The following is a 53,922-nucleotide window of genomic DNA, read 5'->3' as shown; positions in this document are numbered from 1 at the left end:
AGAAGGTCTCCCGCACCGCGGCCGACTCCACGACGGCGATCCTCCAGAACGTCGTCAAGGGCGGCACCGGCACGGCCGCGCAGTCGGCGGGCCGGCCGGCCGCCGGCAAGACCGGCACGGCCGAGGAGGACAAGGCGGCCTGGTTCGCCGGCTACACACCCGAACTCGCCACCGTCGTCAACGTGTTGGGCATCGACTCCAAGGACGGCACACAGAAGCCGCTCTACGGCGCGGCGGGCGAGAAGCGCGTCAACGGCGGCGGCTTCCCCGCGCGCATCTGGGGCGCCTACACCAAGTCCGCGCTGAAGGGCGAGAAGATCCGCCGCTTCGACCTGAAGACCGACGGCGCCGACCCGGGCATCCCCTCCAGCCCGCCCCCCTCGTCGTCGGCCCCGGGCAGCGAGCCCCCGAGCGAGCAGCCCACGGAGCAGCCGCCCACGTCCGAACCGCCTCCGCCCCCGTCCGACACGGGCCCGCCCACCGACGACCCGCCGAGCGAGGAGCCGCCCCCGCCGAGCATCCCGGAGAGCGGCGGCGTCGACGGCGGCGACAACGGCGGCGAGGACGGCGGTGACGGCGGCGGCGAGGACCCGGGCGGCGGCATCGACGGCGGCTGGGACAACGGCGGCGTCGAGGGTCCCTATTCGGCCGTCGCCACCTACCGCCCCACCGCCTCGCCCGCGTCCGCCTCGGCACCCGTCTCCCCGAGCCTGGCCCCCGGCGGCCTCTGGGCGTACTGACGACGGCCGCGGTGGCCCGGTGACCTGGGCCACCGCACGCCGCCGCACGGCTTGCTACCTTCAGAGCACCGGCAGCCGCCGGCCCCGACGAGACGCGCCGTACCGGGACAGCAAAGACGACGCACCCCCGCAAGCACAATGACTACGGAGGTGCCCCCATGGCATGGGTTCTGCTGGTCTTCGCCGGCGTCCTGGAGGTCGGCTGGTCGATCGGGCTGAAGTTCACGGAGGGGTTCACCCGGCTCTGGCCGAGCGTCTGGACGGTGCTCGGCTTCGCCGCGAGCATGTTCCTCCTCGCGCAGGCCGCCAGGACGCTGCCGATCGGAACCGCCTACGGGGTCTGGGTCGGCATCGGCGCGGCGGGCGCCGCGATCCTCGGCATCGTCCTCCTCGGCGAACCGGCCACCGTGGCGCGGCTGTTCTTCATCGCGCTGCTCCTCGCGTCCGTCATCGGCCTCAAGGTGACGTCGGGGCACTGAGCGCCGAACTCCGCGAATCGGTGGGACGTCGACGGGCCGCACCGGGCGAGGGGCGCGGGCCCCTCGCCCGGTGGGCTCAGAGGTAGAGGCCGGTGGAGTCGCCCGCGCCTTCGAGGCGCTGGGCCGCCACCGCGTGCAGGTCGCGCTCGCGCATGAGGTAGTAGGCGACGGCGCGGACCTCGACCTCCGCGCGGTCCTCGGGGTCGTAGAGCACGCGGTCCCCCGGCTCCACGGTGCGCACGTTCTGTCCGACGGCGACCACTTCGGCCCATTCGAGCCGTCGGCCGACGGCGGCCGTCGCCGGGATGACGATGCCGCCCGAGGAGCGCCGCTCCCCCTCGCCCCGGTCGGAGCGGACGAGGACGCGGTCGTGGAGCATCCGGATGGGCAGCTTGTCCATCTCGGCGGAGCCTTCGGCGCGGACAGCGGTGTCGGGTGCAGTGGTCTCGGAGGTCACGCCAGAACCGTAACTCAGGGCCTCAACGGCGCTTGCGCCGAGCCGAGAGGACGCACAGCCCGACGACGGCCGTGGCAGCGAGCGCGGCGGGGACCACCCGCTCCAGCCGGGGCGACCCCTGCTCGTCGACGAACTGCCCCCGCGCCTGCGAGACCACGCGGTTGACGGCGACGTACGCACGTCCGGCCGTCCGGTCGACGGCCGCAGAGGCACGCGCCTTGGCGTCGCCGACGAGGGTCTGCGGATGCACCCGTACCGCGAGTTCGTCCAGCGCCTCGGCGAGCTGATGCCGCCTGCGGACGATGTCCGCCTCGATGTCCGCGGGGGTTCTGGGTTCCGGCACCGCGTTGCCTCCGTCGCTGTGGGATACGGGCTTGCACGCCCGGTCTGCTCGGCGCCTCGGGGGCTCGCGCGACACGGCAGTGCCCCCGCGACACCGTCTGTTACCGGACAGTCTGTCAGCTTGCCGCATCCTTCGCCCCACGGCACCCCCACTGTGGCGTCGGCGCTACCCTCGGGCACGGAAGACGGGCCGCATCGGCGCCCGCCGTACGACCGAGGAGGACACGTGAGCGAGCGACTTCAGCCGGGCGACACCGCGCCCGCCTTCTCCCTCGCCGACGCGGACGGCAAGCAGGTCTCGCTCGCTGACCACCGCGGACGCAAGGTCGTCGTCTACTTCTACCCCGCCGCCATGACGCCGGGGTGCACGAAGCAGGCGTGCGACTTCACCGACAACCTCGACCTGCTCGCCGGCGCCGGCTACGACGTCATCGGCGTCTCGCCCGACAAGCCCGAGAAGCTGGCGAAGTTCCGGGAGAAGGAGGGCCTCCGCGTCACGCTCGTCGGCGATCCGTCGAAGGAGGTCATGGAGGAGTACGGCGCGTTCGGCGAGAAGAAGCTGTACGGCAAGACCGTCACGGGCGTCATCCGCTCCACCGTCGTCGTCGACGAGGACGGGAAGGTCGAGCGCGCGCTCTACAACGTCAAGGCGACGGGGCACGTCGCCAAGCTGATCCGGGATCTCGGTCTGGAGGGCTGATATTGACTCCGCGGCATGTCAACGCCCGCAGTTCGTCGGGCGGCGACCCCGCAGTCGACAGCACGAAGAACGTAACCCGTACGCCGACCGGGCGAGCGGCGCGGGCGCAGGCGCGGTACAGATCTGCCATGGACCCCGAGGCCGCGCCGCCCGACGAGGCGGCGCTCAAACGCCATCGACCCCTGTACCGCGCCATCGCGCGCCGACTCAACCCGCGCGTGCGCCGCAGCGACATCACGGTCACCGACGAGCCCACGGTGCGCAGGGCGACGAAGGCCGCAGCCGTCGGCAACGCGATGGAGTGGTTCGACTTCGGGATCTACTCCTACCTCGCCGTCATCATCGGCAAGGTCTTCTTCCCCGGTGCGGGGGCGACCCAACTCCTCGCCTCGTTCACCGCGTTCGCCGCCTCGTTCCTGGTACGGCCGCTCGGCGGGCTGTTCTTCGGCCCGCTCGGCGACCGCATCGGCCGCAAACAGGTGCTCGCGCTGACCATGGTCCTCATGGCGGCCGGCACCTTCGCCATCGGGCTCATCCCCTCCTACGCCACGATCGGGGTCGCCTCCCCCGTCCTGCTGCTCGTCTGCCGCATGGTGCAGGGGTTCTCGACGGGCGGTGAGTACGGCGGCGCCGCGACCTTCATCGCGGAGTACGCACCGGACAAGCGGCGCGGTTTCTTCGGCAGCTTCCTCGAGTTGGGCACGCTCGCCGGCTACACCGGCGCGGCGGCGCTCGTCCTCCTCCTCAACACGACGCTCGGCGAGCAGACGATGCTCGACTGGGGCTGGCGCATCCCGTTCCTCGTCGGCGGGCCGATCGGCGTCGTCGGGCTCTACCTGCGGCTGAAGCTGGAGGAGACGCCCGCGTTCCGCAAGCAGGTCGAGGAGCTCTCCCACTCGGCCAACGCCGCAGCCGAGGCGCGCAGTGCGCCGAAGGCCGCCGAGAACACCCCGAAGCGGGAGTTCTCCGCGATCTTCGCGGGCCAGTGGCAGCGGCTGCTGCTCTGCATCGGCCTCGTCGCCGCGTACAACATCACCGACTACATGCTCCTCTCGTACATGCCGGCGTACCTGACGAGCGAGATGGGGTACTCGGGTTCGATGGAGCTGGTCGCGGCGATCATCGCGATGGTGGCGATGATGACGGTCCTCCAGCAGATCGGCAGGCTCAGCGACCGGGTGGGCAGGAAGCCGATACTGCTCGCCGGGATGCTCGGGTTCCTCGTGCTGACGGTGCCGGCCTTCCAGCTCTTCCGGCTGGGCAACTTCCTCGCCGCCGTCGGCGGGCTGCTCGTCCTCGGGGCCTGCCTCGTCTGCCTCCTCGGCACGATGTCGGCGACGCTCCCGGCGCTCTTCCCGACGAAGGTGCGGTACGGCTCCCTCTCGATCGGCTACAACGTGGCGACGTCGATCTTCGGCGGCACGGCGCCCGGCATCATGACCTACCTCGTCGACTCCACGGGCAACAACCTCGCCCCCGCCTTCTACGCCTCGGGCGCCGCGCTCCTCGGGATCATCGCGGTGCTCTGCATGCGCGAGACGGCGCAGCAGCCGCTCGACGGCTCGCCTCCGTCGGTCTCCACGGAGGAGGAGGCGAAGGAGCTGGTCCGGAAGCAGTCCTCCAACCAGCGCTGAGCCCTCGGACCGCGCGCCCACCGGGCGGCGCGCGGTCCGGGCTCCTGCGCGCGGGGGCGACCGGGTACGATAACCGTCGTTCCGGCGGCCGTTGCTGAATGGTATAAGCGAGGGTTTTAGGTGCCCTTGGGAGCAATCCCATGTGGGTTCGAATCCCACCGGCCGCACCCGGAGTTATGGCCCCTGGCCTGCAAAGACGCCTGTGAGGTGTAGCGGGTCGGGGGCTTTCGCCACACCTTCGCCGCACGCGGCGCTCTGGAGAACGGCCAACGTGGCGACCGGAGTTGGCGGCGGGTGACGAGGCAGCAGACGGGTTCGGGGCCGACGGAGGCCGGCTCGGCGTTTCCAGCGCCGGCCTTGTTCCCTTTTCGCGCCCGAGCCCGGTGAGACGCACGAGAGCACCGTGCCGGCTCACAGGTCACCTCGGCTGAGATACGTGAAAGCGGGAACTCCGAGCGCAATGACGACGCCGAGGAACCGCAGGGCCCTCGTCCTCCCACGACTGAGGCGTCGCTTCTCGGCGCCCGCCTTGGCCGAGAGCGCGCGTGCTGCCCTGATGACGGAGTGGGGAGCGAGCGCGCACAGGAGGCCGAAGACGAAGGCTACCGCAAGGACGACGAGGAACTCCGGTTCCACTGGTGCCCTCCGCTCTTCTTCGCCTCGACAGTCGGGTCAAGCGGTCGGTGCGGGTGTCGTACGAGTGGGCGGACGTGTAATGCATGGTCGTCGGGCGTCAGCCCCGTCCCTCGGCGCCCGGTTCACCCCAACCCGTGCCGCCGCTGCACGATGCGCTCCACGGCCGATCGCGGCAGGAGCCGCCGCAGCGGAAAGACGAGCCGGGCCGAACTCCCCACCGCGTACAGCGGCTTGGTCCTGCGGGCCTCGATCGCGCGGAGGACGGTCTGCGCGACCTTCTCGGGCGAGGTCCCGTCGGCCTCGTTGGCGTTGAGTGCGCGCAGCATGGCGTGGTACTCGTCCGCGAACGGCGAATCCTCGCGGAGGTACTGCGTGCGGCGCTCGCTGATCCCCGTGTTGATCGAGCCCGGCTCGACTGTGGTGACCCCGACGCCCCACGGCGCCGCCTCGCGCCTCGCCGCGCTGGCGAACCCCCGCAGCGCCGCCTTGGACGCGACGTACGAGGAGCGGTAAGCCAGGGGGAAGCTCGCGAGCATCGAGCCGACCATCACGACCCGCCCGTACCGCCGTCGGCGCATGCCGGGGAGCAGGAGCTGGGTGAGGCGCACGGCGCCGAAGACGTTGAGCTGGAAGAGGCGCCGCACTGCCTCGGGCGGCAGCTCCTCCAGCGGACCGCTCTGGCTTTCGCCCGCGTTGTTGACGAGGATGTCGACGTCTCCCGCCGCCGCGGCGCACTCCTCGATCGAGGAGTCGTCGCCGAGGTCGAGCGGCAGGTAGGTGACGCCGTCGAGCGGCTCGGCCAGCTTCTCGGGGGCGCGGCTCGTCCCGAGGACGCGCACCCCGCGCGCGACGAGCGCGGCGGCGACCGCGGCGCCGATCCCCGAGGAGGCGCCGGTGACGAGGGCGGTCCGGCGCTCGCCCGCCGGCGTCACGCGAGGCTCCTGGCGAGGGCGCGGCCGGCCGCGCGGCCGGAGAAGATGCAGCCGCCGAGGAAGGTGCCCTCCAGCGCGTTGTAGCCGTGGACGCCGCCGCCGCCGAAGCCGGCGGCCTCGCCCGCCGCGTAGAGGCCGTCGAAGAACTCGCCGTCCGGGCGCACGACTTGGGAGTCGAGGGTCGTCTCCAGGCCGCCGAGGGTCTTGCGGGTGAGCAGGTGGAGGCGGACGGCGACGAGCGGTCCGTGCGCCGGGTCGAGGAGGCGGTGCGGCCTGGCGACGCGGGTGAGCCGATCGGCCCGGTAGGAGCGGGCGTTGTGGACCGACATCAACTGGAGGTCCTTGGAGTACGCGTTGTCCACCTCCCGGTCGCGGGCGAGCACCTCGCGCTCGACCTGCGCGGCGTCGAGGCCGGGTTCCGGTGCGACGCGGTTCATCCCGTCGACGAGTGCGCGGAGGCTGCGGGCCTGCACGAAGTCCTCGCCGTGGTCGAGGAACGCCTGGACGGGCCCGGGGGCGCCCTTCTTCACGCGGGAGAGCGTCAACTTGAGGTCCTTGCCCGTGAGATCGGGGTTCTGCTCGGAGCCGGAGAGCGCGAACTCCTTCTCCACGATCGAGCGCGTCAGGACGAACCAGGTGTGCTCGTGCCCCGTGCCGAGGATGTGCCGCAGCGTGCCGAGGGTGTCGTGCCCGGGGAAGTACGGCGCCGGGAGCCGCTTCCCCGTGGCGTCGAGCCAGAGCGAGGACGGCCCGGGGATGATGCGTATCGCGTGGTCGGGCCAGACGGGCGCCCAGTTCTTTATCCCCTCGGTGTAGTGCCACATCCGGTCGCGGTTGACGAGGGAGGCCCCGGCGCGCTCGGCCGTCTCCAGCATCCGCCCGTCGACGTAGGCGGGGACGCCGGTGATCATCGAGCGCGGGGCCTCGCCGAGCCGCTCGACCGGCCAATTCTTCCGCACCAGCGCGGAGTTGCCTCCGATGCCGCCCGAGGTGACGACGACCGCCTGGGCCCGCACCTCGAACTCGCCCTCCACCTCGTCGGACGAGGCGACGCCCCGCGCCGCCGGGTCGGCTGCGAGCACGCTGCCGCGCACCCCGACGGCCGCGCCGTCCTCGACGAGCAGCTCCTCCACGCGGTGCCGGTGCGCGAACCGGACGAGGCCGCGCGCGGCCGCCGCCTGCACCGGTTCCCGGAAGACGCGCACCACTTCGGGCCCCGTCCCCCACGCGAGGTGGAACCGCGGTACGGAGTTCCCGTGCCCCGAGGCCGTGCCGTCGCCGCGCTCGGCCCAGCCGACGTTGGGCGTGAGACGCAGCCCGAGCCCGCGGAGGTAGCTGCGCTTCTCGCCCGCCGCGAAGTGCACGTACGCCTCGGCCCAGCGGCGCGGCCAGCGGTCCTCGCGCGGGCGGTCGAAAGCGGCGGAGCCGAGCCAGTCGGCGAGGGCGAGTTGCTCGGAGTCGCGGATGCCCATGCGCCGTTGCTCGGGGCTGTCGACGAGGAAGAGCCCGCCGAGCGACCAGTGCGCCTGTCCGCCGAGGTTCGCGTCGCTCTCCTGGTCGACGACGAGCACCCGGCGCCCGGCGCGGGCGAGTTCGTACGTGGCGACGAGGCCGGCGAGGCCGGCCCCCACCACGATGACGTCGGCGTCCTCAGGCACGGTGCGGCTCCTCGGGGTGCGGGGTCTCCTCCGGGGCAGGTGGCTCAAGTGCCCCTGCGTCGCGGGGAGTCGGTCGGCTGTAGGCGTAGAGGACGTGGCGGAAGAGCTCCTCGCGGTGCCTGAGGGCGTCCTCGCTCCCCGGCTCCAGCAGGACCTGTACGGAGGTGCCGTCGTGGACGGCGACGAGCGCGCTGCCGAGCGCCGCCTCGTCGGGGACGTCGCGACCGGCCCGGCGCAGGGCGCCTGTGAGGACCGGGACGAGGGTCTCCCGGATCGCCTGCTCACGGGCGGCGACGATGCGCCGCAGGCCGGGCGTGCGCAGCGCGTGCGCGGTGAACTCGGCGGTGATCCTGTGCCATTCGTCGTCCACGCCGACGGCGGCGAGCGCGGCGCGCAGGGCCTCTTCGGGCGCCGCGGCCGGCACCTGGGCGAGGGCCTCGCGGAGGTCGTGGAGCATCCGTGCGGAGCGCTCCTCCCACATGGCGAGGAAGAGTTCGTCGAGGGAGGAGAAGTTGGAGTAGAAGGCGCCCCGGGTGAACCCGGCGCGTGCGCAGACGCTCTCGACCGTCGTGCGGCCGAAGCCCTCTTCGGCGAAGGCCCGGAGCGCGGCGTCGAGCAGCCTGCGCCGGGTCTGCGCGCGGCGCGCGGTGGTGCGCCTCGCTTTGCCGTCGAGCTGCGTCGTCCCGTCCATCGGCCCCTCCCGATACGCGAACGTATCGGATACGTTTTCGTATCGGCAAGGGGTGTGAACGGGTGGGGGACGCCGGGCGGTTGAGGCGCGTCAGGCTCAGCCGAGGAGCTCCCGTACGACGGGGACGAGCGCGCGGAACGCCTTGCCGCGGTGGCTGAGGGCGTTCTTCTCCTCGGCGCTCAGCTCGGCGCAGGTGCGGGTCTCGCCCTCCGGCTGAAGGATCGGGTCGTAGCCGAACCCGCCCTCGCCCGCCGGCGCGTACCGCAGGGTGCCGGTGAGGCGGCCTTCGACGACGCGCTCCGTGCCGTCGGGGAGCGCCAGTGCCGCCGCGCAGGCGAAGTGGGCGCCGCGGTGCGGCTCGTCGATGTCGGAGAGCTGGGCGAGGAGGAGCTCCAGGTTGGCGCGGTCGACGGCGTCGCCGCCGTGCCGGCCCGACCAGCGCGCGGAGAAGATGCCGGGCGCCCCGCCGAGCACGTCGACGCAGAGCCCCGAGTCGTCGGCGACGGCGGGCAGGCCGGTGGCCTCGGCGAGCGCGTGCGCCTTGAGCAGCGCGTTCTCGGCGAAGGTGACGCCCGTCTCCTTGACGTCGGGGACCTCGGGGTAGGCGTCGGCCCCGACGAGTTCGACGTCGAGCCCGGCGCCCTGGAGGATGGCGCGCAGCTCGACGACCTTGTGTGCGTTGCGGGTGGCGAGGATCAGGGTGTGGCTCATGCGGCGATTATCCCGCCGGGGCCGCCGCGCCTGCCGGGGCCCCGCGAGAAAGCTGGACGGACCGCACGGTTCGACCCGCGCGGCCCGTACCAGGTATGACGTTCGAGAAGTCCGCGAAGTTTCCGGGGCGACGAAAAGGTTGCACCCGGCCGGCGAAAGCCGCGCCGGTTCAGTTGCCGAGCACCTGCCGCTGGACACCGTCGAGTTGGGCGCAGCCGGCCGCGGCGAGGTCGAGCAGACCGTCGAGCTCGTCGCGCGAGAACGGCTGCCCCTCGGCCGTCCCCTGCACCTCGACGAAGCGCCCGTCGCCGGTGCAGACGACGTTCATGTCGGTCTCGGCGCGGACGTCCTCCTCGTACTTCAGGTCGAGGAGCGGGGTGCCGTCGACGATGCCGACACTGACGGCGGAGACCGAACCGGTGAGCGGCTGCGCCTTCGCCTTGACGAGCTTCTTCTCCTGGGCCCAGGCGACGGCGTCCGCCATCGCGACGTAGGCGCCCGTGATGGCGGCGGTACGGGTGCCGCCGTCGGCCTGGAGCACGTCGCAGTCGAGGACGACCGTGTTCTCGCCGAGCGCCTTGAAGTCGATCACGGCGCGCAGCGAGCGGCCGACGAGCCGGGAGATCTCGTGGGTGCGCCCGCCGATGCGGCCGCGGACGGACTCCCGGTCGCCCCTGGTGTTGGTGGCACGGGGCAGCATGGCGTACTCGGCCGTGACCCAGCCCTGGCCGCTGCCCTTGCGCCAGCGGGGCACGCCCTCGGTGAGGCTGGCGGTGCAGAGCACCCTGGTGTCGCCGAAGGAGACCAGGACGGACCCCTCGGCGTGCTTGCTCCAGCCGCGTTCGATGGTGACAGCGCGCAGCTGTTCGGCCGTACGGCCGTCGATGCGATCCATGGCCCCGACCCTATCCGCCGCTCGGGGGTCTCCTCGCCGGGGCGAGGGGCGTACGTGGAGATCAGGCCACCGAACGGAACGGACGCTTCCGCGCCGCCCCAACTCCCCCTGCCCGCAAGCGGATCACCGCATGTCCTCGATCTCGTTGGCGACCGGGTCCGCGTCGGTGCCGATCACCACCTGCACTGCCGTGCCCATCTTCACGACGCCGTGGGCGCCGGCGGCCTTGAGCGCCGCCTCGTCGACGAGGGCCGGGTCGTGCACCTCGGTCCGCAGCCGAGTGATGCATCCCTCGACCTCCTCGATGTTCTCCAGCCCGCCGAGCGCCGCCACGATCTTCTCCGCCTTGTTCGCCATCTGCTCCTCCTGGCCTCGACGCCGCTCGCCGGTTCCGTCGGCCGCCGGGTCGAACGCCGGTGCCGTTCCGGGTGTGTTCACGTTAGCCCACGTTCGGCCCACCTTCGCGGGCGTATGACTGCTTGGTGGCGAATGATGACGGTTACTTGGCGGCTCCCGAGAACGTAGCGGGCGGCCGAACGGGGCGAGGAGGTGACAGGTGAGCGCAGAGAGCGCGGCGTCGCCACGGGGCCGATGGGGAAGCGTGGGCTCGCAGTTCTTCCAGGGGCTCCAGAAGATGGGCCGCAGCCTGCAACTGCCCATCGCGGTGCTCCCGGCCGCCGGCATCCTCAACCGGCTCGGGCAGCCCGACCTCTTCGGCGACGAGGGGATCGGCTGGACCAACGTCGCCAAGGTGTTCCTCGGCGCCGGCAGCGCCCTCCTCGACTCCGCGCTCGGCCTCCCGCTCCTGTTCTGCGTCGGCGTCGCGATCGGGATGGCGAAGAAGTCCGACGGCTCGACGGCGCTCGCCGCCGTCGCCGGGTTCCTCGTCTACTACAACATCCTCCAGCAGTTCCCCGAGTGCCCCGGCGGCATGGACTTCTCCGACGGGGCCTGCGTCGCGGGGGACGGCTCCACCGAGCCGGCGACCTTCCAGAACCCGGGCGTCTTCGGCGGCATCGTCATGGGGCTCCTCACCGCCTGGTTCTGGCAGCGGCTCCACCGCGTCAAGCTCGTCGACTGGCTGGGGTTCTTCAACGGCCGGCGGCTCGTGCCGATCGTGATGGCGTTCGTGGCGCTCGGCTTCGCGGTGCTCTGCCAGTGGGTCTGGCCGCCGATCGGGGACGCGCTCACCGACTTCAGCAAGTGGCTGACGAACATGGGCTCCTGGGGCTCCGGGCTCTTCGGCCTCGCCAACCGGGCGCTGATCCCGGTCGGGCTGCACCAGTTCCTGAACACCTTCATGTGGTTCCAGTTCGGTTCCTACGAGAAACCGGACGGCACCGAGGTCCACGGCGACATCAACAGGTTCCTCGCGGGCGACCCGTCGGCGGGGCAGTTCCTCTCCGGCTTCTTCCCGATCATGATGTTCGCGCTGCCTGCCGCGGCCCTCGCGATCACGCACGCCGCACGGCCCGAGCGCCGCAAGGAGGTCGGAGGGCTGATGCTCTCGGTGGCGCTCACCTCGTTCGTCACGGGCGTCACCGAGCCGCTGGAATTCAGCTTCCTCTTCGTCGCACCGCTGCTCTACGGCATCCACGTGGTGCTCACCGGCGCCTCGATGGCGGTCACCTGGGCGCTCGGCGTCCACGACGGGTTCAGCTTCTCCGCCGGGCTCATCGACTACGTCATCAACTGGAGCCTCGCGACGAAACCCTGGCTCATCGTGCCGATCGGACTCGGCTTCGCGGTGATCTACTACACCGTCTTCCGCTTCGTCATCACCAAGTTCGACCTCAAGACGCCCGGACGCGAGCCGGAGGAGACCGCCCCCGAGGACGAGGGGCAGAAATACAGCAAGTGAGCGCCGGACGGTCAGACCTCGTGCACGGCGCCGACCCGCGCGATCTCCACCGGGCCCCGGAAGACACCCTTCGCGTCCCGCGCGTTGATCTGCGGGTCGGTCCACGGCGGGATGTGGGTGAGCAGCAGGCGCTCGACACCGGCGCGGACCGCGGCCTCGCCCGCCTCGCGGCCGTTGAGGTGGAGCCCCGGGATGTGCTCCTTGCCGTCGGTGAACGACGCCTCGCAGAGGAACAGGTGGCTCCCGCTTGCCAGTTCGTCCAGCGCCTCCGAGGGACCCGTGTCCCCCGAGTAGGTGAGGGTGCGCCCCGTCGCGCGGTGCTCGACCCGGTATGCGTACGCCTCCACCGGGTGGTCGACGAGCGCCGCCGTGACCCGGAAAGGACCGGCGTCGAAGACGTGTCCCGAGGCGACGGTCCGGAAGTCGAAGACCTCGCTCATCGAGGAGTCGGAAGGGGTGTCGCCGTACGCGGTGGTGAGCCGCTGCTCGGTGCCCTGCGGCCCGTAGACCGGCATCGGCGAGCAACGGCCGCCGTCGAGGCGGTAGTAGCGGGCGACGAAGTACGCGCACATGTCGACGCAGTGGTCGCTGTGGAGGTGGCTGAGCGCGATGGCGTCGAGGTCGTACAGGCCCGTGTGGCGCTGGAGTTCGCCGAGGGCGCCGTTGCCCAGGTCGAGGAGGAGCTGAAAGCCGTCGGCCTCCACCAGGTAGCTGGAGCAGGCCGATTCGGTCGACGGGAACGAGCCCGAGCAGCCGAGGACGGTGAGCTTCATCGAGCGGGACCTCCGTGGACGACGGTGCGCGGACTTTCGGCGCGCCCTGCCAGTGCCGTCGCCCACGACGACGCTGACGAGGGGCTTTCGAGCGTAAGCCGCCCGGGTCCTCCGCGCTCCTCCGCAGTGCGGCGGTGTGGGCGGAATCACCAGCGCGAGGTACGGGCGGCGCGGCTCCGATCGCGGTCCGTCCGCGCGAGACTGGGCGCGCACACAACGGACCGGCGGGGCCGGGGAGGTGGCGCGGTGGAGAAGGCATGGTGGGTCGCGCTCGGCGTGGTCGTCGCGCTCGCGCTCGTCACGGCCGTGGTCGACGGGCGGGGGAGGCTCGGTGCGCGCCGCAGGCCGCAGCAGCCGGGTACGCCGGCACCCGGCGAGGTGTGGTGGGCCGTCGACGAGCCCTCGCCCGAGCCGCACACGCCGCCCGGCATGCGCCTCTGCCTCGTCCTCCGCGTGCACGGCGGGCGTGCCCGCGTCGCCCGCGTCACGGCCTCCGAGTCGGCTCCCGGCGCGGACGAACTGCCGCTGCCGCCCGCGTCGGTGAGCGCCAGGGACGCGGACGCGGGGACCCCGCGGGTACGCACCGGAGGGCCCGGCGAGGACGTGGAGCTCACGGACCTCAGGCACCGCGCGGGCCGTGTCGACGCCGCGCTGTGGCGGCGGGTCCGGGACGGGCAGGGCTGACCCGGCGCCCAACGGGCCGGCGTTCCGGCGCACTTCGGCCCCGGTCCGCGCCTGGCGGAACCGGGGCCGGTGCTGCGGCCTGGGCAACGTCCTTGCTCAGGCCCAGAGTTGTCCCTGGAGCAGCTCGACGGCCGCCTCGGTGGACTCGGCCGTGTAGACGCCGGTCGAGAGGTACTTCCACCCGCCGTCGGCGACGACGAAGGCGATGTCGGCGTCCTCGCCCTCGCGGAGCGCCCGCTTGCCGACGCCGATCGCGGCGTGCAGCGCGGCGCCCGTCGAGACGCCGGCGAAGACGCCTTCCTGCGCGAGGAGTTCACGCGTCCGAGTGACGGCGTCCTCGGAGGAGACGCTGAAGCGCGTGGTGAGCACGGACTCGTCGTAGAGCTCGGGGACGAACCCCTCGTCGAGGTTGCGGAGCCCGTAGACGAGGTCGTCGTACCGGGGCTCGGCGGCGACGATCCGGACGTCCGGCTTCTGCTCGCGCAGGTACCGGCCCGCGCCCATGAGCGTGCCCGTGGTGCCGAGTCCCGCGACGAAGTGGGTGATCGAGGGGAGGTCGGCGTAAATCTCCGGGCCCGTGCCCGCGTAGTGCGCCCCGGCGTTGTCCTCGTTGCCGTACTGGTAGAGCATCACCCAGTCCGGGTACTCGGCCGCCAGCTCCTTGGCGACGCGCACGGCGGTGTTGGAGCCGCCGGCCGCCGGTGAGGCGACGATCTCCGCGCCCCACATCGCGAGGAGCTGGCGCCGCTCCTCGCTGGTGTTCTCCGGCATCACGCAGACGATCCGGTAGCCCTTGAGCTTCGCCGCCATCGCCAGCGAGATGCCGGTGTTCCCCGAGGTCGGCTCCAGAATCGTGCAACCGGGCGTGAGCCGGCCCGACTTCTCGGCCTGCTCGACCATGTGGAGCGCCGGGCGGTCCTTCACCGAGCCGGTCGGGTTGCGGTCCTCCAGCTTCGCCCAGATCCGCACCGACTCCGAGGGTGAGAGCCGCGGCAGGTGCACGAGCGGGGTGTTCCCCACCGCGGCCAAGGGGGAGTCGTAGCGCATCAGGCGGACGTCTCGGCTTCCGCACTGCCGCCGGCGACCGCGGGCAGGATGGTGACGTTGTCGCCGTCCTTGAGCTCGGTGGAGATGCCGTCGAGGAAGCGGACGTCCTCGTCGTTGAGGTAGACGTTGACGAAGCGGCGCAGCTCACCGCCGTCGACGAGGCGCTCCTCGATGCCGGTGTGCCGGGTCTCCAGGTCGCGGAAGAGCTCGCCGACGGAGGCGCCGGTGCCCTCGACGGCCTTCTGGCCGTCCGTGTAGGTGCGGAGGATGGTCGGGATGCGGACCTCGATGGCCATGATCGTGCTCCTGTGAATGAGGTGGGGTGCGGGCGGCGCAGGCGCCCGGTGCGGCTCGGCACACGGCGGCAGCCCCTCGCCGGCGGGCTGCCCTTCGCGGCTCAGACGGCGGCGCTGCGCGCGGGACAGACGGCGCTGGCGAGGCGGCACAGATCCACGTGCAGGCGGCCTACGAGCAGGCTGCCCGCGGCGTTCTCGAATGCGCTCACACGGTGGACAACCATGGGGTCATCGTATCGATTCCCGTGCCGGCACCCGAGCTGCGTCCCGATGTGCGGACGCGTATGTGGACACCCGCCCGCCGGCGCACGCGGTCAGGCGTACGCCTCGACGAGCCGCACCTCCTCCTCGGTGACCTCGCCCTCCACGATGCGGAAGGACCGGAAGGAGAACGGGCCCTCGTCGTTGCCGCACTCGGCGGTCGAGACGAGAACGTAGTGGGCGCCCGGCTCGTTGGCGTAGGTGATGTCGGTGCGGGACGGGTACGCCTCGGTGGCCGTGTGCGAGTGGTAGATCACCACCGGCTCCTCGTCCCGGTCGTCCATCTCGCGGTAGAGCTTCAGCAGGTCCTGCGAGTCGAACTCGTAAAAGGTGGGCGAGCGCGCGGCGTTGAACATCGGGATGAACCGCTCGGCGCGTCCTTCGCCGGCCGGCCCGGCGACCACGCCGCATGCCTCGTCCGGGTGGTCTTTGCGGGCGTGCGCGACGATGCGGTCGTGCAACTCCTGGGTGAGGGTCAGCATGCGGCCCAGACTAATCGCCGGCTGTTCGGGCGAGGCGGGCGGTCGCGGACCGCCGCCGCGGGGCTCGGGCGGCGGTCCGCTCGCATCAGCCGACCTGCGTCGCCTCCTCCGCACGTGCTTCGTCGCGCTCTATCTCCTCGTCCGAGTCGCCTGCATCCTTGCGCCGGGCGTAGTCGAGCACCTTCCGCAGCTCCCGCTTGACGATCGGCATCAGCAGGTAGAGGCCGGCGATGTTGAAGAGCGCGGCGCCGAAGAGGACGGCGTCGGAGAGGTCGACGAGGGCGCCGAGGGAGAGGAGCGCGCCCGCGATGGTGACGAGGCTGAAGACCACCTTGTAGACGAGGACCGAGGCGCGGTTCTCGCCGAAGAGGAACGACCAGGTCTTCAGGCCGTAGTAGCTCCAGGTGAGCGCGGTGGAGAAGGCGAAGAGCAGCACCGCGACGGTGAGGACGTAGGGGAACCACGGCAGCGCCGTCTCGAAGGCGTCGGAGGTGACCGAGATCCCGGCGCCCGTGCCGGTGTCGACCTCCTCACCGGCCGCGGCCTTGTCGCGCAGGCTCTCGTAGAGCGGCCCGCCGGCGATGACGATGGTGACGGCGGTCATGGTGCAGACGATGACGGTGTCGACGAAGGGTTCGAGCGAGGCGACGAGCCCTTCGGTCGCGGGGCGCTTCGTCTTCACGGCCGCGTGGGCGATCGACGCCGAGCCGATGCCGGCCTCGTTGGACCAGGCGGCCCGCTGGAAGCCGATGATCAGGGCGCCGATCAGGCCGCCGGCGACGCCCTGCGGGTTGAACGCCTCGGTGACGATGGTGACGAGCGCGGACGGGACGGAGCCGATGTTGAAGCCGATCACGACGAGGCAGCCGGCGATGTAGACGAGGGCCATCGCGGGCACGAGGCGGCTGGTGACACGGCCGATCGCCTTCACGCCGCCGAGCAGCACGAGCCCGATGAGCAGCGCGAGGACGACGCCGAAGGCGAGCGAGCCGCCCGAGGAGGCGAAGATGCTGTCCTCCTTGCCCGTCACCGCTGTGAGCTGCTCGAGGGACTGGTTGACCTGGAAGAGGTTGCCCCCGAAGAAGGCGAAGAAGAGGACCATCACGGCGCTGCAGAAGGCGAGCACCTTGCCGAGCCCGGGCAGTCCGCGCTCGGCGAGGCCGTGGGTGAGATAGCGCATGGGGCCGCCGGAGACGGTCCCGTCCTCGTTGATCTTCCGGTACTTCACGCCGAGCGTGCATTCGACGAACTTGGTGGCCATGCCGAGGAATCCGCAGAGGATCATCCAGAACGTCGCACCGGGGCCGCCGATCGAGACGGCGATGGCGACGCCCGCGATGTTGCCGAGGCCGACCGTCCCGGAGACGGCGGAGGTGAGCGCCTGGAAGTGGCTGAGCTCGCCCGGCGCGTCCGGCTGGTCGTACTTGCCCCGCACCAGCCGCAGCGCCAGCGGCATGCGGCGGACCTGCACGAAGCCGAAGTAGCAGGAGAAGACGAGGCCGGCTATGACGAGCCAGGCCACGATCAGCGGCATGCTCGCGCCGAAGACGTTGACCTCGTAGAAGACGAGGTCGTTCAGCAGGGTCGAGACCGGGTCGACGAGATCGTTGATCGTGCTGTCGACTCGGTCGGTCCAGGATTCAGTCGCCATGCATGTCCTTTGGCCGTGCGGACGGTTTTTCCCGCATCGACCGGACGGGCGCGGCGAACCGTAGGCGAGCGGTCAGCCGTTCCTACCACAGGAGAACTCGCAGATCACGACCTTGACAAAGGGCAGGTAGGACTCAACTTCCGTACTGTGCAAGGAAGTAGAGCCGCCTTCTCCGCTCATGTCCGCGCAATCGGGGCGCCGAGCCGCCTCAGGGCCGGGGCTCGTCGAAGATCTCGGGGGCGCGCGACTTGAGCATCCGGTAGGCGGTGACCAGGAGCGCGGCCCAGATCGGCGCCCCGTAGAGGGAGATGCGCGCGTCCGGGTCGACGGCCATCACGGCGAGCGTCAGCCCGATGAAGCCGAGCGCGAACCAGCTCGTGTACGGCGTGCCGGGCGCGCGGAACGGGGAGCGCGGGAGGAGGCCGCGGTCGGAGAGCCGCCGGTAGCGGAGCTGCGCGAGCAGGATCATGATCCAGGCCCACATGCCGGAGATGGTGGCGAAGGAGACCACGTAGTCGAACGCCTTTGAGGGCCACTGGTAGTTGATCCAGACGCCGACGAGCATCAGCGCGACCGAGACCGTCGTCCCCAGCAGCGGGAGGCCGTTGCCGCTGAGCCTGGTGAGGAAGGCCGGGCCCTGCCCGTTGCGCGCCAGGTCCCGCAGCATCCGGCCGGTGGAGTACATCCCCGAGTTGCAGGAGGAGAGCGCCGCGGTGAGCACGACGAAGTTGACGATCCCCGCGCCCGCGGGGAGCCCGATCCGGGCGAAGGCGGCGACGAACGGGCTCGTGCCGGGCTCGAAGGCGGTCCAGGAGACGACGGAGAGGATCACGGTCAGCGCCCCGACGTAGAAGAGGGCGATCCGCCAGGGGACGGTGTTGATCGCCCGCGGCAGGTCCTTCGCCGGCGTCTTCGACTCACCGGCGGTCACGCCGACGAGCTCGACGGCGACGAAGGAGAACATCACGAGCTGGAGCGTCATCAGGGTGCCGCCCACGCCCTTGGGGAAGAAGCCGTCGTGCGACCAGAGTTGGTCGAAGGAGGCGTTGGAGCCGGCGGCGGAGAACCCGAAGGTGATCACGCCGAGGCCGACGAGGATCATCCCGATGATCGCGGTGACCTTGACCATCGAGAACCAGAACTCCATCTCCCCGAAGATCTTCACGGAGATCAGGTTCGCCGCGTAGAGCAGCAGCGTGAAGGCGAGCGCCGATGTCCACTGCGGCAGCCCCGGCCACCAGTAGTGGACGTAGGTGGCCGCGGCGGTCACTTCCGTCATGCCGGTGACGACCCAGAAGAGCCAGTACGTCCAGCCGGTGGCGAAGCCGAAGAAGGGGCCGAGGAACTCCCGCGCGTACTCGGAGAAGGCACCGGACACCGGGCGATACATGAGGAGTTCGCCGAGCGCCCGCATGATGAAGTAGATCACCACGCCGGCGACCGCGTACGCCAGGATGATGCTCGGCCCGGCCCTGTGGATCGTCTTGCCGGCGCCGAGGAAGAGCCCGGTGCCGATGGCGCCGCCGATCGCGATCATCTGGATCTGCCGGCTGCCGAGCCCCCTGCGGTACCCCTCCTCGCCCGACGCGGTCGGGCTGACGCCCCGCGCGGGGCCCGTCGGCTCCTCCGGCGGCGGTGGTTCTTCGACCTGCTCGGAGGTCATATGTGGCCCCGCCTCTCTCCCTCGGCCGGCGCTCGTCCGGCCGGCTCGCGGTCCGGGGGCGCGGCCCACGGCCGTCGGCCGCCATGCGCCCCCGGGCGTGCGCCTGGCTCGCAGACGCAGCCGTACCACCGCCGGGCGCCGGCGAAGCGGCGACCGGCCGCGGGACCACCGGACGGCGGGTGCGGGGCGCCCGGGGCAGCAGCAGCGGAGCCCCGCAACCGGCGTGCGGTGCGGGGCTCTTGGGGCGGAGCGGGTCAGGGGAGGAGGGTCTCGACGAGCGTCTCCTGGAGGCCGCCCAGCCAGAGGAAGGCCATCACCATCGGCTTGCGCGGATCGGAGTCGGGGAGCTGGTAGAGCTCGCCGCTGTCCTCGTCGTCGGTGATCTCCAGGCGGGCGCCGAGCGCCAGCCGCAGGTCGTTGAGGACGCCGAGCCAGACGCGGGAGTCCTCGGGGCCCAGCGTGAGGACGGCGCCGCCCTCGGCCGGTTGCAGCGTGTCGAGGGAGCGGACGACGGTGAGGCCGGCGTCGCGCTTGCCGGCGCGCAGGTCGGTCTCGGTGTAGCGGCGGAACTCGGCGGAGGCCGAGCGCGCCTCGGCCGCCTCGGCCTGTGCCTCCGGCGTCTCCGCCTCCGGTGTCCCGCCGGGGCCTCCGCCGTACGCGTCGGGGAAGAGGCGGGCGAGCGCCGGGTCGGTGGGGGGCTCGCTCGGGCCCTCGGCGAAGAGGGCGTCGAGCGGGTCGGCCTCCTCGCTGCCGGAGTCCGCGTCGCCGGGGCCGATCAGCTCCAGGAGTTGGACGGTGAGGCTGCGGAGGATGGAGATCTCGACTTCGTCGAGCGCGACGGCGGCGCCGTCCGAGGTGGCCTCGAAGTACCCGGCCATCAGCGGTCCTGCTGGAGCGTGGCCCAGAGGCCGTAGCTGTGCATCGCCTGGACGTCCCGCTCCATCTCCTCGCGGCTGCCGGTGGAGACGATCGCCCGGCCCTTGTGGTGCACGTCCATCATCAGTTTCTTGGCCTTGTCCTTCGAATAGCCGAAGTATGCCTGGAAGACGTAGCTCACGTAACTCATCAGGTTCACCGGGTCGTTGTGGACCACGGTGACCCACGGGACGTTCGCCGCGGGGACCTCGGCATGTTCCTCGCCGGTCTCCGGGTTCTCGGTCTCCATCGGCTTCTCGGTCGGCGCGACACTCACGGGGTCCATGCTGCCATCAGCCGCCGTTTGCGGCACAAAGAGCCGGCTCTTCGTCGCCCCGGAGAGGAGCGGCGGCACCCCGCCTTATATCGTCATGCTGACGAAATGAAGGGTATCCTCGGCGCGCCGGCGGCGGGCACCGCCGTCACGCGCACCGAGGCACACCAACAGCGCCGGCCGCCGTACGAAGGGGCCGGCAGATCCGACGCACGAGGTGAGTCCCGTGGACCGACCAGGCGAGGCAGCGCCCGCGCACCAGGACGCGGCAGCGGGGCTGCCGGTCTCCGTGCCCTCCACCGCGCTCTTCACCGACCAGTACGAACTGACCATGGTGCAGGCGGCGTTGGCGGACGGCACCGCGCACCGGCGCTCGGCCTTCGAGGTCTTCACCCGGCGCCTCCCCGGCGGCCGCAGGTACGGCGTGATGGCGGGGAACGGGCGCGTGATCGACGCCGTCGAGAACTTCCGCTTCGACTCCTCGACGCTCCAGTTCCTCCGCGAGGCCCGCGTCGTCGACGAGCCGACGCTGGAGTGGCTCGCCGACTACCGGTTCGGCGGCGACATCGTCGGTTACCCCGAGGGGGAGGTCTACTTCCCCGGCTCGCCCCTGCTCCGCGTGGAGGGCACCTTCGCGGAGTGCGTGCTGCTGGAGACGGTGCTGCTCTCCATCCTCAACCACGACTCCGCCGTCGCCGCCGCCGCGTCGCGGATGGCGCTGGCGGCGCGCGGCCGGACGATGCTGGAGATGGGCGCGAGACGCACCCACGAGCTCGCCGCCGTCGCCGCCTCGCGCGCCGCGTACATCGGCGGCTTCGACACCACCTCCAACCTCGCGGCGGGACACCGGTACGGCATCCCCACCGTCGGCACCTCGGCGCACTCCTTCACCCTCCTCCACGACACCGAGCGCGGCGCGTTCACCGCACAGGTCGAGTCGCTGGGGCGCGGCACCACCCTCCTCGTCGACACCTACGACGTCGCCGAGGCGGTCGGCACAGCGGTCGAAGTCGCGGGGCCCGAACTCGGCGCCGTCCGGATCGACTCGGGGGACCTGCTCCTCCTCGCGCACCGCGTGCGCCAGCAGTTGGACGAGCTCGGCGCCGAGCACACGAAGATCGTCGTCACCAGCGACCTCGACGAGTACGCCATCGCCTCGCTCGGGGCGGCCCCCGTCGACGCGTACGGGGTCGGCACCCAACTCGTCACGGGGAGCGGGCATCCGACGTGCTCGATGGTGTACAAGCTCGTGGCGCGGGCCGACTCGAACGAACCCGGGGCGCCGCTGCGGCCGGTGGCGAAGCGGTCGATGGGCGGGAAGCAGTCGCTCGGGGGCGCCAAGTGGGCCGCGCGGCGGCCCGACGGGGCAGGCGTGGCCGAGGCGGAGGTCGTCGGAACGGGCCCCGTGCCGGACGAGTTGGAGCCGCACCTGGTGCAGCGGGAGTTCTTCAGGGGTGGCGAGGCGGTGGGCCGCGAGGCGCTCTCGGCGGCGCGGGAGCGGCACCGTGCCGCGGTGGCGGGGCTGCCGATGTCGGCGATGCAGCTCTCCCGCGGGGAGCCGGTGCTGCCGACCGAGCACCTCTGAGCCACCGGCGCCCGACTCCCCTGCGTACGGCGGCAGTCGGAGCCCGGCAGTGGGGGCCCGTTCGTCCGGCCGCACCGGCGGGAGGGGGTGCGCGCTGCGCGTTCCGTACGGGTGTCTTACGCTCGAACCCCGTGGACGCGCCGGACGCGTGCGACCGGCCGCCGCCGTCCCCGGCGACCCGGTCAGGATCAGGCCGGGCGCCACCGCTCCGGCCGAAGGGTGTGGACCATGCACCGGGCACTGATCGTCGTCGACGTGCAGAACGACTTCTGCGAGGGCGGCAGCATGGGCGTCGCGGGCGGGGCCGATGTCGCCGCCGCCATCACGGAGTTGGTGGGCGACGCCTCCGCCGGCTACCGGCACACCGTCGCCACGCGCGACCACCACGTCGACCCCGGCGGCCACTTCTCGGCGCACCCGGACTTCGTCGACTCGTGGCCGGCACACTGCGTCGCGGGCACCGAAGGGGTGGGGTTCCACCCGAACTTCGCCCCCGCGGTCGCCGGCGGGGCGATCGAGGCCGTCTTCGACAAGGGGAAGTACACCGCCGCCTACAGCGGGTTCGAGGGCGCGGACGAGAACGGGCTGCCGCTCGCCGAGTGGCTGCGGCAGCGCGACGTCGCCGAAGTGGACATCGTCGGCATCGCCACCGACCACTGCGTACGGGCCACCGCGCTCGACGCGGAGCGCGAGGGCTTCCGCACGCAGGTCCTCCTCGATCTCACGGCTGGCGTGGCCGCCGAGACGACCGAGCAGGCGCTGGAGGAGCTGCGGAAGGCGGGCGTCGAGCTGCTCGGCGCCCCCGTCGTGCGCAACTGAGGCTGCGCCCGTCAGGCCGTGCCGACGCGGAGGAGCGAGGCGATGGGGTGCCAGGGCTCGGCCTTGTCCTCGGGGACGGCGCGCCAGACGAGGCCCTCGGGGTGGTGGAGCACGGCGGTGACCTCGTCGGCCGTGGGCGGCTCAGCGTTGCCGTTGAGGTAGACGGCGCGCAGGCCGAGGTTGCGGAGGCGTGTGAGGGCGCGTGCGCGGTTCCCCGAGTGGACGAGGACGCGGACGCGGGGCTCGTCGCCGTGGCGGCGAGGGGCGGCCGCACGGACGGTGTGCGGCTCGTCGGCCGCCGCCGACCAGCGGCGCATCCCGGCCTCCTCGACTATCTCCAGTCGCCTTCTCTGCACGGAGCGTGACACCCGCGGGGGCGACTCGCTCCTGGGTGCGGCGCCCGCCGGTCGGGGCCGCGGAAGGGTCAGCGCAACGATCACGCTGCCGTCGGGCAGCCTGACGAATCCGCCTCCTGACATGATCAACATCTCCCCCGTGAGACTCGGCTTCGGTGGACCTAGTAAGGCATCTAAACGCGATTGAGCGCTGACCGCCAGGGGGGTAACGCCCGATCATGTTTTGACCTGCAACGATGCAAATCAATCTGTTGCGCTCGTCACCCGCGCTCGGCATCCTCCTTGATCAACTCGGGGTGTGCGTAGTCGAATAGGCACGCTTTGTCAGGTATCCCCGGATCGTCGGGTTGCCCACCCTTCGCCAGCGAGGGGTCACAATGCGCCGATCTGCCGCGCCATCCGCCGGTACACCCCCGCCCACCCTTTCTGCTCCCACCTGTATACGTTGCGTGACGACGCCGGAGGCGCGCCGGGGAGGCGACCGCCCGTTCTCGGCGCTCAAGCGAGGGGGCCGCTCCCCCGCGGCCGTGTCGCCCGCCCCTTCGGCTTTCCGGCCGACGGAATGCGCTTGAGCCGTGCGCATGCCAACTACGCGCGTTGCAGCCGCAGTTGGCGGCGTGACCGCGGAACCACACCGCGTCGCAGCGCCCTTCGGTGCGACACCGAGCCCCAGGCTCCACGTCGTACCGCACCGATGACGACCGACGCCCCGTCAGATTACAGTTGCGAACACCATGCGCCGCCGCGGAGGCGGATGCCCGGAGCGGCGGCAGAGGTTGGAGGAAAGCCGGCCCCAAGTCCGGTGCCGACGACGAGAGATGGACCCCTCACCGGGCCGGTGGCGGGGAGGCCGGTCAGGCCGTACGTAGGCAGCGGACGCCCCTACGCCGGAGTGCGTATCCGCGTCCGCACGCGGGTCGCCGGCGTCCCCGTCCAATGCCGCCCGGGCGCGTGGGGAAACACCGGACCGCGCGCGGGGCGGACGTGCAACGGCACGCCGTGCCAAGGGACTTGGGGGGTCGGTGGCACCGTGCGCCGGTGCGCCCCCCGTGCAACAGGCGCGTGCCACAGGTCACGCTTACCGCGGTATCGGCCCGGGCATCTCGGCCCTAGAGTCGTTCGCAGGCGCTCCGCTCCACCCGGGGGCCTGCATCCGCCGGCGGGAGCCCGTGCCGCCGACGGCCGGTGTTCCAGCCGGTAGTTCGTCCGCAGGCCCGCACCGTCCGCCGGAGCAGCCCGACCGGCTGCCAACCCCGAGACCGACACCCGAGGAGCGGAATCCGCCATGCCGCGTCCGATCCCCGCACAGCTCGCCTACGGTTCCGCCACAGTCGTCTGCACCACGCTCGCCATGCTGTGGCTGACACAGACCCGCTCGGGCACAGGGACCGCGGTGATCGCCGTCGTGGGCCTCCTGTTGGGCCTCGCAGTCGCCGTCGCCCTCCCCTACGTGCGTGCGGCACTCGCCTCCCGCGCCGCCGCGCGCACCGCACCCACCAGCGGTGCAGATATCGCACAGAGCGGTACGGGCCGCGAGCCGGCCCGTACCGCGGCGTTCTCCGACGGCTCGGACGCCGCCGACGCGCCGCCCGTCGAGAAGCCGGCCGAGCCCGTACGCGGCCACCTCACGCACACCCACCGGGCCCCGCGCCCCGAGTACTCACTGCGGCGCTGAACGCCCCCCCGTCGTAAGGCACTTGAAAACCACAGTTCCGGCTGGCAGCGGAGTTGCCAGCCGGAACTGGACGTTTTGGAAGGCAAGTTGGACGGCGGGGCTGTGAAAACCGCTCACGCTGGCGGCAGTTCGCGGTGAGGCGTCCCGAACGGTCTCAGTACGACGCCGCCGAGCGCCTCGGCGATGTCCGAGGCGAACCGCGCCCGATGCACGCGGACCTTCCAGTTGCCGGCCACGACGAGGGTGTGGAAGTAGGGACGGGCGCGGCTGTTGGCCACCATGGTGCCCAGGTCCCGGTCGCGGTCGAAGCCGCGGCGCGCGGCGACGTAGATGTCGAGCCCGACCTCCCGGCCGTCGACGGTCGCCTCGCACGCCACCAGCTGACCGAGGCGCTGCCCACGCGAGTCGCGCGGAAGCTCCTTGCACGGGATGCCGCGCGCGTCGAGCCGCGCGACGACGGCGGGCGCCGAGTCGTAGGACGGAGCCCGCGGCACGCCCTCGGGAAGCGGCACGGGCGGGCGCGGGCCCTCGCGGTGGAAGAGCGCGTAGCCGACCGGCGCGAGGACCACGAGGACCAGCCCCACGACGAGAGCGAGTCGGCGCACGTGTCAGTCACCTTCCGGCGGGGTCGGCGGCGGGTTGGCGCTGGGGGACGGCGTCGGCTCGGGCTCCCACCTGTCGGTGCCGGTGTCCGTGCCGGTGCCCATGCTGATGCCGTCTCCGTAGATCGGTTCGAGGTAGACGTACTGCCCGTCGGGCGTCTGGCTCTCCAACTGCTCCATGGCCTCCAGCCGTTCGGCCTCCGTGAGGTGCTCCCACGCCATGGCGTCGTCGAGCCGCGGTGAGATGCGGTCCCAGTTCTCGCCGCGGGTTCTGATGTCCCCGCCGCGCGGCTCCGATTCGTCGCCGTACTGCTCGTTCAGCTCGCGGACGTCCGGGGTGTCGGCCGCGTAGAGGAGGAAGAGGTCCTTGTCCGTCCTGGCACCGTACTCGCTCTGCTCCCGCAGATCGCTGTAGTGGTACGCGCTGAGCCGGATCGCCTCGTTCGGGTTCTCTTCGATGTACTTGGCGAGTTGGGAGTCGTCCATCTCGCTGAGCCTGTTGTTCTCGGTGTCGAGGAAGGCGTCGGGGTGGTTCTCCATCACGGTGCGGGCCGTGTCCGGCTTGATGTGCGTGATGCCGAGCGACTTGTCCGGCTTGATCGTCTGCGAGAGCAGCCAGTTGAACGGCCGGCCGAAGAAGGAGGCGGGGCCGTTCGGCGACCCGTCGATGTGCTGGTACCACTGCTGCTCCTGCCAGAGCGTGGCGAGCAGCAGCTTCTTCGAGACCCCCGTCTCCCTGGCTGCCTGCTCGACCGCGGCGAGTTGCGACGACGAGACGTTGATCGAGTGGTCGCCCCCGCCCGCGTTCTGGAGCCGCAGCGCGACGGCGAGCGGGCTGTCCTGGCGGAGGGCTTCCCTCGCCAGCGCCGGGTCCGTGATATCGGTCATCGCGCCGAGGAGGCGCAGGGCAGCGGTGGCCGTCCGGTCCGCCTCCGTGGCCTTGGTGAGCGCGTCGCCGATCGCCTCGGCGGCGTGGTCGAGCGGGCCGAAGTGGCTGTCGTCGCCCGGCGCCGTCATGATCGGGGTGGCCAGTTGGACGCGGCCGCTGTCGTCGACGACGAGGTCGTGCGAGTCGGCGTAGGAGAGGCCCCCGACGAGGTCGGCCTTGGCCGTCTCGACCGCGTCGGCGAGGTCATCGTAGGTGCGGACGAGTTTCTTGAGGACCAGTTTGGCGGCCTCGAAGTCTTCTGCGTGCTGGACGAACCTCCTGCGTGCCGCCTCGCCCGTGTCCCCGGCCCAGCACTGCAGGAGCGTCGCGGCGACCTCCTCCTCCGCCAGCGCCGACATGCTGCCGCAGCGCCTCGCCGCCGCGAGGGCGTCCTCCGCGGCGTCCCGCCACTTCTGCGGCTCCGCCTCCTTCAACTCCGGCACCGAGACCATCAGGCGTTCTCCAACCACTCGGCGCCGCTGCGGAGTTGGTCGGCGACCGAGCGGTCCCCGCCGATCTGCTCGTCCATCGCGCCGTTGAGTCCGTCGGCAGCGTCCGCGACGAGGCTGCTGAGGCCGCGGAGGCGGCCCTGCCAGGCGTCGACGCAGTCGTTGCTCACCGGACCGCACTCCCAGCCGGGGTGCGCCCGGCCCGCCGCCTCGGCGTCGGCGAGCTTGTTGCTGTCGCCGCTCTCACTGTTCTCGGTGTGGGTGCGGTTCGCGATGCGCCGGACGGGGGCGGCGTCCAACCCGAGGTTCTGGGCACCGGGCATCCGCCCTGGTGCCGGGCTGGTGCCGACCCCCGCCAGCCTGGTCCCCGTCTGCAACCGTTCCTGCGCCGCGGCCTTGAGATCGGCCCATTCCTCTTCGAACGACACGATGCTGTCCCCCTCAACACCAATTGCCATTTGTGGAGTGAAACGCCGTTTCGGGGGTGGCGGTTCCCTTGTGCGCCGCCCAACTTCCGTTGTGCTACGGGTAGTTCACTCCACGACCGCGGTGACCTCGACCTCGACGAGATGGTCGGGGACGTCCAGCGCGACGACGCCGATCAGCGTGGCGGGCGGCACAGGGCGGGTCCCCAGCCTGGCGGCGGCGCGTGCGACGCCCTCCTCGAAGCGGGGCATCCGGTCGGAAGTCCAGCCCCCGGCCACGTAGACCCGCAGCCTGACGACGTCGTCGAACGTGGCGCCGGCCGCCGCAAGGGCCGTACCGGCGTTGACGTAGCACTGCTCGACCTGAGAGGCGAGGTCGCCTCCGCCGATCGTGTTGCCCTCCTCGTCCCAAGAGACCTGCCCCGCAACGGAGATGAGCTTGGAGCCGGTGGCGACGGACACCTGTCGGTAGAGGTCGATCCGCGGCAGACCTGCGGGCTGGAGATAAGTGACGGCCATGCGTTGCCTCCTTGCACGGGCCCGCGTACGGGCCGCTCTCTTGTGGTTACCGGGGAACCGTAGGAGAGTCGTCGCTGACGTGGAAGAACGCACTTTTGAGTGAGTGGGGAACCTCTTGGTGACCAAACAGTTCAGCGGCTCGCCCGACGAGGCGGACCTGCGGCGCGCGGACACGCTCGCCCGCGAGATCTTCTCGGACGTCGCCAATAAGTGGGCGCTGCTGATCATCGAGGCGCTCGGTGAACACACGCTGCGCTTCAGCGAGTTGCGGAGGAAGGTCGAGGGCGTCAGCCACAAGATGCTCACCCAGAACCTGCGCATGCTGGAGCGAAACGGCCTCGTCGAGCGGACGGTGCACCCCGTCGTGCCGCCGCGGGTCGAGTACACCCTCACCGAACCGGGCCGCGCCCTGCTGGCGACCGTCGACGGCATCTGCGCCTGGACCCATCGGTACCTGGGCGACATCGAAAGCTCCCGCCGCCGCTTCGGCGCCTGACCCGACGACCGGTTCCCTCGCACGAACGCCGTGCGAGCTCGCGCGACGGCCTCCCCGCCGGACGACGCGCCCGTACTCCCCCTGCTCCGCCGGCAGTTCGGCCTGGCCCGGCACGGGGAGCCCCGCCGTCGAGTGGCTGACCGGCCTGCGCGCCGACTGGCTGGCGGCGCTGGAGGGCCTCTCCGCCGGGGAGTTGGCCGCCGTCGCACCGTCCCCCTGGCAGCACGGCCCCGGGCACACCGTCGCGCACATGGTCGCCCGGTGAACGCCGAGCCGAGGAGGCACGGCCGACCCCGGCTCCAGCGCGCCGACGGTACGGAGGCGCGCGGCACGGCGACGCAGCCGCCGAGCGCAACCGCCCGATCGGGAAGCGCGCTACCCGGCCTGCGGGTGGACCCGCTCGACCTCATCGCGCCCGGTGTACATCTCCCAGTACTGCTCGGCGAGTTCGTCCGGGTCGACGACCGGGAACTCCGCGAGCGACTCCAGCTCCTCCGCGGCGACCGTCTCGCTCGCCTCGCTGCGGGCGATCATCGCGCCCACGGAGAGGGTCCCGGCGTAGATGCCGGCGTCGGCCAACTCGCCGTTGAGGGAGTGGAGATAGTTGCGCGCCGCGGCCGCGACAGGGCCCAGGCCGCTGAGCCCGGGCCGTGGGTGGATCGCCGTGACACCTGTGGTCATGAGGAAGGCGCCGTCGCCCCGCTCCGTCCACTCCGGCAGCACGGCACGGACAACCTCGACAGGCGTGAGCAGGAAGAGCGGGAGGCTCTTCTCCAGTACGGCGGCGTCGACCCGGGCGGCCGGGGTGAAGGAGTGCTCGCCGCCGAGCGGTCCGTACTCGACCACGTCGATGCGACCGAAGCGGTCGCGGATGCGCGCGACCAGCTCCGGCACCTCGGCGGTCCTGGACAGGTCGGCGGTGAAGCCGGCCGCCTCCACGCCGTCTCCCCCGAGCTCCTCGACGAGGGCGTCCAAGCGCTCCTTGCGCCGCGCCACCAGGGCGACGCGGAAACCCTCGCGGCCGAAGCGGCGGGCGACGGAGGCACCGAGGCCGGTACCGGCGCCGAAGACGGCGATCACTTGGGACATGGGTGCTCCTTGCTTCCAGTATCTTTACCCTAGGGTCAACTTACGACGACGGTAGCACCAAAGTCGACCCCGGAGTCAACTTCCGTCGGCGCGACCGTGCGACGATGGGGACGCCCAGCCACGACCAGGAGGAACGAGCGGATGCGGGCCGATGCGCGACGGAACGCGGAGAAGCTGCGGGCGGCCGCCGCCGAGCTCTTCCAGGAGCGCGGCCTCGACGTCCCGCTGAAGGAGATCGCCCGGCGGGCCGGCGTGAGCCACGGCACGCTCTACAACCTCTTCGGCAGCCGCGAGGCCCTCATCGACGAGGTGGTGACCGATCTGGCGGCGGACCGCCTCGACGAGGTCGCCAGGGAAGCCCTCTCCTTGGACGACGCCTGGGAGGCGTTCGCCTACTACGTCGAGAAGCTCTGCGAACTCCAGGCCACCGACCCGGCCGTCGCCGACGTGGTCAGCGGCCGCTATCCGGGCGCCGAGCGCCTCATGAGCGTCTGCGGCCAGTCCATGGACGCGGCCGAGCGGCTCGTCGAGCAGGCCAGGGCGGCCGGCGTCCTGCGCCCCGACTTCACCAGCGCCGACCTCGTCCTCACCTTCGGCGCCCACGCCCTCCTCGCCCGCGCCCTCGCCGACACCGCCCCGGACGCCTGGCGCCGCGGGGTCGCCTTCCTCCTCGACGGGCTCCGCGCCGAGTCCGCGCAACAGCCGCTGCCCGCCGACGCGTTGACCCAGCAGCAGGTACAGGACGTCATGGGGAGCCTCGCCGGAAAAGGGTAGGGCGCAGCCGCACGCCAGACATGTCCGGCCGGTCGTGCCGTGCGGCTCGGCTCGGGGACCCAGGGGGTCCGAGTCGTCTCAGCTTCCGGCGGATTCGGCCGGTGTGCCGGGGCTGATGTCGTACGCCTTCTGCACCAGGTCGGGGCGGCGTCCGTCGTTGAGTCGCCGATCCCACAGGGCGTCTACCTGCTCACGGGCCTGCGGTTCCATCTCGGTGGGGAGCAGGTGCCGGTAGCGGTGGTCTTCGCCCAGCAGCACCTCGACGGTCCGCCTGTAGACCGGTTCGGGGTCGAACTGCTCGTGCGGGAAGGCGAGTTGGCCATAGTCGTAGAGGCGGTCGGCCGGGTTGTCGCGCCATTCCTTCCACGTCTCGAACATGGTGTCGTTGAACCCGGTGAGGAAGGGGCCCGGGTTGATCGTCGCCACCGTGACACCGAACTCCGCCAGCTCTTGGTCCAGCGCGTCCGCGAACGCCTCCACCGCATGCTTGGAGCCCGCGTAGGCGCCGGTGAACGGGTCGACGGTGAGGCCGGCGACCGAGGACATGAAGACGATGCGGCCGCTGCGACGGGCCGCCATCTGCCGAGCGATCCCCTGCGTGAGCAGAACCGGCCCGAAGACGTTCACCTCGAACTGCCGCCGCAACCGCTCCTCGGGGATGTCCGCGGTGGCACCGCCCTCGGAGACCCCGGCGTTGTTCAGCAGGACCTCCACGTGCCAACTCGGGGCGCGCTCGCGGTCGCCCGGGTCGGTCACGTCCAACTTCTCGACGCGCAGCGCGACGCCCCGCTCCCGGGCCTCGGCGCGGACCGTACTGACCTGGGCGATGATCTCCACGCCCGCGATCACCTCGTGTCCGGCCGCGGCGAGCCGCAGCGCGACCTCCTTGCCGAATCCGCTGCCCGCACCGGTGATGAGAATCGGTCCCGCCATGTCCTCGCACCCTTCGCTGCTGGTGTCCGGTTCTTTCTGCCCGCGGGCGTCCTCGGCCCGGTGCCGATGCGGCTACCAGGACGCGGCGCCGTCCTGCTGACGCGAGCCACTCGCCCCGCCGTCGGCCATGAGCGGCACGCCGCCCGCGAAGACCGGCGGCCGGGTTTCCGAGCATGCCCACGGCGGCGCTGGTGCGGGCGGCCCCGTCGGGCGTCGGCGAGACCTGTTCGTCCGAGCAGTGCGCATGGGGAGCACGCTATGTCCCGGACAGCCAGGCGGCCTCTCGACAAGGGCGTCCGGCGGACACCACCGTCGGACGACGGCCGGCTCCCGGAAGAAGCATGCCGCCCCCGTCGAGCCCGCAGCGCAGGACACCGAGGACGGACGGAGCACCGAGACCCCGGCCGCCACCGACCGCCTCCGGCAGACCTGCCTGCGGGCGTCGGTCCGCTCCGGAAACCCTGACGGCCGCAGTAGTGCTGGCTGTACCCGGTTTCCGCAGGCTGGCGCCATCGAAAGGGCGCTCGGTCCAGGACATGCTCAACGGGTCGCGAAAACAGCCCCGCCGGAAGGAAACACCGTGCCTTCTCTTCAGACCTCCGCCGAGAACGAGCCGAAGAAGCGGCGCGGCCGCGTGTTGTCGGTGGTCGCCGCGCTGGCGGTCCTGGGTGGCGGCCTCGCCGTGGGCGGCTCCATGGCCTACGGCTCCTCGGACGGCGCCGGTGACAGCGACGCGGTGAGCAAGGGCGCGGAGGCCCTGGTGCAGAAGGACGGTTTCCCCGCCGTCCTGGCCGCCGTCGAGGACCGGAACGGAGACGTCCGCGACTACACGGCCGGCACCGGTGACGTGGAGACCGGCGCGGACGTGCCGGAGAACGGCCAGGTCCGGGCCGGCAGCAACACCAAGTCGTTCACAGCGGCCGTCGTGCTCCAGTTGGTCGGGGACGGCAAGGTGAAGCTGGACGAACCGGTAGAGACGTACCTGCCGGGCCTGATCCGCGGCGAGGGCATCGACTGGAAGCGGATCACCGTGCGGAACCTGCTCCAGCACACCAGTGGACTGCCCGAGTACACCCAGGCGTTGGGCACCGATCCGTTCAAGATCCGCGACAGGTACTACAACCCGCGTGAGACGCTCGACCTCGCCCTGAGCGAGAAGGCGGCGTTCGAGCCCGGCGCCAAGTGGCAGTACAGCAACACCAATTACGTCGTGGCGGGCCTGCTCGTCGAAAAGGTCACGAGGCGGCCCTTCGGCGAGGTGCTCACGAACCGCGTCATCCGCCCGCTCGGCCTCAAGGACACCTACTGGCCGAACGTGGGTGAGCGCGGCATCCGGGACACCCACCCCAAGGGCTACGGCTCCACGGCTCCCGGCGGCCAGTTGAAGGACATCTCCCGCCTCGACCCGTCCCAGGCATGGGCCGCGGGGCAGCTCGTCACCACCCCGCGGGACCTCAACCGCTTCTTCTCCGCGCTGCTGGGCGGCGAGGTGCTGAACGCCGCCGAGCTGAAGGAGATGAAGACCACGGTGGCGGCCGACGAGGGCTCCCCCACCCCGAACACCGAATACGGCCTCGGCCTCTTCCGCACGCCCCTGTCCTGCGGCGAAGACCTGTGGGGCCACGGCGGCTCCATCCACGGCTACGAGACCTTCAGCGGCGTCACGGACGACGGCCGCGCGGCCACGGTGGCCACCACGGCACTGTCGAGCGCGGTGGCCGCCGAGCCCGAGGAGATGGCCAAGGCCCACAAGCACATTCAGGACCTGACGGAGACGGCCGTCTGCAAGTAGCCGCTCCCGCCGCGGTGTTGCCGGACGACGGCGACCGCACGACGAATGCCCCGCTCCGGTGTCGCACCGGGGCGGGGCACTTCGCTCGTGGCTCAGGGCTGCGTGCCGGACTCGCTCGCGGCGGCGACGAACGCCGACCAGGCGGCCGAGGGAAAGACCAGAGCCGCACGAGCGGTGTCCTTCGAGTCCCGCACCGGGACCAGCGATGGCACGCCGTCGGCGACCTCGATGCAGGCGCCATTGCCCTGGCTGTAGCTGGACTTGCGCCAGGTGGCGCGGGCGAGGTTCACGTCCGTGCCCTTGTCGATCGTCATAGGCCACTCACCACATTCCGGGTCGGCGCCAGCGTCTCGGGGCGCTGGCGGCAGCTCTCGGGTTGTCGAACGCCGACTCTTAGCGTGGCACACGATCGGGATACCGGTCGCTGTTCTCGACGTGGTTCGACCGACGCTCTCCGTCGCGCAACTGAGTACCGAGAGAGGGCACTTGACGCAGACGCCCACCTTGCCATATCACCTGGTGAATAGCCGCATGACAAGAGCCCCGCTCTAGCATCGCGCTGGAGCGGGGGCACTTTCTTCGTGATTCAGAATTGCGCGATCAGCTCGCTCTTGGAGGCAGCGAGGAACGCTGACCAAGAAGCCGAAGAAAAGACCAAGGCTGCACGCGAGGTGTCCTTCGAGTCCCGCACCGGGATGATCGACGGCACACCAGTAGCGATCTCCACGCAGTTCCCATTGGCCTGGCTGTAGCTGGACTTGCGCCAGATGGCACGGGCAAGTTTCCCGTCCGTGCCCTTGTCGATCGTCATAGGTCATTCACCATGTTCCGGATCAGCGCCAGCGTCTCCGGGACACTGGCGGCAGCAGCTCTCAGGTTGTCGAACACCAGCTCATAGCGTGACACATCATGGGGGTACTGGTCACTGTTGGCCTCGACGTAGACCACGTCAGGATCTTCCTGATCGGGAAAGCGTAGGACAACGAAGGGCCCTTCAAGTGTCCCAGGATGGGCTCCAGACGAGAAGGGAATCACCTGTAGCAGGACATTCGGAAGTTCTGCAACTTCCAGCAGGTGGTTGAGCTGCTCCCGCATCACGTCGCGGTCGCCGACGAGGCGACGTAGCGCCGATTCGTCGAGGACAGCCCGCACTTCAAGCGGCTCGGACCCCTCCGTGAGGAGCTTCTGCCGCTGAAGTCGCACATCAACGCGCTGTTCGAGGGTCTCCTCGGAGAGGCCAAGGTTCGTGGCCCGGTTGATCTCCTCGGCGTAACGGCGAGTTTGAAGCTGCCCAGGGACCACAGCCTCATAGGTGAGAAGCTGCGACGCTTCGGCTTCCAGACCGATGAAGGTCGAGTACGGAATATCGCTGTAGAGCTGCCACCAGCCCTTCTTACGGGCTTCCTTGGTCAGGACCGTGAGCCTCTTCCGCTCCTCGCTCCCCTCCTCGACGCCGTACAGGTCGAGCATGCGGCTGACGTCCGCCGGTATGGGTGCCGTGCGACCGCCCTCGATGCGGCTCAACTTGGAGGTGGACCACTTGAGTTGGGCCGCGGCTTCGTTGCCGTTCTTGAAGCCGGCGGCGTCGCGGAGGCGCCGGAGCTCTTGGCCCAGCCTCCGGCGTCGCACTACAGGGCTCGATGTCGTCACATGCGCAAGTCTGACGGGTCCAGCATCGGCATCGCAACTCCACGAGCAATTGCACTCGTTAGTGGCATTGCGATCCACCGCGGAAGCGTTGCAGACTGCTGCCACTTCCCAACTTGTTGCAACTCCGCGCTCATGAAGGGCTCTTGAGTGCGCATCAGCACGTGTTGCAGCGATCCGCCCCGTTCGAGCCGGAGGTGTGCGCCATGCCTGTACAACCGGAGGAAGAACCGAGCCCGACATCCACCTGCCAACGCCCCCGCATCAAGCGGCGGTACCGCTTCCGCGAGTACACCGTCACGCCGGACACCGCACTGGAAGCGGAGCCCCACGTCTACGCGATGCAGTGCGGAGTGTGCTCCGAGAGCGGCCCGACGAGCACCGACGCCGAGAAGGCGCACGGCTGGGTGGCTGCTCATCTCCGCTCGCAGCCCGGGCACTTGACGTACAGCGAGCACATCACCCGCCCGTACCGCGCGATCCCCGGAGGCTGGCTGTGACCCGCCCCGCGCACGCCGCCCGGCGCCGACTCGGAGCCTGGGCAGGCCCCCTCCTCCTCTTCTCGATCACCGCGGGCATCGGCTTCGTGCTGTGCGCCGCCTGGCTCACCCGTCCGGGAGCGTGACGTGCCCGAAGAACGACAGCCGCAACCGAAACCGCGGCCGCAGGAGCAGCCCTGCCGACACCGCACCCTCACCCCCGACGGCAAACGCTGCGCCGACTGCCACGCCAAGATCTACCTCTAGGAACCCACCATGATCCGCACCGGCTGGTACGAACTCCCCGGCGGCCTCGGCCCGTTCGACCTCAAACGCGGCGACCGCGTCCTCCACGGCGAGCGGTGGGCCACCATCGTCGACCTCTACTCCCCCGGCAGCTCAGGCCGAGGCCGCGTCCTCCACCTCGACAACGGACGCTTCCAACTCCTCCGCCCACCCGAGCGCATCCGCGTCCACCGCCGCACACCCCGCGGCTGAGACCCCGCTCGGGCCCGGTGCCCCTTCCCGGGCCCGAGCGGACACACCCCCACGGGGGTTGCGCGTGCCTACCCAGGCCGCGTTCGAGCCCGCGCACTTCGCCGTGCTCCAACCCCCTCGCGCACGCACACCAGTCCAACACCCCCACGGAAGCGCAGCTCCCGGGTCACCGATCCCAGTGCGGGCGCCATCCGCCGCTCAAGAAAAGCCAATCCCCGCCGAAACCCAAAGGGGGGCCTGCCGAGACCGGACCTCGCTCCCCGACGGCAAGCGCTGTACGTCAAGACCTACCTCTAGGAAACCCACCATGACCCGCACCGGCTGGTACGAACTCCCCCACGAGAACGGCCCGTTCGACCTCCGCCGCGGTGACCGCGTCCTGCACGGCGGACGCTGGGCCACCATCGTCGAGCTCTACACACCCGGCACCACCGGACACGGGCGAGTCCTCCACCTCGACGACGGCCGCCTCCAGCTCCTCCGCCCCACCGAACGCGTCCGCACCTACCGCCACAGCGGCACCGGCTGAGCCCGCCCGCCGCACCGTCCGCACGGGCAGCGGCGGCGCGGCGGCCTCCGTACGGCCAAACCCCGCCACCGCACCGCACGTTGCCCTCCCGCGGCTCGCTCGTTGTGCCGGGGAAGTCAAGGTCGGCAGGTGCGGAAGAGGGACGGAATGCGGCAGTTCGCGTTGGACAGGCTCGACGTCGAGCCGGGGCGGGTGATCCGCTGGCGGCTGGCGTCGACAGCGGCCGAGCGAGCCTGCGAGGGCGATGCGGAGCGCAGACAGGCGTCGTTCAACCAGGTCAAGCACTTCTCGACGATCGAGGAATCGCGCCGCGCAGGGGAGCCGTTCGCGAGTTGGCTCGCCTTGACGTTCGAAATCGAGGGCCAACTCGACCGCGCCGCACTGGAGTCGGCGTTCCTCTCGCTGGCTCGGCGGCACGAGGTGCTGCGGTGCGAGTTCCAGCGTCTCGCGGGCGACCTCTCCGCGGCGACGTACCCGGCGGACGAGGTACGCCTGGAGGCGGAGGACGTCGGCGACTTCGGCTCGGCGGAGGAGCTGCGCGCCTTCCTCTCCGCAAGCTTCCGGCAGGAGACGGACGCCCTCGTCTGGCCCCTGTACACGATGGGCGCCGTGGTGCGCGAGGACGGGCCGACGACGGTCTACCTCGCCTTCGACCACATCGTCGCCGACGGCATCTCGATGCTCAACGTCGTCCACGAGATCCAGGTCGCCTACGCCGCCCTGCGCCGCGGCGAGGAGCCGCACCTCCCCGAGGTCGGCAGCTACGCGGAGTTCGCGCACGAACAGCGGCGCAGGTTCGCCTCGTTGCACGTCGACGACCCGTGCCTCGACGGATGGCGGTCCTTCGCCGAGCGCGGGGGCGGCTTCTTCCCCCGCTTCCCCCTCGACCTCGGCGTCGACCCGGACTCGATGTACCCGCCCGTCCACGAGTCGGCGCTGCTCCTCGGCGCGCGCGATGCCGAAGCGCTCGACCTGCGCTGCCGCGAGGCGGGCGGCCGGATGTTCATGGGGCTGCTCGCGGGGGTCGCGGTCTCCCTGCGGGACCTCGGAGGGCCGGAGACCTACCGCGCGCTGATGCCGGTGAGCGAGCGGGGCGGGGGCGCCCTCCGCAACTCGCTGGGGTGGTACGTGAACACGCTCCCCATCGAGTTCGCCGTAACGGGTTTCCCCTCCTTCCCGCACGGGCCCGACCTCTCCGACCTCGCACGGCTCCTCGGCGACGTCAGGGAGTCGTTCACGGCGACGATGGAGAACCTGCAAGTGCCGTTCGTACGGGCGTGGGAGCTGCTGGCGCCGCAGCATTTCATCGCCCGCTCCTGGCCGTTCCCCGTCAACTTCTTCAGCTACATCGACACCCGGAAGGGCCCCGGCAGCGAGCATCACCCGCGCTGGAAGCCCGTCCTGCACGTGTGGTCGTCGGCGACCAACGGCACCAACTCCTGGTTCGTACGCGACGCCGAGGGCCTGCACATCGACTCCATCTACGCGCACACCCCGCAGGCTCGCGCCACGATGGCGAGCCTCCAGCACGTCCTCGGCGAGACGCTGCTGGCGATGGCCGCCGCCGACGTGCCCGTCCGGGTGTGAACCGCCCGCCCTCCCCCGGCGGCCGGTCAGTCCGTCTCCACCACCACGGTCCGCGCGCCCTTGTCGTGGAGGCACTGGCGGTACGGCCTGTCCCAGGTGCAGAAGAGGACGTTGACGAGCCAGAAGAGGAAGCCGAGGCAGGGAACGACAACCGGCAGCGAGTAGATGCCGGCCCGGAACCAGGACGGAGTGCCGTGCGGCACCGCGCCGTTGGAGAGCATGGCGACGCGGATGCGCATCAGCTTCTTCCCCACCGTCTGCCCGCTGTGGCTGAGCATCAGCCCTTCGTAGGCGAGGTAGACGAGCAGGTAGACGCCCTGCTGCCAGTAGCCCTGGCCGTCCTGCGCCGTCGAGACGCCGTTGCCGCCCCGGTCGAACCCGACCGCGAGGCTCATCACGATCCCCACCGGGATGCCCACGACCAAAGCGTCGACGATCCGCGCCAGCAGGCGCTTGCCGCGGTTGGCGAGCGGCGGCATGCCCGCGAGCGGGTCCTGTTGCGCCGCGTACGGGCCGCCGGGGTAGGGCCCTTGGCCGTAGCCGCCGCCGGGACCGTACTGCGGTGGCCCTCCCCCGCCCTGGCCGGGCGGAGGCGGCGGATTGCCGTACGGGGAGCCGCCCCCGGGTGGCGGGGGGCCGCCGCCCGGGGGATCGGGAGGGCGGTACGGGTCGTCCGGGCGGTTCTGCTCGCTCATGCCCCGAGTGGAACGCCGCGGCGGGCACGGCGCATCCGGCGTGGGGCCGTCGGAGGGAGCGCCGGCGTCACGGTCTGCCGACGAAGGTGCGGGCGAGCTTGTCGTGCCAGCACTGGCGCCACGGCCGGTCGAAGAGGCACCACGCCACGTTGACGATGCCGACGACGAGCACGCCCAACACCCCGTAGACCAGCCAGCGCACGAGCGCGGCGCCGAAACGCGGCGGGTCCTGCCGCTCCACGTCGAGGACCCGCACGCCGAAGAGCTTCTTCCCCGGCGTGCGTCCCCAGCGGACCGTCGGCAGGACCTCCCAGAGGAGCCCCAGCACGAGCAGCGCGGCGAGGACGATTGCGAGGTAGACGCCCGTCGTCGCGTCGAGGAGCCAGACCTGCTTGGTGACGCCCTCCCGCTCGACAGCGTCGATCTTGCCCTGGACGTGGTCACGGGCGGGTTCGAGGAAGAGGAGGACGCCGCCCGCCGCGACGGCGAGCGACGGCACCAGGTCGACGACCCGCGCGGCCAGCCGACGCCCGAGCCCCGCTGGTCGGGTCGTCTGGAGCGCGGACTCGAACGGATTCGCCACCGGGGGCCGCCAGGGCGTCACCTGCTCCCCGGGGTCGCCGGGGAGCCCGCTCGACGGAGCGCCCCAGGCCGGCGGGGCGGCCTGTGCGGGAGCGCCGGGTGGGCCGGCCGCGTGCGGTGCGGCGGCCTGGAGCGGTACGCCGCCGGGGGCGGTCGGCGGGGTGCCCTCCGGTGCGTGGGGGCCGGGGCGCGGCGCGGGCTGCTCCGGTGTGCGGCGCAGGCCGACGGTGTTCTCCGCTGCCGGCTTCCTGCCCACGCTCTTACCGGGGGCGGCGGGGCCGAGGGTGACGGTGTGGTCCTCCGGCACCGGGGCCTTCCTGCCGCGGCTCGGGGGCGTCGACGTGCCCTCGGTGCCTGTGCGTTGGGGCGCAGGATCGCGCGTGGTTGCGCCCCAGCCGGCTCGCGGGTCGGCGTCGGGGGTCGCCCGGTCGGGGGCGGGGTCGAGGGTGTCGGCGCGGGGGCTGTCGGTGGGGAGCGCGTCGGTCGGGGTGGCGTCGGGCGGTGCCGGTGCGGCCGTCGGGGCTCGGTCGGCGGGCGCGTGGTGCGACGGCGCCGGATCGTCGGCGGGGGTGGCGTCGCGGGGCGCGGAGGCAGTGGACGGGGCTCGGTCGGCGGGCGCGTAGCTCGACGGCACGGGATCGTCGGCCGGGATCACGTCGCCCGGCGCCGACGCAGCGGGCGGGGTGGCGTCCTGCGGCTCCGGCGGGGGCGCGTCGGCCGGGAAGGTGGCGGCCGGTGCCGAGTCGGTGGGCTCGGCGTCTCGCGGTGCGGGCAACCCGCGTTCGGACGTGGGGCGTTCGGCCGCGGGTGTCGGTCGGTCCGCCTTGTCCGACGCGGCTCCCGCGGAGGAACCCGACGCGAGCGGCAGGGAGTTGGGCGGCGCCTCGTCGGACGGCTCGGCGCCGGACGGTTCGGCCCCCCAAGAGGCCCCGCTGCCGGGCCTGTTGCCGTGCAACCGCGCCGGGTCGTCCCAATCGATCACCGGGGAGCCGGGTGCCGACTCCCCTTCCGTGGGCGGCTCTTCGGGCGGGGACGACGCGCGCGGCGCCGGCACCGCGGGGCGGCCGGAAGCGCCGGACGGCGGATCGGGGAAGGGCTCGCCCTCCTTCGGCTCGGGCCTGCTGGTGCCGGGCACCCAGGCCGAACCGTCCCAGTAGCGGATGTAGCCGGGGATCGACGGGTCCGGGTAGAACCCCGGGCTGGGGCTTCCGTTCGTGGAACCTGAGGGTGGCGCACTCATGATGTCCGAGTCCCGTATCTGTTCGTCCGTGGTGTCTGCGTGGTGCGTCCGGCGCGTCCACAGAGGCATTCTCGCGCAACCGCGGACCACGCCGTCCAGATGTACCAGAACCCTCCGACGCCCCGTACGGCGCCGGCGGAAGGCAGACCGTACGAAGAAAAGCCGGCGAACCCGTGTAAGCAACGGCGCCCCTGGCGCTCTCTCCAGTGCCGCGACTCGGTGGACGCGGGGCCCGGGTGGCTCCGGCGTCCGCCCGGCCGAGGTGGCGAGACAGGAGAACGGCCAGCAACGGAAAGGGCGCACGCCATGCAGAAGACACCGATCGAGCGCGAACTCCAGCTCCGTCTGGTGCTGTCGGAGGACCGCAGCGTCCAGGTCCCGGCACGGCTCACCTACCACCCCGACGACCCGTACGCCGTCCACGCGGCCTTTCACATCGGCTCGGGCGCCCCCGTCCACTGGACGTTCGCGCGGGACCTGCTCATCGACGGTGTGGAGCGCCCGAGCGGCTGCGGCGACGTGCGGCTGTGGCCCGCGGGCGGCGGTGCGTACGTCTTCCTCTCGCTCGCCTCGCCCGACGGGGAAGCGCTGATGGAGACGCCGACCGCGCCCGTGCGCGCGTGGCTCGACGAGACGCTGCGCGCGGTGCCGAGCGGCAGCGAGGGCGACGGACCGGCGCTGGAGGAGGCGCTCGGCGCCCTGCTCGCGCCGGGGGACGGCATGCCGCGCTAGCCGGGGGGGTGCAGACGTCGCGGTGCGTACGCGCCCAGGGCAGCCGCCGGGTGGCCGACTGCGCCATCAGTACGAGGAGTTGTCACCGCGGCTGCCGCACCGCGGCGGCCCCGCTCCGGTGCGGGGCCAACGCCCTCACCTGGGAAGAGTTGGGACAACGACCGATCACACACGGTCGAGGAGTGGACAAAGGACCCCTCAGATTGTTGAATATTTTGCTATTCAGTGCACAGGGACCCGGCAGATACGCCATCATTCCGCCCATGCCTCCGGAAGAAGACCCGACCCAGCGGGCAGACCGGACGAGTCGTGGCACCACCGATACGCACTACCGCGCCCAGGTGTATCTGCGGCAGCTCGCCGAGCGGCTCGATCCGCCCTCCTTCGACCTGCTGTTGAAGATCCTGAGCGGCGTCAACGCGGCGTTCGCCAGGCGCGACCAGTCCGTCGACCTCGCCATGACGGACGAGGAACGCGCGCTCTACACGCCCGAACTCCGCGACGCGCTCACGCACTTGCTGGAGCTCGCCGGCTTCCGCCGACCGATGATGCTCGCGGGCATCGCCGAGGGACCGGCGGAGCCGCCGGTACCCGAGGCGCGCTCCGACGGCCCGCCCCTCCCCGGCCCGGGGGACGACCCTCCGCAACCGCCCACGCAGGCAGGCTTGTTGGACGGTCCGTACCTCGACTCCACCGAGCGCCCTGGCCCGCAAGCCGGTCCGGGCGCGCCCGACCTCACCCGGCCGACGCTGCCGCACCTCCGCTGACGGCGGCGTATGCGGAGCGCGCCGGCCGATCCGCCGAGTTGCTCGGCGGATCGGCCGGCGCGCGCGTCGCACGACTGGCATACGCCTGTGACGCCCGGCCGTTGCTCATGCCGCGGCCGCTGGGGACGCTCGTGCGGATGGTCGCAACCGACCGTCCGTACCCGCCCGACCTGACCCGTACTCCGCTTCCGGCCTACCGCCGGCGGACCGCGCCGCTCCACGCGCCGTCGGACACCTCGTGCGCCCTCCGGAGTGGGTGCGCGCCTCCCGCCGTCCACGCCGCAGCGAGGCGCGAACCCGTCGGCTGTGTCCGCGCGCACCACTTCGCCGGCCTCCGCTGCCGGCACCCGCGCACCACCCGCTGACCGCGCGCCACCAGGCGCAGCAACACGGCCTCCCCCGACCATCCGGCCACCCGCCGCTGCCCGCCACGGCACGGCGACCAGCGGCCACCAGGCCGGTACCGCCGCTCAACAGCGGCCAGCGGGGCATATGGAGGCGGAAGAACATCGAGACGTCGTCACCGCACTTGGTGACGGAGTACCGCGCGGTATCGGTGCAACTCGCCCCGAATCCGCAACCGACGCCGCGCACCGACCCGAGCCGGCGGAGAAAAAGCCGACCGCCTGCGGGTATCGACGGCACGAGCACGGGGTTGAACCACCGCTCCTCGCCGAGCCCCCTGCGCGACGGACGGCTGCTCAGCCGGTGAGCGTCGACTTCGGCCGCACCACGCAGAACTCGTTGCCCTCCGGGTCGGCGAGGACGGTCCAGGTCTCCTCGCCGGTCTGGCCGACGTCCGCTCGGCGCGCGCCGAGCGCGAGGAGTCGCTCGATCTCGGCCTCGCGTTCGTCGGCCGTACAGGTCAGGTCGAGGTGGAGGCGGTTCTTCACCCGCTTCTCCTCCTCAGCGGGCATGAAGCAGATCCCCACGGGAGCCAACAGGTCGGGCCCGATGACGACCTCGCGCTCCCGCTCCGAGAGGACCCGCCAGCGCAGCGCGTCCGCCCAGAAGCGTGCGAGCCCGGGGAGATCGTGCGCGTCGACGACTATGTGGTGCACGGAGACGGTCATGGCGCCAGTCTGCCCCAGACGCGAAAGGCTCCGTACGCCTCGCGCGGAACTCGTCGCCCGCAGAAGTCCGTTGGTTCCGCACCCCACGGGACTCCGCGTCCGAAACCCGTGTCGAGGCCGTCGAACGGGGCTCTCCGGGGCTTCCCATGTGCTTCACCACCTCGTCCGCAACCCCACACACCGCACCAACCAGGGTGGAGACGGGGAGGAGGGTCCCCGCCCTGCGCGGGGTGACGGTACGATCACCGGATGCCGGTCCGTCACGACGGGCCGTCATGACCCGTGTTCGACACGGGATTTCGGGGGCTCGGACAGAACCATTCGGCACCACGCGCGATCGAGGTACGGCACCACATGAACCAGGCCGGCACCATGGCCGCTCCCCCGCCGCCGCTCCGCCGGCGGGCCGTCGCCGCCCGTCGCGCCGCCGCAACCCGCGCGAGGACGTACCCGCGCGGCGGCTGCCCGGCGCCCGCCCGTGAACGCTCCGTCTTCCGGTCGAGGTGCTGATGACGCAGATACTGGCCTGGTCGCTCATCGCCATGGGGGTGATCTCCCTGGTGCTGCTGGTGCTGCTGGTGCGGCAGACGCAGATCACCGCGCGGCTCAAGCACGAAGAGGACCTGCGCGACGCCGAGTTGGCGCACCTGGTGCGACGTCGGCTCCCGGCGCTCGCCTCCCGCCGCACCGGCCTCCCCGAGCAGGACCCGGGCCCCGCGACCCCCCGGTTCGCGGGCACCGGGTTCGACGCCCGGGTCGAAGAGGTGATGGATGCCTTCCGCGGGGTCTCGGCCCAGGCGAAGGAGCGCGCCGAGGAGTCCGCTGAGAACGCGCTGCGCGGCGTCGCCGACCGCCTCCTCACGCTCGTCTACCAACTCCAGCAGCAGATCGAGGACATGGAGCACGAGCACGAGGACCCCGAGGTCCTCGGCAGCCTCCTCCCGATCGACCACAAGGCGCAGAGCCTCGCCCGCTGGCTCTTCTCGCTGCGGGTGCTCACCGGCAGCGCCCCCGGACGCCAGCGCCCCACCACCCCGCTCTACGACGTGCTGCGCGGCGCCCTCTCCACCGCGCCCGACTACCAGCGCGTACGCCTCCTCGACCGCCCCCGGGTCGCGGTGCGCACCCAGGCCGTCGAGCCGCTGATCCAGCTCTTCGGGCACCTCCTGGAGAACGCGGTCGCGCTCTCGCCGTCCAGCTCCGTCGTCGAGGTGAGCACGATGCGGGTGGCCAACGGCCTCTCGGTCTGCGTCGAGGACGGCGGACGCGGCATAAGCGACCACGAGTTGGCCCGCATCCAGGCGCTCGCCGCAGGTGAAGTCACCGCCGGCGTCGGCGACCTCGGCGACCCGCCCCGCATCGGCTACGCCTTCACCGGACGCATCGCGCAGCGCCACGCCCTGCGCATCGTCATCGACCGCCGCTCCCGCCTCGCCGGCGTCCGCGTCACGGTCACCATCCCCACCCAACTCCTCACCGACGCACCCGAGGACGAGGCCCCCGCGAGCCGGACGGGCGCACACCGCGCCCCCGCCGTGCCCCTCCCCCGGGACGGGAACGACGCGGACGCCCAGCCCGTACGCGCGCCCGGACTCCAGGCGCGCGAGGAACCCTCCGTCCACCAGCGGGCCGCCCCCGAGGAGCCCGCCGCCCCCGCAGACCCGGCGCCGGCGGCCCCGGAACCGTCCGACGCCGCCAGGGCACCCCACGAGCCCGCCAGCCCCGCGTCCGCCACCGCGCGGCGCGAGGAGAGCCCGCCGGAACCGGAACGCGATCCGTCGCCGGACCAGGCCGGCCACGAGCAGGCTGCCCCCCAGCGCCGCACCCGTCACGGCCTGCCTGTGCGCAAGCGCGGCGCCGCAGTCGGCTCCTCACCGGCGCCGCTCCCACCGGCGACGGCACCCCGAGTCGACCCGTCGTCGGCAGGCGCCCGCATGGGTGCCTGGCAGAACGCTCCCCGCCCCAAGTCCGGTGCCGCGGACGGCGATCCGCACGTCGAGTGAAGGACACAGCGACCATGACCTCCCGAACGTCCCGTGAGACCCCCCGATACGACGTCGAGAACGACCTGGGCTGGATTCTCGACCAGCAACTCGTCGACGCCGTCCCCGGCACGCGCGCCGCCGTGCTCCTCTCCGGCGACGGCATCAGGCGGGCGCACTCCAAGGAGCTGGAGACGGCGGACGCCGAGCCGATGGCTGCCGCGGCCTCCGGCATCCAGGCGCTGGCCCGCAGTTACGCGCAGCGCGCCATGAGCGGCGAGGAGGGCACCTGGGAGGAGACGATCAACTCCTACCAGGGCGGGTTCCTCATGATCGTCGGCGCCGGCGACCAGAGCTTCCTCGCCGTACGGGCCGACCGCGACGTCGATCTCGCCGCGCTCACCACGGCCGCCCACACCTGCGTGCTGCGTCTGGGCGAGCAGATGGCGACGCCCAGGCGCGGCGCGGACGCACCGTCGTGAACCCCGGCGCACGGCCAGACCGCGCGCCCCGGCTGGTTCGCCCCTACGCCGTCACCGGCGGCCGGTCCCGGCCCACCCGCAACACGCTGGACCTCATCACCGTGGTGCGGGTGCGGAACGTACCGTCGCCGCCGGTGGCGCTGCCGCCCACCGAACTCAGCCCGGAACAGGAGCGGGTGGTGGCGATCTGCCAGGACGGCGGCCTCACCGTCGCCGAGATCGCCGCGCAGCTCTCGCTACCGGTGAGCGTCACCAAGGTCGTCGTCTCCGACCTCGTGGACGGCGGCCTGGTCACGGCGCAGGCACCGCAACCGCCCACAGACCTCTTCGCCCCCGCCTACGCTCAGCAGACCGACGCGCTGCTGGAGAGAGTGCTGGATGGACTCCGAAACCTCTGACGCGCCGCCCACCGGCCGCTCCGTACCGCATCTGCCCGAAGGGGACATCACCCTCGTCAAGTTCGTGGTGGTGGGTCCGCTCGGCGTCGGCAAGACGACCATGATCAGGTCGCTCTCCGACTACGAACCCCTCACCACGGACGAGCCGATGACCCAGGCGGGCGAGCACATCGACAAGCTGCGCCGCATGGGCAAGACGGAGACCACGGTGGCGATGGACTTCGGGCGCATCACCCTCCAACCCGACCTGATCGCCTACCTCTTCGGCGCCCCGAGCCAGCAGCGCTTCCAGCCACTCTGGGACGACATGACGGGCGGTGCGCTGGGCGCCGTCGTCCTCGCCGACACCGAGCGGCTGGAGGACTCCTTCCAGGCGATGGACCGCCTGGAGGCGCTCGGCCTCCCGTACGTCGTCGCCGTCAACGAGTTCGACGGCAACGAGGCGTACGACGCCGAGGAGCTGAAGGAGGCGTTCCAACTCGACCCCGACACCCCGCTCCTCACCTGCGACGCACGCGAACGCACCTCCTCCCGCGACGCGTTGGTGAGTCTCGTGCTCCACCTGAAGGACCGCAACCGCCGCCCGCACGCCCTCCAGGAGACCGTGTGACCCAGCAAGACGCACCCGCCGTCCCCGGCGCGGGTCCGGACGACCAGGCGCCGCTCCTGCTCTACGGCGAGGAGTTCACCCAGGACCCGGCGCCGCTCTACGCGCGTGCGCGGGAGACCGCACCGATCGTCAGGGCGCGGGTCCACGAGGACGTCGAGGTCTCCCTCGTCGTCCGCTACCACACCGCGCTGAAGGTCCTCCACCACCCGGAGATGAGCAAGAACTCGGGCCCCTGGTTCGAGGCGCGCGAGCGGCAGGGCCTCCCCATGCCGCCGGTGCTGGAGATGATGCGGGTGCGGCCCAACGCGCTCTACGAGGACGGCGAGGAGCACCGCAGGCTCAGCACCGCCGTCCGCGACAGCCTCGGCCGACTCGACCCGCCGATACTGCGCCGCACCGCGAGGGAGACGGCCGACCGCCTCGTCGACACCTTCGCCGAGCGCGGCGAGGCCGACCTGATGGGCGAGTACGCCGGGGTGCTGCCCCTCCAGATGTTCTTCGCGATGTTCGGCGTCCCCGACGACCTCGGCCTCCGCATCCAGCAGCTCACCGCGACCGTCTTCGACGGCGGCCCCGAGGCGGCCCAGGCCAATGTCGAACTCAGCGCGACGTGGCAGGAGTTGGTCGCCCGGAAGCGCCGCGAGCCGGGCGAGGACGTCGCCTCGTGGCTCCTCGCGCACCCGTCGAGCAACGACGACGACTCGGAGATCATCAACCAACTGCTGCTGGTGATGGGCGCGGGCACCGAGCCCGAGCAGAACCTCATCGCCTCCACCCTCCTTCAGCTCCTCAGCGACGACAGCTCGTACGGGCGCCTCCTCTCCGGCAGCCAGCGCATCGCGGAGGCCCTGGAGACGACGCTCCTCGACTACGCGCCGATGGCCAACTACGCGACCCACTACCCCGTGCGCGACCTGGAGATCGACGGCATCCTCCTCCCCGCGTGGGAGCCCGTGATGGTCTCCTTCGGCTCCTGCAACCAGGACGAGGCGCTCCGCGGCGACGCGACGGGCGGCACGGGCGACTCCGGCTACCGCGCACACCTCGCCTGGAGCGCAGGACCGCACGAGTGCCCGGCCTGGTCGGTGGCGATGATGATGGCGAGCGTCGCCGTCGAGGTCCTGCTCGACCGGCTCCCCGACATCGAACTCGCGACCCCCCGGCCCCAGTTGTCCTGGCGCCCAGGTCCCTACCAGCGAGGGCTCTCCGCCCTGCCGGTGGTCTTCCCCCCACAGCCCGTCCGACCGCAGGATGCGACCGCAGACCCGTACGGAAGTGCAGGAGGACACGCCCCATGGCAACCGTCGACGACCGCAACTGCCCCTTCCACGCCTCAGCGGACGCCGAGCCCGTACGACTCGACCCGCTCGGAGGCGACGTCCACGGCGAGGCAGCAGCCCTCCGCACCCAGGGGCTTGCGGCGCGTGTGGAACTCCCTGGCGGAGTGGTGGCGTGGTCGGTAGGGCGCCACGCCCTCCTCAAACGCCTGCTCGGTGACAAGCGGGTCTCCAAGGACCCGCGGCAGCACTGGACGGCCTTCCGCAACGGCGAGGTCCCCGCCGACTGGTCGCTGATGAGCTGGGTCGGCGTGGAGAACATGTTCACCGCCTACGGGTCCGACCACCGACGCCTGCGCACCCTCGTCAGCCAGGCGTTCACCCCGCGCCGCACCGAGCGGCTCGCCCCGCGGATCGAGGAGATCACCGCCCGCCTCCTCGACGACCTCGACGCCGCGCAGCCGGGGCCCGTCGACCTCCGCGAGGGCTTCGCCTACCCGCTGCCGATCACCGTCATCTGCGAGCTGTACGGCGTCCCCGAGCACGACCGCGAGCCGCTCCGCACCTCCGTCGACGCGCTCTTCGCCACCTCCACGAGCTCGGAGGAGGCGCAGGGGCACATGGCGACGCTGATGCGCGTGATGTCCGACCTCGCCGCGGCCAAGCGCGAGACCCCCGGCGAGGACCTCACCACCGCGCTCCTCGCCGCCCGCGACGGCGAAGGCTCCCGCCTCAGCGAGCAGGAGCTCCTCGACACCCTCTTCCTGATGATCGGCGCCGGCCACGAGACCACCGTCAACCTCCTCCACCACGCGATCCGCAACCTCGCGGAGAATCCGGGGGAGTTGGCGCGAATACGCAGCGGCGAGCGCACCTGGGACGACGCCATCGAGGAGTCCCTGCGCCACCAGCCCCCCATCGCCAACCTCCCCCTGCGGTACGCCGTCGAGGACATCGAGCTCGACGACGGCACCGTGATCCCCGCCGGCGAGGCGATCCTCGCCAACTACGCAGGCGCGGGCCGCGATCCGGAGCACCACGGGCCCGACGCCGACACCTTCGACCTCGACCGCCCGACCCGCACCGACCACCTCTCCTTCGGCCACGGCGTCCACTTCTGCGTCGGCGCCCCGCTCGCCCGGCTGGAGGGCCGCATCGCCCTCCCCGCGCTCTTCGACCGCTTCCCCGACCTCGCCCTCACCGACGACCCGCGCAACGAGGCCGCGACCGAGTCGTTCATCGCCAACGCCCGGCAGACGCTGATGGTGCGGCTCGACGCGGCCTGACGCCGACGGCGGCGGCCGGAGCGGCGGCCGCCGCCCTCAGAACAGCTTGCCCGGGTTGAGCAGCCCCAGCGGATCGAAGACGGCCTTGACGCCGCGCTGCAACTCCAGTGCGTCCGGGCCGAGTTCGCGGGCCAACCACTCCTTCTTCAGCACCCCGACGCCGTGCTCGCCCGTGATCGTGCCGCCGAGGCGCAGGCCGAGCTCCATGATCTCGTCGAAGGAGGCCCGCGCCCGCGCCGCCTCGTCCTCGTCGGTCCCGTCGAAGCAGACGTTCGGGTGGGTGTTGCCGTCACCCGCGTGCGCGCAGAGGCCGATGGTGAGGTCGTACCGCTCGGCGATCTTCGCGACGCCGTCGATCATCGCGCCCAGCGCGGCGCGCGGCACGCAGACGTCGTCGATCATCGTGGTGCCCTTGAGCCGCTCCAGCGCGGGCAGCGCCTCCCGCCGCGCCTGGAGGAGCAGCTCCGACTCGGCGGCGTCGTCCGCCGGGACGACGCTGCTCGCGCCGGCCGCCGTGCACAGCTCACCGGCCGCGGCGAGGTCGGCGCCCGGCTCCGCCGTGTCGAAGGCGGCGAGGAGCAGCGCCTCCGTCGTCTCGGGGAGGCCCATCCTGGTGTGCTCGTTGACGGCGCGGAGTGTGGTGCGGTCCATCAACTCCAGCAGGGACGGCGTGAATCCGGCCTCGGTGATCCGGCACACGGCGTCGCAGGCGGCGGCCGCCGAGGGGAACTCGGCCGCCATCGCCAACTGCCGCGGCGGGGCTGCCCGCAGCGCCAGCGTCGCCCGTACGACGACGCCGAGGCTCCCCTCCGAGCCGACGAAGAGCCGCGTGAGGTCGTATCCCGCGACGCCCTTCGCCGTCCGCTTCCCCGTACGCAGCAGCCGCCCGTCGGCGAGGACGACGTCGAGCCCCAGCACGTACTCGGCCGTCACTCCGTACTTGACGCAGCAGAGCCCGCCGGAGGCCGTGCCGATGTTCCCGCCGATCGTGCACATCTCCCAACTCGACGGATCGGGCGGGTAGTAGAGGCCCTGCTCGGCGACGGCGCGCGAGAGGACCGCGTTGACGACCCCGGGCTCCACCACGGCGATCCGCTCCACGGGCGAAATCTCGAGAATCCGGTCCATCCGTACGAGCGAGAGGACGAGGCACCCCTCGTCGGCGTTGGCAGCCCCGGAGAGCCCCGTCCGCGCCCCCTGCGGGACGACGGGGATGCCGAATTCGGTGGCGGTGCGCATCACATGCTGCACCTGCTCGACCGTCCGCGGCAGCACCACGGCGGCGGGGGTGCCGGCGGGGCAGAACCCGGCCATGTCGTGGGCGTAACTGCTGGTGACGTCCGGGTCCGTGAGCAGGGCTTCGGTGGGGATCGCTTCCCTGAGGCGCTCGATCAGCAGGCTCATCCGGTCAGGGTGGCAGCCGCCGCACCGGGCGGGAACCCCGTCGACGTCCCACACCGGGCGGGGTGCGCGGCGCGCTCCTAGCATGGGGAGCCGTAGGAGAGCGGCGGGCCGTCGTACCGGTTCGTCCGCGCCGCCCAGGCCGGCCGCAGGCCGCCGCGGACCAGCGAGGACGCCAGCGCATGGACTCGACCGACTCCGCAACACGCACCTACGACGTCGTCGTCATCGGGGCAGGCCCGGTCGGGGAGAACGTCGCCGACCGCGTCGTCAAGGCCGGCATGAGCGCCGCCATCGTGGAGGGCGAACTCGCCGGCGGCGAGTGCTCGTACTGGGCGTGCATTCCGAGCAAGGCGCTGCTGCGCCCGCCCGCCGCGCTCGCCGCGGCCCGCTCGGTCGACGGGGCGCGGGGCGCCGTCCGCGACCGGGTGGACACCAGGGCCGCACTCTCCCGGCGCGACAGCTTCGTCTCCGACTGGCGGGACGACGCACAGGCCGACTGGATTCGCAGCTCGGGGATCGAACTGCTCCGTGGGTGGGGCGAGTTGATCGGCGAGAAGCTGCTCCGCGTCAGCGGTGAGGGCGCGCCGGAGACGGTCGCCGCGCGCACCGCCGTCGTCCTCGCGACCGGCAGCTCCGCCGTCGTCCCGCCCGTCACCGGGCTCGACGAGGTGTCCCCCTGGACCAACCGCGAGGGGACGGCCGCGGGCTCGCCCCCGCAGCGGCTCGCGGTGATCGGCGGCGGGCCCGTCGGCTGCGAACTCGCCGCCATGTGGGCGTCGTTGGGCTCCCGGGTGACGATGGTGGTGCGCGGCGAGGCGCTGCTCACCGGGTGGGAGCCGTTCGTCGGCGCGGACGTCGCAGCCGGTCTCCAGGAGGCGGGCGTCCGGGTGCGCACCGGCGTGCAGGCGTCGCGCGCAAGCCGCGGCGCGCACGGCGGCGCGACCCTGGAGCTGGACGACGGCACCACCCTGGAGTGCGACGAGGTCCTCGTCGCGACGGGGCGCCGCCCCCGCACCGACCGCCTCGGCCTCGGCAACGTCGGCCTGGCGGCCGGCGAGGGGCTCCAGGTCGACGACTCCTGCCGGGTGACCGCCGTCGACGGCGGCTGGCTCTACGCGACGGGCGACGTCAACCAGCGCAATCTCCTGACGCACATGGGCAAGTACCAGGCGCGCGCCTGCGCCGACGCGATCGTCGCCCGCGCGGCCGGACGCGAAGTGGAGCCCGCGCCCTGGAGCCGCTGGGCGGCCACCGCCGACCACGCGGCCGTCCCGCAGGTCCTCTTCACCATCCCGCAGGCGACCTCCGTCGGCCTCACCGAGGCGACGGCGCGCGAGCGCGGCTTCTCCGTCCGCGCCGTCGAGTACGCCATGGGCGACGTGGCCGGCGCCGCACTCGCCGAGGACGGCTACACCGGGCACGCCAAGCTCGTCGTCGACGAGGACCGCTCGGTGGTCCTCGGCTGCACCTTCACGGGGCCCGAGGTCGGCGAGCTCATCCACGCGGCGACGGTGGCCGTCGTCGGCGAGGTCCCCCTCGACCGCCTCTGGCACGCCGTGCCCGCCTTCCCCACGACGAGCGAGGTGTGGCTGCGGCTGCTGGAGGAGTACGGGCTCTAGCGCCGCCTCGGTCGACGTCCGCCCTGCGCCGATGTGTCGTCCGGTTGCTGCGCCGGGCGGGAGCGCGGCCCGCCGGCTTCTACGACCGAGGAGTGGCGTCGGACCGCCGCTGCGCCGGGACGCGCCGGTCCGCGGCCGGGTGTTCAGCCCCGCGCAGGCCCGTCCGCTGTCGTGGACCGGAAGCGGACCAGAAAAGGGCCGCGCACAGGAAGGCGGCTGCCGCGAAGACCAGCGACTGCGTGACGGAGTCGTCCCGCGCGCCGGCGACGAGCGCGCCGGCGGCTGACAGTGCCAGGGCGACCGTCGGCAGCGCACGAAGGCGCCGCGCGCCGCCGGGCGCGTGGACCGGTGGCAGCAACCGGACCGCGAGTCTGTAGCAGGCGCAGGCCAGCAGTGCGGAGCCCAGTACGTCGCTGGGCCGGTGATGGTAGGTGGCCTGGACGGCGCCGGCGGTGACGGCGAGCCACAGCATGCCGACTGCGGTGACGTAGGGGCGGACGCGGGGGGAGGCGACGAGGACGGCGCCGAGGGCCAGCCCGGCGGGGATGGCCACGTGTCCACTGGGGAAGCTCGCCTCGATGAGCGAGACGCGCGCGCCCACCAGATCGGGGCGGGGCAGGATCATCCTCGTGAGCTCCTTGCTCCCGAGCGTGGCCATGACGATCCCGATCGCCGCGCAGCCTTGCCACCAGCATCTGCGTACCAGAGTGACGGCCGCGATGGCCGCGATGCCCACGAGCAGGGTGGGCATCGCGGTCTGTTCCAGGGGTGGCAGGGCCGACGACCCGTACGCCGCCCCCGACCAGTCGTAGATCCACGCCGGTTTGGCACCGTACCCGCTGAACAGGGCGTTCTCGGTCCGCTGCCCGAACGGGGTGCAGACAGCGACCAGGTAGACCGCCAGGAACGCCAGGAGGCACAGCGGGGCCGAGACCCGTAGCCGTATCCCCCGCGCGGGGTTGGATTCGGCCGCGGTTCCCGGGGCCTGGCCGGGGCCCGAAGACGTGGACGGGTCTCGCTGCGTCATTGCCCTCTCTGTTCTTCGTGGGGAGCAGTGCGGTCACGCACCGCTTCGGGTGCGAGGCTGGCCGACAGGCCGGGCGGCCTACCGGGGTCTGCTCCTATTCGAGGAGCGCCCGGCTCTGGCGGCGCTGGGCGGCGATCGCCAGGACCGGGAGGGGCGCGATCAGCAGGAGGAGGACGACCAGGTCCGGCAGGGACTGCATGAACCCGTCCGGCCGGATGACGATCGCCTGCGTGCGGACGAACGCGACCGCCGCGACGGGGATCAGCCACCGGTAGTCGCCGGTGGCGGCCGTCGCCGCCCAAGCGGCGATCAGCGCGGCGACTTCGAGGGCGAACAGACCGCGTTGGAAGGCCGGACTGACGGAGATGATGTGCAGGCCCCCGGCAAGGAACATGGCGAGCACGACGGGGATCAGCCAACGGTAGGAGTGGCGCCGCAGCCGGCCGGGACGGCAGGCCGCCAGCACGGCGCACGCGGTGCACAGTGCCCCGGACAGCACCAGGTCATGGGCCGTTATCGGGGCGCCGAGGCCGTAGTAGCCCAGGCCCGCCTTGCCCTCGTCGCCGAAGAACGTACTGCTGTTGAACGTGGCGCCTGCGTAGATCATCGTTGCCGCCGCCGGCAGGGCGATCCACGGCTTTCCGCGCAGCAGGGCGATCAGGCAGACCAGCGGAAGCAGCCCGTAGGGCAGGAGCCGTGTCCGCGTGCCGGGACCTTGCGCCCACGGGTACCAGCCGGAGAAGCGGAAGGCGATGGCATGCCGGCCGGGATCGATGTGCAGTGCCCAGTGCCACACGTCCTGCAGGTACGGCACCAGCGCCAGCGCGGCGAGGAGGAGCGCGGTCAGATGGATGCCGTCCAGCCACCACGGCCGAGACGTGTCGTCGACGACGGCACGCGCGCGGGCCTGCACCCCGGCGCGCGCCAAGGCGACCACCTCCCGCGGCGGGGGCCAGGAGCGGCCGGGATACGCCTCGGCCAGGCAGGCCAGCAACTCCTCTCCCTGCCGGGACCGGTAGGGCTCGGGGTAGGCCGCAAGCAGCAGACGGTTCATGCCGGGGCTGCCCCGGCATTCCCCGGGCGTCCGAGGACGAGGGCCGCCGCCTGCTGCATCCGCAGCGCCTCCCGGCCGAGCGCCTCGGTGCCGTCCTCGGTGAGCCGGTAGTAGCGCCGCGCCCGCCCGTCGACGATCTCCTCGTCGCCGGCGGCCACCAGCCCGGCCCGCTCCATCCGCTCCAGCGCGCCGTAGAGAGTGCCGACAGCGATCCGGAGCCGTCCGTCGGTGGCCTGCTCAGCGGCCTTGATGATGGCGTATCCGTGCAACGGTCCGTCCATGAGCGCAGCAAGTATGAAGTATTGCGGTTCCGTCAGGGACGGGTTCCGTCGTGTCATGCATCGAGCATATATCGAGGCACGATATATATGCGGGGGGGGCCGACATCTTGCCGAGCAAGGGCAAGCTCCACGACCGCACCAGAACGAACAAGAACCGGACCAGCTCCCTGAAGTCCGGCCGCCACCCGCGCAGCTCCGTTCGCATCGGGATGCGCCTTGTGCGGCGCCAGGGGCACACGAAGGGGCGGGCGCACGGTGCGCCCGCCCCTTCTTCCGTGCCGCTGAGAGCCGCAACCCCCCGCCGTACGGCGGTGCGTGGGCCGCCGTCAGAGGTTGCCGCGGCGCTCCTGCTCACGCTCGATCGCCTCGAAGAGGGCCTTGAAGTTGCCCTTGCCGAAGCCGAGGGAGCCGTGCCGCTCGATCATCTCGAAGAAGACGGTGGGGCGGTC

63 protein-coding genes, 1 tRNA gene and 1 riboswitch (2 of these 65 running past the window's edge) are annotated in these 53,922 nt (G+C 71.9%); of the genes, 28 read left to right on the top strand and 36 right to left on the bottom strand.

The window, feature by feature from the left end:
• Positions 1-740, top strand: the end of a protein-coding gene (locus tag F603_RS0127095) for a transglycosylase domain-containing protein (RefSeq protein ID WP_019549078.1). 1,654 nt of this gene lie to the left of the window's left edge; the window shows 740 of its 2,394 coding nt (coding positions 1,655-2,394); the start codon falls outside the window, past its left edge; the stop codon is at positions 738-740.
• A gap of 63 nt (positions 741-803) precedes the next feature.
• Positions 804-866: riboswitch (guanidine-III (ykkC-III) riboswitch) on the top strand.
• A 32-nt stretch (positions 867-898) separates the two neighbouring features.
• A complete protein-coding gene (gene sugE, locus F603_RS0127090; RefSeq protein ID WP_019549077.1) occupies positions 899-1,219 on the top strand; it encodes a quaternary ammonium compound efflux SMR transporter SugE in 321 nt (106 codons plus the stop codon).
• A gap of 76 nt (positions 1,220-1,295) precedes the next feature.
• Here the strand turns inward: sugE and F603_RS0127085 are convergent, their stop codons facing one another.
• Both F603_RS0127085 and F603_RS0127080 read right to left on the bottom strand, forming a co-directional pair.
• The gene (locus F603_RS0127085; protein ID WP_026328750.1) at positions 1,296-1,619 is read right to left on the bottom strand and encodes a GroES family chaperonin; all 324 of its coding nucleotides are present in this window, start codon (positions 1,617-1,619) and stop codon (positions 1,296-1,298) included.
• A gap of 79 nt (positions 1,620-1,698) precedes the next feature.
• Positions 1,699-2,019 (bottom strand): DUF3618 domain-containing protein, encoded by a 321-nt coding sequence (locus tag F603_RS0127080; RefSeq protein WP_019549075.1) that lies wholly within the window; start codon positions 2,017-2,019, stop codon positions 1,699-1,701.
• Between the two features lie 225 nt (positions 2,020-2,244).
• Here F603_RS0127080 and bcp point away from each other — a divergent pair, with 225 nt between their 5' ends.
• From bcp to F603_RS0127065, 3 genes are all read left to right on the top strand, one after another.
• A complete protein-coding gene (bcp, locus tag F603_RS0127075) occupies positions 2,245-2,718 on the top strand; it encodes a thioredoxin-dependent thiol peroxidase (protein ID WP_019549074.1) in 474 nt (157 codons plus the stop codon).
• Between the two features lie 128 nt (positions 2,719-2,846).
• Positions 2,847-4,352, top strand: a complete 1,506-nt coding sequence (locus F603_RS0127070; protein WP_019549073.1) for an MFS transporter — start codon at positions 2,847-2,849, stop codon at positions 4,350-4,352.
• 84 nt (positions 4,353-4,436) lie between these two features.
• Positions 4,437-4,519, top strand: a tRNA-Leu gene (locus tag F603_RS0127065).
• A 244-nt stretch (positions 4,520-4,763) separates the two neighbouring features.
• Here F603_RS0127065 and F603_RS0127060 read toward each other — a convergent pair.
• The 7 genes from F603_RS0127060 to F603_RS36335 form a co-directional block, all read right to left on the bottom strand.
• Positions 4,764-4,988: a hypothetical protein gene (locus tag F603_RS0127060; protein WP_019549072.1), complete on the bottom strand. Its 225-nt coding sequence runs from the start codon at positions 4,986-4,988 to the stop codon at positions 4,764-4,766.
• Positions 4,989-5,110: 122 nt separating this feature from the next.
• Positions 5,111-5,920: an SDR family oxidoreductase gene (locus F603_RS0127055; protein WP_019549071.1), complete on the bottom strand. Its 810-nt coding sequence runs from the start codon at positions 5,918-5,920 to the stop codon at positions 5,111-5,113.
• Positions 5,917-7,578, bottom strand: a complete 1,662-nt coding sequence (locus F603_RS0127050) for an FAD-binding dehydrogenase (protein ID WP_019549070.1) — start codon at positions 7,576-7,578, stop codon at positions 5,917-5,919. Before F603_RS0127050 ends, F603_RS0127055 begins: the two co-directional genes overlap by 4 nt.
• Entirely contained in the window at positions 7,571-8,269 is a 699-nt protein-coding gene (locus F603_RS0127045; RefSeq protein ID WP_019549069.1) for a TetR/AcrR family transcriptional regulator, read from the bottom strand. The genes F603_RS0127050 and F603_RS0127045 overlap by 8 nt, the downstream gene beginning before the upstream one ends.
• 96 nt (positions 8,270-8,365) lie before the next feature.
• The gene (gene rdgB, locus F603_RS0127040) at positions 8,366-8,980 is read right to left on the bottom strand and encodes an RdgB/HAM1 family non-canonical purine NTP pyrophosphatase (protein ID WP_019549068.1); all 615 of its coding nucleotides are present in this window, start codon (positions 8,978-8,980) and stop codon (positions 8,366-8,368) included.
• A gap of 169 nt (positions 8,981-9,149) precedes the next feature.
• Positions 9,150-9,875, bottom strand: coding sequence for a ribonuclease PH (gene rph, locus F603_RS0127035; protein WP_019549067.1), 726 nt, complete (start codon positions 9,873-9,875; stop codon positions 9,150-9,152).
• Between the two features lie 123 nt (positions 9,876-9,998).
• Complete coding sequence (locus F603_RS36335) at positions 9,999-10,535, bottom strand: PTS sugar transporter subunit IIB (RefSeq protein ID WP_281168913.1); 537 nt, start codon at positions 10,533-10,535, stop codon at positions 9,999-10,001.
• Between F603_RS36335 and F603_RS0127025 the strand changes: the two genes are divergently transcribed.
• Positions 10,432-11,736 (top strand): PTS transporter subunit EIIC, encoded by a 1,305-nt coding sequence (locus F603_RS0127025; protein ID WP_026328748.1) that lies wholly within the window; start codon positions 10,432-10,434, stop codon positions 11,734-11,736. The genes F603_RS36335 and F603_RS0127025 overlap by 104 nt on opposite strands.
• 11 nt (positions 11,737-11,747) lie before the next feature.
• Here F603_RS0127025 and F603_RS0127020 read toward each other — a convergent pair whose 3' ends face one another.
• A complete protein-coding gene (locus F603_RS0127020) occupies positions 11,748-12,509 on the bottom strand; it encodes an MBL fold metallo-hydrolase (RefSeq protein WP_019549064.1) in 762 nt (253 codons plus the stop codon).
• 246 nt (positions 12,510-12,755) lie between these two features.
• Here F603_RS0127020 and F603_RS0127015 point away from each other — a divergent pair, with 246 nt between their 5' ends.
• Positions 12,756-13,193, top strand: a complete 438-nt coding sequence (locus F603_RS0127015) for a hypothetical protein (RefSeq protein ID WP_019549063.1) — start codon at positions 12,756-12,758, stop codon at positions 13,191-13,193.
• A gap of 96 nt (positions 13,194-13,289) precedes the next feature.
• On the opposite strand, the gene F603_RS0127010 is transcribed toward F603_RS0127015, so the two are convergent.
• The 8 genes from F603_RS0127010 to clpS all read right to left on the bottom strand — a co-directional run bounded on the left by F603_RS0127010 (position 13,290) and on the right by clpS (position 19,794).
• Positions 13,290-14,240 carry a PLP-dependent cysteine synthase family protein gene (locus F603_RS0127010; RefSeq protein WP_019549062.1) on the bottom strand — a complete coding sequence of 317 codons (951 nt, stop codon included), beginning with the start codon at positions 14,238-14,240 and terminating at the stop codon, positions 13,290-13,292.
• On the bottom strand, positions 14,240-14,536 hold the full coding sequence (locus F603_RS0127005) for a MoaD/ThiS family protein (RefSeq protein WP_019549061.1): 297 nt from the start codon (positions 14,534-14,536) through the stop codon (positions 14,240-14,242). The genes F603_RS0127010 and F603_RS0127005 overlap by 1 nt, the downstream gene beginning before the upstream one ends.
• Before the next feature lie 101 nt (positions 14,537-14,637).
• Positions 14,638-14,760: a putative leader peptide gene (locus F603_RS36330; RefSeq protein ID WP_272943204.1), complete on the bottom strand. Its 123-nt coding sequence runs from the start codon at positions 14,758-14,760 to the stop codon at positions 14,638-14,640.
• Positions 14,761-14,850: 90 nt separating this feature from the next.
• Positions 14,851-15,279 carry a M67 family metallopeptidase gene (locus F603_RS0127000; protein WP_019549060.1) on the bottom strand — a complete coding sequence of 143 codons (429 nt, stop codon included), beginning with the start codon at positions 15,277-15,279 and terminating at the stop codon, positions 14,851-14,853.
• An 85-nt stretch (positions 15,280-15,364) separates the two neighbouring features.
• On the bottom strand, positions 15,365-16,930 hold the full coding sequence (locus F603_RS0126995; RefSeq protein ID WP_019549059.1) for an alanine/glycine:cation symporter family protein: 1,566 nt from the start codon (positions 16,928-16,930) through the stop codon (positions 15,365-15,367).
• Positions 16,931-17,138: 208 nt separating this feature from the next.
• Complete coding sequence (locus F603_RS0126990; protein WP_019549058.1) at positions 17,139-18,593, bottom strand: amino acid permease; 1,455 nt, start codon at positions 18,591-18,593, stop codon at positions 17,139-17,141.
• A 254-nt stretch (positions 18,594-18,847) separates the two neighbouring features.
• The gene (locus F603_RS0126985) at positions 18,848-19,471 is read right to left on the bottom strand and encodes a DUF2017 domain-containing protein (RefSeq protein ID WP_019549057.1); all 624 of its coding nucleotides are present in this window, start codon (positions 19,469-19,471) and stop codon (positions 18,848-18,850) included.
• Positions 19,471-19,794 (bottom strand): ATP-dependent Clp protease adapter ClpS, encoded by a 324-nt coding sequence (gene clpS, locus F603_RS0126980; RefSeq protein WP_026328747.1) that lies wholly within the window; start codon positions 19,792-19,794, stop codon positions 19,471-19,473. The genes F603_RS0126985 and clpS overlap by 1 nt, the downstream gene beginning before the upstream one ends.
• A 214-nt stretch (positions 19,795-20,008) precedes the next feature.
• On the opposite strand from clpS, the gene F603_RS0126975 reads away from it, so the two are divergent.
• Complete coding sequence (locus tag F603_RS0126975) at positions 20,009-21,367, top strand: nicotinate phosphoribosyltransferase (protein ID WP_019549056.1); 1,359 nt, start codon at positions 20,009-20,011, stop codon at positions 21,365-21,367.
• Positions 21,368-21,595: 228 nt separating this feature from the next.
• Complete coding sequence (locus tag F603_RS0126970; protein ID WP_019549055.1) at positions 21,596-22,186, top strand: isochorismatase family protein; 591 nt, start codon at positions 21,596-21,598, stop codon at positions 22,184-22,186.
• An 11-nt stretch (positions 22,187-22,197) separates the two neighbouring features.
• On the opposite strand, the gene F603_RS33640 is transcribed toward F603_RS0126970, so the two are convergent.
• Complete coding sequence (locus F603_RS33640) at positions 22,198-22,542, bottom strand: hypothetical protein (protein WP_106431417.1); 345 nt, start codon at positions 22,540-22,542, stop codon at positions 22,198-22,200.
• Between the two features lie 1,285 nt (positions 22,543-23,827).
• Here F603_RS33640 and F603_RS0126960 point away from each other — a divergent pair.
• Entirely contained in the window at positions 23,828-24,217 is a 390-nt protein-coding gene (locus F603_RS0126960) for a hypothetical protein (protein ID WP_019549053.1), read from the top strand.
• Between the two features lie 113 nt (positions 24,218-24,330).
• Here F603_RS0126960 and F603_RS0126955 read toward each other — a convergent pair whose 3' ends face one another.
• From F603_RS0126955 to F603_RS0126940, 4 genes are all read right to left on the bottom strand, one after another.
• Positions 24,331-24,822, bottom strand: coding sequence for a hypothetical protein (locus F603_RS0126955; protein ID WP_019549052.1), 492 nt, complete (start codon positions 24,820-24,822; stop codon positions 24,331-24,333).
• 3 nt (positions 24,823-24,825) lie between these two features.
• The gene (locus F603_RS0126950) at positions 24,826-26,199 is read right to left on the bottom strand and encodes a hypothetical protein (protein ID WP_019549051.1); all 1,374 of its coding nucleotides are present in this window, start codon (positions 26,197-26,199) and stop codon (positions 24,826-24,828) included.
• A complete protein-coding gene (locus F603_RS0126945) occupies positions 26,199-26,654 on the bottom strand; it encodes a hypothetical protein (protein WP_158678699.1) in 456 nt (151 codons plus the stop codon). The genes F603_RS0126950 and F603_RS0126945 overlap by 1 nt, the downstream gene beginning before the upstream one ends.
• A gap of 75 nt (positions 26,655-26,729) precedes the next feature.
• On the bottom strand, positions 26,730-27,140 hold the full coding sequence (locus tag F603_RS0126940; RefSeq protein ID WP_019549049.1) for a RidA family protein: 411 nt from the start codon (positions 27,138-27,140) through the stop codon (positions 26,730-26,732).
• Between the two features lie 115 nt (positions 27,141-27,255).
• Here F603_RS0126940 and F603_RS0126935 point away from each other — a divergent pair, with 115 nt between their 5' ends.
• Positions 27,256-27,636 carry a winged helix-turn-helix transcriptional regulator gene (locus tag F603_RS0126935; RefSeq protein ID WP_026328744.1) on the top strand — a complete coding sequence of 127 codons (381 nt, stop codon included), beginning with the start codon at positions 27,256-27,258 and terminating at the stop codon, positions 27,634-27,636.
• Positions 27,637-28,011: 375 nt separating this feature from the next.
• On the opposite strand, the gene F603_RS0126930 is transcribed toward F603_RS0126935, so the two are convergent.
• A complete protein-coding gene (locus F603_RS0126930) occupies positions 28,012-28,725 on the bottom strand; it encodes an SDR family NAD(P)-dependent oxidoreductase (protein WP_019549047.1) in 714 nt (237 codons plus the stop codon).
• A 141-nt stretch (positions 28,726-28,866) separates the two neighbouring features.
• Between F603_RS0126930 and F603_RS0126920 the strand changes: the two genes are divergently transcribed.
• Positions 28,867-29,499, top strand: a complete 633-nt coding sequence (locus F603_RS0126920; RefSeq protein WP_019549046.1) for a TetR/AcrR family transcriptional regulator — start codon at positions 28,867-28,869, stop codon at positions 29,497-29,499.
• A gap of 78 nt (positions 29,500-29,577) precedes the next feature.
• On the opposite strand, the gene F603_RS0126915 is transcribed toward F603_RS0126920, so the two are convergent.
• Complete coding sequence (locus tag F603_RS0126915; RefSeq protein WP_019549045.1) at positions 29,578-30,432, bottom strand: SDR family oxidoreductase; 855 nt, start codon at positions 30,430-30,432, stop codon at positions 29,578-29,580.
• 580 nt (positions 30,433-31,012) lie between these two features.
• Between F603_RS0126915 and F603_RS0126910 the strand changes: the two genes are divergently transcribed.
• Positions 31,013-32,224: a serine hydrolase domain-containing protein gene (locus tag F603_RS0126910; RefSeq protein WP_019549044.1), complete on the top strand. Its 1,212-nt coding sequence runs from the start codon at positions 31,013-31,015 to the stop codon at positions 32,222-32,224.
• 92 nt (positions 32,225-32,316) lie between these two features.
• On the opposite strand, the gene F603_RS0126905 is transcribed toward F603_RS0126910, so the two are convergent.
• The 3 genes from F603_RS0126905 to F603_RS0126895 all read right to left on the bottom strand — a co-directional run bounded on the left by F603_RS0126905 (position 32,317) and on the right by F603_RS0126895 (position 33,874).
• Positions 32,317-32,538: a DUF397 domain-containing protein gene (locus tag F603_RS0126905; RefSeq protein WP_019549043.1), complete on the bottom strand. Its 222-nt coding sequence runs from the start codon at positions 32,536-32,538 to the stop codon at positions 32,317-32,319.
• Between the two features lie 272 nt (positions 32,539-32,810).
• The gene (locus F603_RS0126900) at positions 32,811-33,035 is read right to left on the bottom strand and encodes a DUF397 domain-containing protein (protein ID WP_019549042.1); all 225 of its coding nucleotides are present in this window, start codon (positions 33,033-33,035) and stop codon (positions 32,811-32,813) included.
• Positions 33,032-33,874, bottom strand: a complete 843-nt coding sequence (locus F603_RS0126895; RefSeq protein ID WP_037957141.1) for a helix-turn-helix domain-containing protein — start codon at positions 33,872-33,874, stop codon at positions 33,032-33,034. The genes F603_RS0126900 and F603_RS0126895 overlap by 4 nt, the downstream gene beginning before the upstream one ends.
• A gap of 203 nt (positions 33,875-34,077) precedes the next feature.
• On the opposite strand from F603_RS0126895, the gene F603_RS0126890 reads away from it, so the two are divergent.
• The 6 genes from F603_RS0126890 (at position 34,078) to F603_RS0126870 (ending at position 36,964) form a co-directional block, all read left to right on the top strand.
• Positions 34,078-34,371, top strand: coding sequence for a DUF7848 domain-containing protein (locus F603_RS0126890; RefSeq protein WP_019549040.1), 294 nt, complete (start codon positions 34,078-34,080; stop codon positions 34,369-34,371).
• Positions 34,368-34,496, top strand: a complete 129-nt coding sequence (locus tag F603_RS36325; protein ID WP_019549039.1) for a hypothetical protein — start codon at positions 34,368-34,370, stop codon at positions 34,494-34,496. The genes F603_RS0126890 and F603_RS36325 overlap by 4 nt, the downstream gene beginning before the upstream one ends.
• Before the next feature lies 1 nt (position 34,497).
• Positions 34,498-34,617 carry a NapC/NirT family cytochrome c gene (locus tag F603_RS36115; RefSeq protein WP_245600918.1) on the top strand — a complete coding sequence of 40 codons (120 nt, stop codon included), beginning with the start codon at positions 34,498-34,500 and terminating at the stop codon, positions 34,615-34,617.
• Positions 34,618-34,626: 9 nt separating this feature from the next.
• Positions 34,627-34,848 (top strand): hypothetical protein, encoded by a 222-nt coding sequence (locus tag F603_RS0126880; RefSeq protein WP_019549038.1) that lies wholly within the window; start codon positions 34,627-34,629, stop codon positions 34,846-34,848.
• A 307-nt stretch (positions 34,849-35,155) separates the two neighbouring features.
• Entirely contained in the window at positions 35,156-35,377 is a 222-nt protein-coding gene (locus F603_RS0126875) for a hypothetical protein (protein ID WP_019549037.1), read from the top strand.
• A gap of 147 nt (positions 35,378-35,524) precedes the next feature.
• A complete protein-coding gene (locus F603_RS0126870; protein ID WP_019549036.1) occupies positions 35,525-36,964 on the top strand; it encodes a condensation domain-containing protein in 1,440 nt (479 codons plus the stop codon).
• A gap of 26 nt (positions 36,965-36,990) precedes the next feature.
• On the opposite strand, the gene F603_RS0126865 is transcribed toward F603_RS0126870, so the two are convergent.
• Both F603_RS0126865 and F603_RS0126860 read right to left on the bottom strand, forming a co-directional pair.
• Positions 36,991-37,659 carry an RDD family protein gene (locus F603_RS0126865; protein ID WP_019549035.1) on the bottom strand — a complete coding sequence of 223 codons (669 nt, stop codon included), beginning with the start codon at positions 37,657-37,659 and terminating at the stop codon, positions 36,991-36,993.
• 67 nt (positions 37,660-37,726) lie between these two features.
• Complete coding sequence (locus tag F603_RS0126860) at positions 37,727-39,481, bottom strand: RDD family protein (protein WP_245600917.1); 1,755 nt, start codon at positions 39,479-39,481, stop codon at positions 37,727-37,729.
• A gap of 306 nt (positions 39,482-39,787) precedes the next feature.
• On the opposite strand from F603_RS0126860, the gene F603_RS0126855 reads away from it, so the two are divergent.
• Positions 39,788-40,213: an SsgA family sporulation/cell division regulator gene (locus tag F603_RS0126855; protein ID WP_019549033.1), complete on the top strand. Its 426-nt coding sequence runs from the start codon at positions 39,788-39,790 to the stop codon at positions 40,211-40,213.
• 263 nt (positions 40,214-40,476) lie between these two features.
• Positions 40,477-40,980, top strand: a complete 504-nt coding sequence (locus tag F603_RS0126850) for a hypothetical protein (protein ID WP_245600916.1) — start codon at positions 40,477-40,479, stop codon at positions 40,978-40,980.
• A gap of 701 nt (positions 40,981-41,681) precedes the next feature.
• Here the strand turns inward: F603_RS0126850 and F603_RS0126840 are convergent.
• A complete protein-coding gene (locus F603_RS0126840; protein ID WP_019549030.1) occupies positions 41,682-42,053 on the bottom strand; it encodes a VOC family protein in 372 nt (123 codons plus the stop codon).
• Positions 42,054-42,562: 509 nt separating this feature from the next.
• On the opposite strand from F603_RS0126840, the gene F603_RS33040 reads away from it, so the two are divergent.
• From F603_RS33040 to F603_RS0126810, 6 genes are read left to right on the top strand one after another with little or no spacing between them, the layout of a single operon-like run.
• Entirely contained in the window at positions 42,563-44,056 is a 1,494-nt protein-coding gene (locus F603_RS33040; protein WP_019549029.1) for an ATP-binding protein, read from the top strand.
• A gap of 14 nt (positions 44,057-44,070) precedes the next feature.
• The gene (locus tag F603_RS0126830) at positions 44,071-44,517 is read left to right on the top strand and encodes a roadblock/LC7 domain-containing protein (protein ID WP_016908452.1); all 447 of its coding nucleotides are present in this window, start codon (positions 44,071-44,073) and stop codon (positions 44,515-44,517) included.
• The gene (locus tag F603_RS0126825) at positions 44,514-44,915 is read left to right on the top strand and encodes a DUF742 domain-containing protein (protein WP_019549028.1); all 402 of its coding nucleotides are present in this window, start codon (positions 44,514-44,516) and stop codon (positions 44,913-44,915) included. The genes F603_RS0126830 and F603_RS0126825 overlap by 4 nt, the downstream gene beginning before the upstream one ends.
• Positions 44,896-45,525, top strand: a complete 630-nt coding sequence (locus F603_RS0126820; RefSeq protein WP_019549027.1) for a GTP-binding protein — start codon at positions 44,896-44,898, stop codon at positions 45,523-45,525. Before F603_RS0126825 ends, F603_RS0126820 begins: the two co-directional genes overlap by 20 nt.
• Entirely contained in the window at positions 45,522-46,988 is a 1,467-nt protein-coding gene (locus F603_RS0126815; RefSeq protein ID WP_019549026.1) for a cytochrome P450 family protein, read from the top strand. The genes F603_RS0126820 and F603_RS0126815 overlap by 4 nt, the downstream gene beginning before the upstream one ends.
• Complete coding sequence (locus F603_RS0126810; RefSeq protein WP_019549025.1) at positions 46,973-48,088, top strand: cytochrome P450 family protein; 1,116 nt, start codon at positions 46,973-46,975, stop codon at positions 48,086-48,088. Before F603_RS0126815 ends, F603_RS0126810 begins: the two co-directional genes overlap by 16 nt.
• Before the next feature lie 36 nt (positions 48,089-48,124).
• Here F603_RS0126810 and F603_RS0126805 read toward each other — a convergent pair whose 3' ends face one another.
• Positions 48,125-49,492, bottom strand: a complete 1,368-nt coding sequence (locus F603_RS0126805; RefSeq protein ID WP_026328742.1) for an FAD-binding oxidoreductase — start codon at positions 49,490-49,492, stop codon at positions 48,125-48,127.
• 179 nt (positions 49,493-49,671) lie between these two features.
• Between F603_RS0126805 and F603_RS0126800 the strand changes: the two genes are divergently transcribed.
• Entirely contained in the window at positions 49,672-51,111 is a 1,440-nt protein-coding gene (locus tag F603_RS0126800) for a dihydrolipoyl dehydrogenase family protein (RefSeq protein ID WP_019549023.1), read from the top strand.
• A 79-nt stretch (positions 51,112-51,190) separates the two neighbouring features.
• On the opposite strand, the gene F603_RS33035 is transcribed toward F603_RS0126800, so the two are convergent.
• The 4 genes from F603_RS33035 to hppD form a co-directional block, all read right to left on the bottom strand.
• Positions 51,191-52,138, bottom strand: coding sequence for a phosphatase PAP2 family protein (locus F603_RS33035; protein WP_019549022.1), 948 nt, complete (start codon positions 52,136-52,138; stop codon positions 51,191-51,193).
• A gap of 94 nt (positions 52,139-52,232) precedes the next feature.
• Positions 52,233-53,192, bottom strand: coding sequence for a hypothetical protein (locus F603_RS0126790; RefSeq protein ID WP_019549021.1), 960 nt, complete (start codon positions 53,190-53,192; stop codon positions 52,233-52,235).
• Positions 53,189-53,530: a PadR family transcriptional regulator gene (locus F603_RS0126785; RefSeq protein WP_026328741.1), complete on the bottom strand. Its 342-nt coding sequence runs from the start codon at positions 53,528-53,530 to the stop codon at positions 53,189-53,191. The genes F603_RS0126790 and F603_RS0126785 overlap by 4 nt, the downstream gene beginning before the upstream one ends.
• 269 nt (positions 53,531-53,799) lie before the next feature.
• Positions 53,800-53,922 carry the end of a 4-hydroxyphenylpyruvate dioxygenase gene (hppD, locus tag F603_RS0126780; protein ID WP_019549019.1) on the bottom strand. 966 nt of this gene lie beyond the right edge of the window, so only the last 123 of its 1,089 coding nucleotides appear in the window; its start codon lies off the right edge, out of view — the gene reads right to left on this strand; the stop codon is at positions 53,800-53,802.

The organism is Streptomyces sulphureus DSM 40104 (assembly GCF_000381025.1).
Taxonomy (GTDB): Bacteria; Actinomycetota; Actinomycetes; order Streptomycetales; family Streptomycetaceae; genus Streptomyces; species Streptomyces sulphureus.
This window is presented reverse-complemented; position numbering and strand designations above follow the sequence as displayed.

Excerpts from the sequence above, each read along its gene's own strand:
- F603_RS0126820 (WP_019549027.1), top strand. The coding sequence starts at position 44,896 with ATGGACTCCGAAACCTCTGACGCGCCGCCCACCGGCCGCTCCGTACCG.
- F603_RS0126855 (WP_019549033.1), top strand. The coding sequence starts at position 39,788 with ATGCAGAAGACACCGATCGAGCGCGAACTCCAGCTCCGTCTGGTGCTG.
- F603_RS0126880 (WP_019549038.1), top strand. The coding sequence starts at position 34,627 with ATGATCCGCACCGGCTGGTACGAACTCCCCGGCGGCCTCGGCCCGTTC.
- F603_RS0126840 (WP_019549030.1), bottom strand. The coding sequence starts at position 42,053 with ATGACCGTCTCCGTGCACCACATAGTCGTCGACGCGCACGATCTCCCC.
- F603_RS0126860 (WP_245600917.1), bottom strand. The coding sequence starts at position 39,481 with ATGAGTGCGCCACCCTCAGGTTCCACGAACGGAAGCCCCAGCCCGGGG.
- F603_RS0126850 (WP_245600916.1), top strand. The coding sequence starts at position 40,477 with ATGCCTCCGGAAGAAGACCCGACCCAGCGGGCAGACCGGACGAGTCGT.
- F603_RS0127020 (WP_019549064.1), bottom strand. The coding sequence starts at position 12,509 with ATGAAGCTCACCGTCCTCGGCTGCTCGGGCTCGTTCCCGTCGACCGAA.
- F603_RS36335 (WP_281168913.1), bottom strand. The coding sequence starts at position 10,535 with ATGGGCAGTTGCAGGCTGCGGCCCATCTTCTGGAGCCCCTGGAAGAAC.
- F603_RS0126995 (WP_019549059.1), bottom strand. The coding sequence starts at position 16,930 with ATGGCGACTGAATCCTGGACCGACCGAGTCGACAGCACGATCAACGAT.
- rph (WP_019549067.1), bottom strand. The coding sequence starts at position 9,875 with ATGGATCGCATCGACGGCCGTACGGCCGAACAGCTGCGCGCTGTCACC.
- F603_RS0126785 (WP_026328741.1), bottom strand. The coding sequence starts at position 53,530 with ATGACACGACGGAACCCGTCCCTGACGGAACCGCAATACTTCATACTT.
- sugE (WP_019549077.1), top strand. The coding sequence starts at position 899 with ATGGCATGGGTTCTGCTGGTCTTCGCCGGCGTCCTGGAGGTCGGCTGG.
- F603_RS0126790 (WP_019549021.1), bottom strand. The coding sequence starts at position 53,192 with ATGAACCGTCTGCTGCTTGCGGCCTACCCCGAGCCCTACCGGTCCCGG.
- F603_RS0126985 (WP_019549057.1), bottom strand. The coding sequence starts at position 19,471 with ATGGCCGGGTACTTCGAGGCCACCTCGGACGGCGCCGCCGTCGCGCTC.
- F603_RS0126915 (WP_019549045.1), bottom strand. The coding sequence starts at position 30,432 with ATGGCGGGACCGATTCTCATCACCGGTGCGGGCAGCGGATTCGGCAAG.
- F603_RS0126960 (WP_019549053.1), top strand. The coding sequence starts at position 23,828 with ATGCCGCGTCCGATCCCCGCACAGCTCGCCTACGGTTCCGCCACAGTC.
- rdgB (WP_019549068.1), bottom strand. The coding sequence starts at position 8,980 with ATGAGCCACACCCTGATCCTCGCCACCCGCAACGCACACAAGGTCGTC.
- F603_RS0126905 (WP_019549043.1), bottom strand. The coding sequence starts at position 32,538 with ATGACGATCGACAAGGGCACGGACGTGAACCTCGCCCGCGCCACCTGG.
- F603_RS0126990 (WP_019549058.1), bottom strand. The coding sequence starts at position 18,593 with ATGACCTCCGAGCAGGTCGAAGAACCACCGCCGCCGGAGGAGCCGACG.
- F603_RS0126890 (WP_019549040.1), top strand. The coding sequence starts at position 34,078 with ATGCCTGTACAACCGGAGGAAGAACCGAGCCCGACATCCACCTGCCAA.
- F603_RS0127005 (WP_019549061.1), bottom strand. The coding sequence starts at position 14,536 with ATGGCCATCGAGGTCCGCATCCCGACCATCCTCCGCACCTACACGGAC.
- F603_RS0126940 (WP_019549049.1), bottom strand. The coding sequence starts at position 27,140 with ATGGCCGTCACTTATCTCCAGCCCGCAGGTCTGCCGCGGATCGACCTC.
- F603_RS0126870 (WP_019549036.1), top strand. The coding sequence starts at position 35,525 with ATGCGGCAGTTCGCGTTGGACAGGCTCGACGTCGAGCCGGGGCGGGTG.
- F603_RS0126805 (WP_026328742.1), bottom strand. The coding sequence starts at position 49,492 with ATGAGCCTGCTGATCGAGCGCCTCAGGGAAGCGATCCCCACCGAAGCC.
- F603_RS0126945 (WP_158678699.1), bottom strand. The coding sequence starts at position 26,654 with ATGGCAATTGGTGTTGAGGGGGACAGCATCGTGTCGTTCGAAGAGGAA.
- F603_RS0127010 (WP_019549062.1), bottom strand. The coding sequence starts at position 14,240 with ATGCGCTACGACTCCCCCTTGGCCGCGGTGGGGAACACCCCGCTCGTG.
- F603_RS0127070 (WP_019549073.1), top strand. The coding sequence starts at position 2,847 with ATGGACCCCGAGGCCGCGCCGCCCGACGAGGCGGCGCTCAAACGCCAT.
- F603_RS0126800 (WP_019549023.1), top strand. The coding sequence starts at position 49,672 with ATGGACTCGACCGACTCCGCAACACGCACCTACGACGTCGTCGTCATC.
- clpS (WP_026328747.1), bottom strand. The coding sequence starts at position 19,794 with ATGGACCCCGTGAGTGTCGCGCCGACCGAGAAGCCGATGGAGACCGAG.
- F603_RS0126930 (WP_019549047.1), bottom strand. The coding sequence starts at position 28,725 with ATGTCCCAAGTGATCGCCGTCTTCGGCGCCGGTACCGGCCTCGGTGCC.
- F603_RS0127000 (WP_019549060.1), bottom strand. The coding sequence starts at position 15,279 with ATGCTGACCCTCACCCAGGAGTTGCACGACCGCATCGTCGCGCACGCC.
- F603_RS0126950 (WP_019549051.1), bottom strand. The coding sequence starts at position 26,199 with ATGGTCTCGGTGCCGGAGTTGAAGGAGGCGGAGCCGCAGAAGTGGCGG.
- F603_RS0126970 (WP_019549055.1), top strand. The coding sequence starts at position 21,596 with ATGCACCGGGCACTGATCGTCGTCGACGTGCAGAACGACTTCTGCGAG.
- F603_RS0126830 (WP_016908452.1), top strand. The coding sequence starts at position 44,071 with ATGACCTCCCGAACGTCCCGTGAGACCCCCCGATACGACGTCGAGAAC.
- F603_RS33040 (WP_019549029.1), top strand. The coding sequence starts at position 42,563 with ATGACGCAGATACTGGCCTGGTCGCTCATCGCCATGGGGGTGATCTCC.
- F603_RS36330 (WP_272943204.1), bottom strand. The coding sequence starts at position 14,760 with ATGGTTGTCCACCGTGTGAGCGCATTCGAGAACGCCGCGGGCAGCCTG.
- F603_RS33035 (WP_019549022.1), bottom strand. The coding sequence starts at position 52,138 with ATGACGCAGCGAGACCCGTCCACGTCTTCGGGCCCCGGCCAGGCCCCG.
- F603_RS0126875 (WP_019549037.1), top strand. The coding sequence starts at position 35,156 with ATGACCCGCACCGGCTGGTACGAACTCCCCCACGAGAACGGCCCGTTC.
- F603_RS0127085 (WP_026328750.1), bottom strand. The coding sequence starts at position 1,619 with ATGGACAAGCTGCCCATCCGGATGCTCCACGACCGCGTCCTCGTCCGC.
- F603_RS0126865 (WP_019549035.1), bottom strand. The coding sequence starts at position 37,659 with ATGAGCGAGCAGAACCGCCCGGACGACCCGTACCGCCCTCCCGATCCC.
- F603_RS0126900 (WP_019549042.1), bottom strand. The coding sequence starts at position 33,035 with ATGACGATCGACAAGGGCACGGACGGGAAACTTGCCCGTGCCATCTGG.
- F603_RS0126920 (WP_019549046.1), top strand. The coding sequence starts at position 28,867 with ATGCGGGCCGATGCGCGACGGAACGCGGAGAAGCTGCGGGCGGCCGCC.
- F603_RS0127045 (WP_019549069.1), bottom strand. The coding sequence starts at position 8,269 with ATGGACGGGACGACGCAGCTCGACGGCAAAGCGAGGCGCACCACCGCG.